Source organism: Thiothrix fructosivorans (assembly GCF_017349355.1).
In the GTDB taxonomy this organism is placed as follows: Bacteria; Pseudomonadota; Gammaproteobacteria; order Thiotrichales; family Thiotrichaceae; genus Thiothrix; species Thiothrix fructosivorans.
On the sequence record NZ_JAFMPM010000006.1, the window covers coordinates 1541438 to 1599108 of the forward strand.

Here is a 57671-nt window from a genome sequence, read left to right on the forward strand (position 1 = left end):
GAGTTGCGCTTCCAAGGTTGGCTGCGTTTTATTGAGGAATCGTGTGCCAACATCGCCCAAGGCGGTTGCATGTTTCAACGCGCAATGTTTGAGGATGCCTTCGCGGGTTTCAAAGGTGAGATTGATGCCGGGGAAGTCGGCATAACTGTCTTCCAACACATCCACCACACGTAGCGATTGCAGGTTGTGTTCAAAGCCGCCGGAGGCTTTCATGCAGGCATTGAGTTCATCCTGCCCCGCGTGTCCGAACGGCGTATGCCCCAAATCGTGCGAAAGCGCAATCGCTTCGGTGAGGTCTTCGTTTAAGCCCATGCTGCGGGCAACGGTGCGGGCAATTTGCGCCACTTCCAGCGAATGCGTCAGGCGGGTACGGTACAAATCGCCTTCGTGGTTGACGAACACCTGCGTCTTGTATTCCAAACGGCGGAAGGCTTTGGCATGAATCACGCGGTCACGGTCACGCTGAAACTCTGTCCGATACGTCGGCGCAGGTTCGGGGTAACGTCGCCCTATACTGTGGGCGGGGTCGGCTGCGTAAGGGGCAATGTTGTTCATGATGCCGTTTCCTTGTGCTTACTTGGGTTTGAGCGGTGTGATCATCACGCGGCGATTGGCTGCCCATGCTTCTTCGGTATCACCTTCGACTAGCGGTTTGCGTTCGCCGTAAAAGCGCAGGTCGAATTGCTCTTCGTTCACGCCATGTTCCACCAAATAGTTGCGGATGGCAACGGCACGACGCGCCGACAACACGTCGTTGGCTTCGTCGCTGTCACGTTGGTCGGAATGGGTTTCGACGCGGTAACGGTATTGCGGGCACGCTTTCATATTATCCGCAACCTTGCCCAAAATCCCGCTTTTCGCACGGCTGATGGTGGCGGACGCGGTGGGGAAGATTTCGGCATACAGCAAAATAGCGGTGTCACATTCCAATTTTTGTGTGTCCACGGGGTCGCGGATTTCGACGGGTTTAGCCGTTGCTTCAGGTGCAGATTCGGCGGGTTTGGCTTCGGCAGTGGGTTCTGGTTTAGCGGCTGTTTTTTCGGCTGTCTTGGCTTCGGGCTTGCCTTGTTTTTTCTGCCATGCTTGGTAGTCGACATCGGCTTTTTGTTTGGCAACGATGAAATCATCGACGGTTTTTAACACGACTTCGCTTAACCATTTGCCGACATCGCTGCAATCGGTGGTGTTGTGACCTTCGCCCCACGTACCGAGTTTGTGGTGGAGTGCGGGGTCACGCAAGGTGGCTGCACCTTGGGTGAACGATGTCCAGATACCGGCGGTGCAGCATTGTGCGTTGTATTCGATGCGCGGTTCGCCCGCTTTGAATGGCCCCAAATGCTTGGGGAAGCTGGGGAACATGCTCATTTCGGGTTGTCCGGCGGCTTTTTCCAAGGCTTCTTTGCTTAACAGTTGGATGCCTGCCGTTTTGAGGCGTTTGATCACCGCTTCTTTCAAGTCTTTTTGCAGTTTGACGTTTTTGGGTTTGGCGCTGCTGATTACATCGTCGATATTGATGTAGACCTCGGTTAAATCATGCAGGGCAAGGCTGCTGGGTTGGTAATCTTCTTTGCCAACTTGCACGGGTTGTTCAGGGCAGGCGGGGTAAACGGCGGGTTTATCATCTGCTTGGAGAGTGGTTGCCGCCAGTCCGATAAGGGCGAATACGGTGGCGCGTAGCGTTGTCGGGAACATTGGATCACCCATCGTTGTTATGATTGGTTATTGTGATTGTATGTCTGCATGGTACTAGCGCGTTTGTCAGACCGCAATTGACTTCCGACGACTGCACCGTTAAGAATCAAAGCCCCCAAGTGCAGGAATAACAACAACCATGCGACTGCCTAGACGTACCCCTATTTCCCTAATCCTCATGGTATCCAGCGGTTTGTGGTTAAACGCGGCGCTGGCTGAATCCGCCCCCGCGAAGCCGCAATATTGCCCCGCCCGTACCGCTGAATTGAATGAACGTGACAAAGAAATTGCCAAAGTGGCGTGGCAATATTTCGAGAACAATATCCAGCCCGACACAGGTTTGGTGAATGCGGTGGATAATTACCCTTCTACCACCATGTGGGATGTGGGTTCGACTTTGGCGGCGTTTATTGCTGCCGAAAAGCTGGGGTTCATACCGCGTGACCGCTTCGACCGCATGACTGGCCACCTGCTGGATACTTTGCAACATCTCGATTTGTTCAACGGCGAAGCACCCAACAAAGTCTACAATACCAAAACCGCGCAAAAGGTCGATTACCGCAATACGCCTTCCGCCCACGGCATTGGCGTTTCCACGCTGGATTTGGGGCGGTTGGTGTCGTGGTTGAATATCCTTTCTTGCCTGCATCCGCAGCACCAAGACAAGGCGCAGCAAGTGTTGGAAAGCTGGAATTTCTGCCGTTTGATGGAGCACGACCAAATGTACGGTCTGACCTTCAAAGACGAGTCCGGCACGGTAGAAGTGCAGCAAGAAGGTCGCCTCGGTTACGAGCAATACGCGGGTAAAGCTTTCCAACGGCTGGGTTTCGGTATGAACCTATCGGCGCGTTACCACAATCAATACGCCACGACTACCGAGGTATCGGGGATGGAATTACTGGTGGATTCTCGCGATGCGTCCACGTTGGGTGCGCACAATTACGTGGTGTCGGAGTCCTACGCGATGGATGCGCTGGAGCACGGTCTAAACGACGAAAACAAACCATTGCTGGATAATATTTACAAGATACAGCAACGCCGTTGGGAACAATCCGGCAAGGTCACGGCGATTTCTGAAGACAATCTCGACCGTAAACCGTACTTCGTTTACAACACGATTTTCAGTGATGACATGCCGTGGGCAGCGATTACGGATAAGGGTGAGGATATGTCGGAGATGCGCAGTTTGTCGGTGAAAGCGGCATTTTCAATGGCGTATTTGTTCCCTGAACGTGAATACAGCAAGGTGCTGCGTGAAGCGGTTAAGGATGCGCGTAGCCCCAAAGGGGGTTGGTATTCCGGTATTTACGAAGACCCCGCGAAAGGCTTCAATAAGGCAGTGACCGCGAATACCAACGGGGTGATTTTGTCGGTATTCCTGCACAAGCTGTACGGTGCGTTGAACCAGCAGTGTGATAACTGCGGCAAGGGCGCGAAGTTGGGTGAGGATTTTTTGCAGCGCAATAAAGACAAACAGCAGTGTCTAGGAAAGCTTAAAACTGCCAGCCCTTACTGACCGTAATCGCGCCATCCTTAAGGTTATCGCCGGGGAAGTCGTTATTGCCGTAGTTGGAATATTCTACCCGTACCCCGCCTTTTTTCGGGCTGGAATAGCCTGCGGAATAGCTCCAACTCGGTTTGCCGCCCTCAACCGGTACAGTGGCGGTGGTGCGTACATTCACATTGGGTTTGGGATTCCATTGCATGGTGGCGCTGGCTTTTGCTTTGCCCTTGGCGGAAATATTGACGCTGCCAGACGCGCTGATTTTGCGTTTGGCGAGCTTTGCTGAGTTCACTTTATAGCCAATGCTGGCACTGGCATTTTTCACGTCCAGCCCCTGTCCGGCTTTGATAGGGCCGTTATGCCCCACTTGTACGGATACCGTACCAGATTTGGGGTTGGCGTAACCGACATTCCAAGCGTAACCCGCTTCACCGTCTTTCACCGACGCGCTGCCATTCACGAACCAGTCTTTTTTCGGCGACCACGACGCACTCACGGCGACGTTATTGCTGCCATCTTTGAGTGAAACGGTATCGGCTACTGTTACCGCTATCCGGCGTTTTTTCTTTTTAGCGTCGATAATCCCCGTGGTGCTGTGGGCTTGCGGTTTGGGTGCATCCTCAAAGTAAATCGGAATATCACCGCCAGCGGTGGTGCTCACAATCGTGGGCAAAATGACTTCACCTTTGGCGGTTGTATACGCTTTGTGTGTGATGGGTTGTGGCTCACGTTTAGGCGTAACCGTTGGTTTTTGGGCGGCAACAGCGGTTCTGGGCGCAAGTTTGGCGGATGGAGTGACTACCTTAGCGGGGTGCGTTGCCGCCTTAGTTGGCTGGGCTAGTTTGGGTGGGGTGACGTTGACTTTGCCCACTGAGCCGCTGATACCTTGAGCACGCGGGGCAAGCACGCGTTGTTGTTGATGTTGTTGCCGCGCTTCTTGGCGTGCCTCCCGCTGCTGTTTGCGTTCGGTTTTGTTGGTGATAAGCGTGGATTTGCTGGTTTTTTGAGTGACTTTCGGAATATTGACCGTTTTTACGGCGACCTTGGCTGCGACTGGATGGCTAATCTGACACGCTGGATTCCATTTGAAAGGGTAGGGTTGCGCCTTGGCTTCAGTGACCATTTGAAACGGCAGCGCTTGATTGGCAACGGCAGCCGGTGGCGTTTCAGCTTCACGCACCACCTGACCGGTTTCGGGGTGTGGAAAGCACCGTTCGCGGTAGGCTTGATGTAAAAATAAGTGGTAAGCATTCGGTGCAATCCGAATCTCGTCCAATAATTTGGGTACGAAACGGTCGGCAGGGTCAGGGGTCAAAAAGCCCCATTCCTTGAAGCCTTGCCATTTTAAAGGCGCATCCTCACCCGTTAATTGCTTGTGCAGTTTTTGTTGCCGCAAAATCAAGTTATGAAAATTCTGATTTTCCATGACTTCGCAGTAATCCCATTGCAAGGCAATGCGTTCGGCTTCTTCACGTAAGTCGGGGAAGCGTTCGGCGGTGGTTTTTAGGGTGTGTAAGGCGATGTCGAGTAGGCCCGCGTGCAGTGAAGCTTCGGGTTTTTGCCCCAGCCACTCATCCGGCCATTGCTGACCGGGTGCGTTGATGTGGTGCAGTTCGCTCAAGATTTTTTTAGCCACCTTGGCATTAGTCGCACAGTGCAAGGCTTCCAATTTTTGTTGCAAGGGGGGCGGGTCGTTCGCCATCACCGGCGCGACCAAGACTCCCCCGCCAAGGGAGAGCAATAAAAATTTATTCAGCGGTGCAGACATCACACGTTTTAGCGGTCAGCAATTTGGGTTTGATGCCGCGTTCGCAACGCTTGCACATGGGGTAAAATTCGCCGTATTTCTTGTGCAGCAATAGGCTTAACACAATGCCGTTGGTATTGGCGGTAATGGCTTTATTGTAGCCGCCACCGCTTTCGTAAATCCCTGAATACCAGCCGCGTTCGGGGTCATAGGCGGAACTGACGTTGTATGCCAGCTCTTTGCTGTAGGGGTCTTCGGGGTAGAGGATGGCGAGCGATAACGCCGCTTTTACCGAAACCGTTTTAAGATTGTCATAGCGCACGCCTTTGTCGGTGGTGGTGTTCCACGGCAAGCCTGCGGTGAAAATGGTGTTGTAAAGGAAGTACGGTTTTTGGTCGATATTGTCTTCGGACACGGCGGTGAGAATGCCAGTTTTTTCCCAACGGCGTTTTTGTACGAGGTAAATATTGTCGAGCAGCGGGCGATTTTCTGCATCAATGCCGTTTTCGACAGCATCCATCGCATACGATTCGGTGACGACGTAATTGTATGCGCCTAAATCACGCGGGTCGCGGCGGTCATACGCAATCGGTACGTCGTAGATATTGATGGTTTCGCGAAATTCGTTGTTATACGTGGCAGCAATGTGTTGGTCGTAGCCCAGTTCGCGGAAGATTTTCCCACCGTATTGTTCGTAGCCTAAGCGCCCTTCTTGCGCGACGACTAATTCTTTGGACGTGGGGTCACGGTATAGCCCGAACATTTGCCCGTCTTTGATCAGGCGTTTGAGATCCCAACGTTCTATCGCTTTTTGCGCGGGATACGCGTATTGCGGGTGCATACAGCTTAGTGTGTTCAACCACGAAATAATCCGTGCAAGGTCGAGTGCCGAAACACCAATCCCCTCTGGGGCAGGTTGGTTGCGGTAATCCACCATAGCGCCGCTTATGGTGTGGTAGACCTTGTTGGGGGCTTCTTTGTTAAACAGCTCCATATTACTCAAGGTCTTGAACATGCTGCGAATGCGGTCATCGAATACTTTGTCGTCAATGATGCCGAAATCATGCGCGGAAATGGTCGCGGCTAACGCTGAACCCGTATCCCACATGGTGGTCGAGGGGTATTTGTCGGCAGCGTTGTACAAGCCTGTTTCAGGGTTATAGTTGTTTTCAAAGTATTTCCACGCAATCTGTGCCATTTCCAGATCGGTGGCGCATAAGGCTTGCGGTGAACCCAAACAACTGTTGTCGGGGCCGCTGGTGAGGGCGCAAAAGGTGTCATTGCGTCCTGATGTTGAGCCGCTTTTCAGCATTTGCAACAAGCTGGGTGAATCCGCTGCCAAAGCTTTGGTGGTTGGGGCGGGGCTTGGGCTGCTGCTGTTGATGAGTAGGATGAGAATGCCCGCGAGGATTAAGCCTGCCAGCCAAGCGAGTCCTACGTGGATATTATTTTTGTTCATTGCCCAGTTCCCCTAGGACGGCTTCAAGGACTTTGCTGACGGCATCCGGTGCTGTGCTGGTGTCGCCGCTTTTCCATGCGGCGATGAGTTTGTCGAGCGTCCCCATCAGTCCTTGCAATTTGGCTTTATGGGCGGCGAAGGTTTCACCTGCTTGCCAGATGGGCTTTTTGGTACTGGCGAGCTTTTCGGCGGCTTCTGCACCTTTACTTGCTGCACGTAATTGGTTGGCTTGGTTGAGCGTGCCGATCAGTTTGTACAGGTCGAGGCGCTGTTGCAGAGCGGTGAGTTTTTGATTGCTGGCAGCATCGGCTTCTTTGCCTATTTTGCTGGTGACAGTATTGATGGCATCAATTTTGGTGGCGATAGGCGTGAGTGTTTCCGCCAGTACGCTAGCAGAACCTTGTTGTAAGGTGGTGAGTGTTTGTACGTCGACGCGCAATTGCTGATGTTGAAACGCGAGGTAGCCTGTCAGCACAAGCAAGGTGCTGAGGAGTACGTGTTGCAGATGATGCATGGCGGTATTACCCCCTTATTATTGTATTTGGGTGTTTGGGTTATGCCGTGACTAAACACCACTCCTCAAGTGTGGTTGCTAGGGTGTCAATTTGAATGGGTTTGGTTAGGCAGGCATCCATACCCGCGTTTAAATACGTTTGTTCGTCGCCTTTCATGGCATTGGCGGTGAGGGCAATGATCGGTAGGAGGCGTTCTGGGAATTCGGCGCGGAATTTTTCGGTGGTTTCAATGCCACTCATGCCGGGCATTTGGATGTCCATTAGCACTAAGGCGAAATCTTCGCTGCGTAGGAAGTCGAGAGCCTCAAAACCATTTTCGGCGAGGGTGACATGATAGCCGAGTTTCGCCAGCATTCCTCTGGCAACCATTTGGTTCACTTTGTGATCCTCCACGACCAGAATGCGCCGGTTTGCGCCGTCACTGATGGTGGTTTTTAGCGCAGGCTGGTGCAGAATCACCGTGCTAGGGTGCGGTTGTTCTGCAATGATGGGCAATTCAAACCAGAAGGTGCTGCCGACGCCTTCGGTACTATTGACGCCGATTGAGCCACCCATCAGGTGTGTCAATTTGCGGCTAATCGCTAGCCCCAAGCCAGCCCCACCGTTATTGTGTTGGTCGTAGCGGTTAATCTGGCTAAACGCATGGAATAAATGCGTCAGCTTTTCTGCTGAAATACCTACACCGCTGTCTTGCACTTCAAAGCGTAGCGTGGTGGGATTGGCGGTTACACGGGCAACGCGCACGGTGACTTGCCCAGCAGTAGTGAATTTGAGGGCATTGCTGATTAAATTGAGCAATATCTGGCGTAAGCGCAGTGGGTCGCCCCGCAAGTGTTTGGGAATGTTGTCGCGCACATCCAGCACCAGTACGAGGTTTTTCTGTACTGCTACCGTGTGCATGGTGTCAATAATATTGGGCAGAATGTCACAGAGGTAGAAGTTTTCTGTCATTACCTCTAACTTGCCTGCTTCGAGACGCGAAATATCGAGAATATCATTGATAATGCCCAGCAGTGCTTGCGCCGATTGCAACACGGTATCGAGTTGCTGGATTTGCGCGGGGTTGAGGGCGGTATCTTGCAACAGCGTTGCCATGCCAATGATACCATTCATTGGCGTGCGGATTTCGTGGCTCATGGCGGCGAGAAACGCGCTTTTGGAGCGGCTCGCAGCAAGTGCTTGGTCGCGTGCTTCGATCAACTCATGAGTGCGTTCTGTGATGGTGTGTTCGAGAGAATCCGCAACGGCTCGTAATGCTTGATTGGCTTGATACAGTTCCAAACTTTTACTTTCGAGCAACTGCTCCGCCTGTTTACGCGCTTGTCGTTCGCGGTGCAGACGGCATTGTAGGCGGCTTAACTCATCGATCATTACACTGTCACCCGCGTGATGTGGAATTCAACGTGTGTCCCTTGACCAGCGGAACGATCCACCGGCACGATGTTCGCATTCACTTGATAATGTGCTAAACAGCCCTCAATCAACCCTTCTGCAAGGGAGGCAAATGGGTGTTGGGAGCGGTAAATCATGATGAGTTTTTGTGTACCCTCACGGAGGGTGTCGAAGGTGGGTAATTCCGCATCAGGGTAGAGTTTGCGCACTTCAACATGGACATGCTTTTCAATCGAGTCCAAAAAATCGAACGCATCAGGGCTGTTGGTGAAGAACCGAGGGTACAGCACGACAAACCGCTCAAACAGGTAATGCCCAAAGGTTTTAATCAAGTCGGGAACACTTATGCCAGTTTGTTTTGAGAGATTCTTTACCAGCGTGACCATTTCGGCATGTGGGTAAGTGCCGACCGAAGTATACGCGCCGCCGGAGGCTAGATCCGCTGCGTCGATAATGTCATCAACCGTATCGGCGGAAAAAGTGTGTTCGACCATTTCCAAGAACTCAGTAAACACTAAACCTTTCATAGGTATTCCCGTTGTTATTATTGTTAAGGCGTATTGTTTAATTAGGCGGTGGCAGTGTGTTGGTTAAGCCAGTCGAGAACTTGGGTAAATTCCACCTGCAATTGGCTTAAATGTTGGGCGGCGGCGGCTTGGTCATGATTTTCACGGTATTCTTCGAGTGAGTGCGCAAATTCTGCCAAGGCAAATGCACCAATCAGTTTGCAACTGGATTTTAACTTGTGGCAAATAGCACCAACCTGCTCGCTGTCTTGGGTCGTCAGGCAGTGTTGCAACGTGATCAGGCATTGCTGGGTATCGGTGATGAAAAACTCGATCAGTTCCGCGAATTCATCCGCCATGATGTCCTGTAACTCGGTGTACGTTGCGGTGTCGACGGGGTGGGGTATCATCGTGGTCATCGGTATGTCCCGTTAATGTTATTGACCCAACAGTAGCGAATCATGCCACTTGCCGGAATTGTATTTTTTATAATTTATATCTATATCTACAGTTTATATTTTGATGGTAGCATACAACTATTCGAGTGTTAATAACATCATAAAAACAAGACAAGATATGCACAATGAACATCCTAATTGTCGATGATGCCAGAGATATGCAGTTGATTCTGCGCCGTATCTTAACCCTAATGGGTCATCAGGTCATGCTGGCTGACCACGGTCAACAGGCATGGAATCTGATCCAGCAACACAACTTTCAAGTGGTGATCTGTGATTGGGTAATGCCCGTCATGGATGGCCCCACCCTGTGCCGTACTATTCGTGATGCGGACTTACCCCATTACGTTTACATCATTTTGTTAACGGGGATGTCGGGTAAGCAAAATCTGATTCTGGGTATGGATGCGGGGGCTGATGATTTTGCCACCAAACCCATCGTGCGCGAAGAATTGGAAGTACGCATCCGCGCCGCTCAGCGGGTCTTGAACCTAGAGCACACGTTGGAAGAAAAACACCGTAATCTGGAAAGCGTCAACCAATCCCTATCAGCCGCACAAGCGTTGATCCAGAGTGATTTGAAGCGGGCGGCGACTTTGCAAACCGGCGTGTTACCTGTGCAGAAAATGTTTGGGCGTTTGTGTGTGGACTGGTTCTTTCAGCCTGCCCAGTACATCGGTGGTGATACCTTCAATTATTTTCCGATTAACGATGAGTTGCTGTTTTTCTATTCGATAGACGTGTCGGGGCATGGGATCTCGTCGGCGTTGCTGTCGATGTGTTTGCAAACGCTACTGAGTTCTACGGGGGAATTGTATTGCGTGGATGAGCTGACACGGACGAATGCTGCCCGCTTTCCATCACGCTTGGCAGAACGTTTGAATTACCACCTCAATCATACCCTCGATACGGGTGACCATTATTTGACGCTGATTATGGGCGTGGTGGATACGGTGGATGAACGTTTGTATTTCGTGCAAGCCGGACATCCGCAACCGTTTCTGTATAACCCTATCACCCAGCGCGTTGAGCGTGTCGACTGCACGGGCTTTCCGATTGGGCTATTGCCCGATATGGAGTATGAAACCATTGATCTGCCATTTCCGCCCGGTAGTCGGTTTATTTTGTACTCTGACGGCATTCTGGAATTGCAGCACGCGTCCGGCGCACCGATGACGGAAGATGACTTGCAGGAACGTTTACAAGCATTGAGTGCGCTGCCAGCACGGTTATTGGTTTCCAAACTCGGCGAACAACTGGGCCTAGGCAGGGCAGGTGAGGACAAACCGGATGATATTTCTCTGTTAACCATTGATTTCTGCGGCTAGCCAAAACCGTTTATTATAGATATAGTTAATTAACTAATAATCAATATAAATTCACGACAACATCAACCCCAAGAGGACAACAAGAATGAAACTCTCAACGCATACCCAAGGTGAATTCACCGTTGCTGTCATTGGCGAAACCCGTATGGATGCCGCCGTTGCCCCTGAACTTAAACACCAAATTGCGCAATTGCTCGACGATGGCGCAACTCGCATTGTGCTTGATCTCAGCCAAGTCACTTTCATGGACAGTAGCAGCCTCGGCGCATTGGTCAGTCTGTTGAAAATGGTCGGCAACCGTGGCGACCTGATCATTGCAGGCGCAAAAGGCATTGTTGCCGAACTGTTCAAACTGACCCGTATGGATCGCGTGTTCCGTATGGCGGATAGCGTAGACGCAGCCGTTGGTGCTGTCGTGGCGTGATTGGGGCAAAAAAGCGTTACTTGAGGGGGGACTTTTATGAAGGCGATGATATTGGCGGCAGGCAAGGGGACACGGGTACGCCCGATTACCAATGAAATGCCGAAACCGATGATCCCGATCCTGCGCAAGCCGGTGATGGAATCTATTGTGGAACTGTTGCGCACCCATGACGTGCAAGAAATCGTGGTGAATACCAGCCACCTTGCGCCCGTGATCGAAAACTATTTCCGCGATGGCACTCAGTTAGGTGTACACATTGCCTATTCCTACGAAGGCTATATGACTGAAGACGGTTTAGAGGGTAAAGCCCTCGGATCGGCGGGTGGTATGAAGCGCATTCAGGAATTTTCCGGCTTTTTCGATGAAACGTTTATTGTGCTGTGCGGCGATGCGTGGATTGATCTCGACATCAGTGCAGCCTTGCGTCAGCACCGTGAAAAAGGCGGCGTTGCGACCATCATTTTGCAGGAAGTCCCTCACGAGGAAGTGCATAAATACGGCGTGGTGAAGCTGGATGAGCGTCAGCGCATCGTGCAGTTTCAGGAAAAACCCAAGCCGCAATACGCGGTTTCCAACCTGATCAATACTGGGATTTACATTTTTGAACCGGAGATTTTTGACTACATCCCATCCGGGGTGGAGTACGACATCGGCAGCCAATTGTTCCCCGCCTTGGTCGGGGCGGGCGAAGAGTTTTTCGGCATCAAGATGGATTTTCAGTGGGTGGATATTGGCTCTGTGCCTGACGTGTGGGCGGCAACGCGTATGGCATTGCAAGGCAAGATTCACGGTTTCGACATGCCCGGTAAAGAAGTACGCCCCGGTATTTGGACGGGCATTAACGTCAGCATCAATTGGGATCGGGTTAAAATCAAACCACCCGTATACATCGGCAGCAGCACCAAAATTGAAGCGGGCAGCAAAATCATGGGGCCTTGCATGATAGGCGCAAATTGTGTGGTGGAAACGGGGGCGGAAATCAGTGAATGCTTGATCAGTGATTACACCCGTATCGGCGGTATGGCAACGCTCGACAATAAGCTGATCTTCGGTGGCGAGTGCATTTCCCCGGATGGCAATGTAATCAATGTCAGTGAAACCCAGATCCGTTGGTTGGTGAATGACACGCGCCGGGTGCTCAATCCGAGTGATATTCACGATATGTTGCTGTTCAATAATATGCTGAGTTTCTACGGGGAGCTTGAACTGGAACGTGAGAAGGAGATGGCGTGATGGAAACGGTTTACAAACAATACAATATCCGCCTTTCCATCGACAGCCGTTTTGAGCAAGTGCGTTTACTGTCTGGTGCATTGCGTGGTATCGGCAAGGAATTGGAGTTGTCAGACGATAAGCTGGGGCAACTGGAATTGATGATGGTCGAAGCCGTTAACAATGTCATCGAACATGCTTACGAAATGCAGGGTGGTAACGATGTGCGGGTGCGGGTGGAATACAACCCTGAAGTGGTGCATCTGATTATCTCCGATAGCGGGCGCACTATGCCGGACGAATTGCATTCCGAAGTGAAGGATATGCCAGACCCGGAAGGTTTGCCGGAAGGCGGTTGGGGCATGGGTTTGATTCATTTGCTGGCAGATTCCATCCGCTACAGCAATGATGCCAAGGGCAACCACTTGCACGTTAGCAAGCAGTTGGCCTGAACATGAAACGGCTGGTCGGGGCAGTCATGGTGGTGTGGCTCTTGCTGGTGCAGGGGTGCAGCGTCATGCCATCCAGTCAGCCCGATACTGTCAGCAAAACGGGGTCGCTGGCGGGACAGTGGGAATTTTTGCCATCCGGTTCGGAGGCGATGCCTGCTGCCAAAGCATCATGGCAAGCCATCAACGTTCCCGGCAACTGGTACACGCAAGGCTATGACCATCATGGCGTGGCGTGGTATCGGCTCAAATTTAACGCGAATACCGCCCCTGAAACCGTGTCGACCCTGCATTTTGGCGGGGTGGACTACTTTGCGGCTGTGTGGTTGAACGGGCAAAAGCTCGGTTCGCACGAAGGCTATTTTCAAGCCTTTGCGTTTGATGTTTCGCAGCATCTGAAGGCTGGCGAGAATATTTTGTTGGTACGGGTGAACAGTCCGCAGGAAAAGGCGGAAGATTATTCGCTGCGTAAGCGACTGATTAAAGGCATTTTTGCTCACCACGATACGCGCCCCGGTGGGGCTTGGTCGGATCGGGGGCAGGAACAGAATACCGGCGGTATTTGGGGTGATGTGCGTTTGCAGCAATCGCAGCAGGTACAGCTTGCACCGCAACGTGTGCAGGTGCAGCCAGTGCAAGGGCTGGAACAGTGGCAGGTGTTGGTGGATTTGGATGTGTTGGGGACATTGCCAGCAAACACTAAACTGCAATGGCAAATAGGGGGTTGGCAGGGGGAATTTCCCGTCCGTGCATCATTATCTATCCCCATTACTAACCCCAAACTCTGGAATCCGCACGGCTACGGTGACCCCAATCTCTACAAGCTAACCGTCAGCGCCGTACACGATGGCAAAGTACTTGACTCCTTCGAACGCACCATCGGCTTCCGCAAAATCCGCCGTTCGCCGCAAGAAATCTGGACTATCAACGATCAGCGTATCCAGCTTAAAGGCACGAATTACATCGCCAACCAGTGGCTCAGTGAGATGTCATCGGCTGATTTTCGCCGCGATATTCAATTAATGCTGGATGCGAATATCAACACCGTGCGGGTTCACGCGCATGTGACATCCCCCGAATTTTACCGTTTGTGCGATGAAATGGGTTTGATGGTGTGGCAAGATTTTCCACTTCAATGGGGCTACCAAGATACGCCTGACTTTCATCAGCAAGCCGTGTCGCAAGTCGGTGACATGATCCGCCAGTTCGGGCAATACACCTCCATCATCCAGTGGACGTTGCACAATGAACCACCGTGGGATGCGGATTGGATGAAGTGGAAGTACAAAGATTACAACCCGCAGCAAAACAAAGTGCTGGATAACAAGTTGCATCATGCAGCACTGGCGTTGGAAAAAACTCGCCCGATCAGCATGATTTCTTCCACCAAAGAACACCCGTGGTTGGGTTGGTATTCTGGTCATTGGCTCGATTACGCCAAGCCGACCAAGCCTGCCACCATTGCTGAATTCGGGGCACAAGCTTTGCCGGATAAGGCAACATTGCGCAAGATTCTGGGGCATGAAGCAGAATTGCCCACCACGGATGCAGCTTGGGAAGCATGGGCATTCCACAATTTCCAGCGCAAGGAAACCTTGGAAATTGCCAAAGTTCCGCAAGGCAAAACGTTGGATGAATTCATCGCTAATACCCAACAATACCAAGCACGCTTAAACCAGCTTGCAGCAGAATCCTACCGTCGCCAAGCCTACCGTCCAGTCGGGGCGTTGTTCCAATTCATGCTGGTGGAAGACTGGCCGTCGATGAACTGGGGCATGGTGGATTTTTGGCGCAAACCCAAGCCGGGTTATTACGCGTTGCAACGTGCCTACCAGCCCATTTTGCCGAGTCTGGCGTGGAGCAAGGTGGATTATGCCGTCGGTGAAACCATTACTTTTGGCGCATGGGCGTTGAATGACAGTACCACGAACTACGCCAATGCACGCTATGCCATCAAGCTGTTACGCGGCAAGCAAACGCTGGATACACAAACATGGGCATTCAATCTGACGGCGGATATGCACCAGCACTTGCGCGATTACACCGCACCTGCATTGGATGCGGGCGAATACCGTCTGGAAGCCGCTATCCACGATACGCAAGGCAAGCTGGTAAGCAGCAACGAATACCGTTTCACCGTTCAACCACAACAATAAGAATGCACAGTTATGGGATTCTATTTCGACAAGTTTGAAGACCGCAAACCCGAACCGCCGTTGGAATATTCGGCAGTAACGGAAAGCATTTGGCAATTCCTCGCCGTCATCGCTCTGACCTTGGGGGCGTGGTATTTGTGGTGGCGGTGGACGGCTTCGCTTAACCCAGATGCGCTGTGGTATGCGATTCCGCTGGCGTTTGCGGAAACCGCCTCCTATTTTGGGCTGGGCTTGTTCGTGTTCAACTTGTGGAAAGTGCAGGATTATGAGCAATTGCCGCCGCCTGAAAAATTGAGCGAAGTGGTGCGTCCTGATCATGGTGAAGAACGCCCGTTGAAAGTGGATGTATTTTTCCCCAGCTACAACGAAGATGTGGAGCTGGTGCGTTTGAGTATTCGTGATGCGAAAAAGGTCACGTATCCGCATTCGATTGAGCTGAAAATTTTCGTGCTGGATGATGGCAAACGCCCAGCAATGCGCCAAGTGGCGGAAGAAGAGGGTGTAGGCTACATCACCCGCACCAGCAATATCGGTTTCAAAGCGGGCAATTTGCGCAATGCGATGGAGCAAACCCACGGCGATTTCATCGTGATTTGCGATGCCGATACGCGCCCATTCCCGACGATTTTGGAACACACGCTGGGCTATTTTCGTGACCCGGATGTGGCGTGGGTACAAACCCCACAATGGTTTTTCGATTTGCCGGAAGGCAAACGTTTGCCCGATGTGTTGGGTAAATACTTGAAAGCACCGGGACGTTGGCTTGGCAAAGGCGTAGAAGCGGTGATTGGTGAAATGCGCGTCGGCGAAGACCCGTTCGTGAATGAGCCGAAAATGTTTTACGACATTATCCAGCGTCGCCGTAATTGGGCGAATGCGTCGTTTTGTTGCGGGGCAGGCTCGATTCATCGGCGTGAAGCAGTGATGGAAGCGGCGCTCAAAACCTATTCCGATACCATCGAGAAACAGGTCGGTAAGCAATCCAAACAGTTGCAAAAGCTGATGGGTGGAGAAGTGCTTGACAGTGGTTTGGTGCAGGAAATGCGCCATCAGGTAGCGGGTGAGGAAGAGTTTACCCCGTACCGTTTCCACGTTTCGGAAGACATTTACACCTCGATTGTGCTGCATTCGGACGAAGATCGGCATTGGAAATCGGTGCTGCATCCGGCGGTTGAGTCCAAAATGTTGTCACCGCAAGATTTGTTGAGTTGGACGGTGCAACGTTTCAAATACGCGGGTGGTACGTTGGATATTGTCATGCACGACAACCCGATGACGCGCAAGGGCATGAGTTGGGCGCAACGCTTGATGTACGGTGCAACCGCGTGGTCATACCTTGGCGGTATCTGGAATATGCTGTTTTTGGCAGCGCCGTTGATTTATTTGTTTAGCGGGATTGCGCCCGTGAGTGCGTATACCGGGGATTTCTTCCTGCACATTTTGCCGTTCCTGATTGCGATGGAATTGGCGTTTATGGTGGGAACGTGGGGGATTGCGGGCTACCGTTCCAAAGCCAGTTACTTGTCGTTTTTCCCGGTGAATCTTCAGGCGATTTGGACGGTGTTGAAGGGCGAACAAATCAAATTTCCCGTAACACCAAAAGACCGGCAAGAAGGTAATTTTTTCCATCTGGTGCTGCCGCAATTTGCGGTGATTGTGCTGACGGTGTTGGGGATTGCGTATGCCAGTGTGCAGTTTTTTGTGCTGGGTAACGATGATTATTCGCTGGGTGGGATTTTGACCAATTTGTTTTGGGGGATGAATAATATTTTGGCGTTGAGTGGGATTGTGATGGCGGCGTTTTGGCAGCCGGAGGCAGACGAGGTTGCTGAGGAAGTGGCTCAACCTCAACAGTATAATAATAACGAGGTGACAGTATGAGTTTTAAGCAGGGCTTGGTGCGTGCGCGTAGCCATTTGATTTTTTTGACAGGGTTAGTCACCGCGTTTGGTTTGGTGGGCTGGTTGGAAGGGCTTAGTGTGGGCAATGCGAATACCCCGGAGGCTGTTATTGAAACCAGCACCGAGGTGAATATTGCCCCAACGCGTGCCTTAACCGCGCAGGAATTGGCGTGGGCAAAAACCGCGTGGAAGTATTTTCAGAACAACACGATTTCTGGCACGGGTTTAGTGAATTCGGTGGATAACTACAATGCCTCGACGTTGTGGGATACCTCCTCTTATCTGATGGCGGTCATTTCAGCGCAACGTTTGGGGATTATTGATCAGACGGAATTCGATGCACGGATTGGCAAAGCGTTGGACTCTTTGACGAAAATGGCGTTGTTTGAAGGCAAGTTGCCGAATAAATCTTACAACACCATTTCCCTACAAATGGTCGATTACAATAATCAGCCGAGCGAGAAAGGTATTGGTTGGTCGGCTATCGACATCGGGCGCGTACTCGTGCCATTGAATGTGTTGGCGTGGCATTACCCGCAACACACTGCCTCGGTTAAAAAGGTGATGGAACGTTGGGATACGCAGCCGATGCTGGTCAAGGGTGTCTTGCAGGGGGCGGTGGTCAAGGATGATGGCGAAACCAAATACCTACAGGAAGGGCGCTTGGGGTATGAAGAATATGCTGCTAAATCCTTCAATTTGATGGGGCTGGATGTCTCCAATTCATTGCGTTACACCGATTTCCTGACGTTTGTGGATATTAGCGGCATTCAAGTGGCGACCGATAGCCGCAGTGCGCAGCAATACGGGGCGCATAACTACGTGGTGAGTGAACCGTACATTTTAGATGGCGTGGAATTTGGTTGGGATCATCTGTCGCAAGAATTGGCATGGCGCGTGTACAAAGCGCAAGAAAAACGCTACGCCGAAACAGGCATTCTCACCGCTGTGTCCGAAGATAATATCGACCAACCGCCATACTTCGTTTACAACACCGTGTTTACCGATGGCAAAATCTGGAATGCGATTAGTGAAAAAGGCGACGATGCCAGCCAGTTTAAAACACTGAGCACCAAAGCAGCGTTTGGTTGGCACGCGCTATATGAAACTGACTATACCCAAAAGCTGGTGGAGAAAGCCGCGACTTTGGCTGACCCAGAACGCGGCTGGTATTCCGGCATGTATGAAGTCAGTGGTCAGCCGAACAAAGCGATTACCGCCAACACCAACGGCATCATCTTGGAAGCGTTGGCGTATAAACAGGGTGGTAAGCTGATGAAATTGGGAAAATAATCAAATTTCCCGATTCAACACGCGTTTGAGTGCCGCCGGATCAAAGTCGGCGGTGACGATGGATTCGCCCAGCGATTTCATTAGGATGAGGCGTAATGTGCCATCCATCACTTTCTTATCCACCGACATATAACGGGTGAAGTCTTCGCCCGTCATTTGCGTCGGTGGGTCAACCGGCAAGTTGGCGCGTTGCAAAATGTGGCGCGTGTAAGCCACGTCATCCGCCGCTAACCAACCCATTTGCTGTGACAATTCCGCCGCCATTACCATGCCTGTTGCGACTGCTTCGCCGTGTAACCAGTTGCCGTAACCCATTGCCGCTTCAATCGCGTGCCCGAAGGTATGCCCCAGATTCAGCAAGGCGCGTTGCCCAGACTCACGTTCATCTGCCGCGACGACTTCGGCTTTGTGTTCGCAGGAGCGGAAAATCGCATACGTCAACGCTTCGGGGTCACGCGCAAGCAGCCGATCCATATTGGTATCCAGCCATTGCAGAAAAGCTGGATCACGGATCAGACCGTATTTCACCACTTCCGCGATACCTGCGCTGAGTTCGCGGTCAGCCAGCGTATTCAGGCTGTCGGTGTCGATCAGTACGCATTGCGGCTGGTGGAATGCGCCGATCATGTTCTTGCCAAGTGGGTGGTTTACGCCGGTTTTGCCGCCGACGGAAGAATCGACCATTGCCAATAGCGTTGTTGGAATTTGGATGAAGTTGATACCGCGTTGATAGCTGGCTGCTGCATACCCCGTCATATCGCCCACCACACCGCCGCCGAGCGCAATCAGCGTGGTTTTGCGATCCGCTTTGCTTTCCAGCAAGTGGGTGTAAATCTGATTGAGGACATCGAGGTTTTTGTAGCCTTCGCCATCCGGTAAAATGACGGTGGAGTGTTTCAACCCTGTCAGCAAACGTTGCGTGGCTTCCAGATACAGTGGCGCAACGGTGGTATTGGTGACGACTACCGCGCTTTTGCCTTTGATGTGTGGCGTGACCAGCTCGGACTGTTGCAGCAAACCTTGCCCGATGTGAATCGGGTAGCTGCGCTCGCCAAGGTCGAGGTTAAGGGTTTGCATGGGTAACTTCCTGTAATTGTTTGAGTTTGTTGTGGATTTCGCGCAGGATGACGTTCACTTTCTGCTTGCCTGTGGGAATAATCAAATCAGCCACTTCCATGTAATACGGTTCGCGGGCTTTGAGTAGATCGCGCAAGGTTTGCACGGGATTAGCGGTTTGCATGAGCGGGCGGCCTTGGTCGTGCTTAATGCGTTGGAACAGGTGGTCAGCACTGGCGCGTAGATAGATGACGCAACCACTCGCTTTGATACGTTCACGGTTGCTGTCGCGTAAAATACTGCCGCCGCCGGTGGCAAGCAAAATGCCCTGCATGGCGGTGAGTTCGGCAATGACCTGCTCTTCACGCTCACGAAAGCCTGCTTCACCTTCGACTTCAAAGATGGTGGGAATAGGCACACCCGTGCGTTCTTCGATCACCTTATCGGAATCGTAGAACGTTAAGTTAAGACGGCGAGCGAGTTGTCGACCTATGGTGGATTTTCCCGCGCCCATCAAACCCACCAGAATGATGTTATGTTGCATGGTGGATTTATGCCAGTAGTGGGCGCGGGAATCAAGCCGCTTGTGTGTTTCGCTTAGGATTTACTGTCCACAATTTTCGGTGTGACAAAGATCAGCAACTCATTTTTGGTATTGCTGTTATTGTCGGTGCGGAACAGTCTGCCTAAAACCGGCACGTCACCCAGTACGGGCACTTTGCTAGTACCGCTGGTATTGCGTTCTTCATGAACACCGCCCAACACCACCGTTTGACCGTTTTCGACCAAGACTTTGGTCTGGATTTCACGGGTATTGATGCTCGGCACGCCGCTGTAAATGCTGCCTACCGTGTCTTGGTTAACTTTCAAATCCATCGAAATGTGCTCATCCGGCGTGATTTGCGGGGTCACTTCCATGCTCAATACCGCTTTTTTGAAGGCAACGTTCGCCGCACCGCTGGACGAGGCTTGCAGGTACGGTACTTCCACCCCTTGTTCGATCAACGCTTTGGTTTGGTTGGAGGTGATCACTTTCGGGCTGGAAATGGTTTCGCTCTTGTTTTCCGATTGCGAAGCGGACAATTCCAAATCCACTAAGAAATCTTTGCTCAAAATCGAGAAGCCGTAGCTGCCGACTGCGCCCGTCACTGGCAGGTTCACGCTGAGGCGGTCACTCAAGCCGGGAATGGTGATGGTGCTTGTGCCAGTGGTATCTGCCATCGCTTTGGTCGCGCTTTCCCAGTATTTGTCTGTGCCTGAGCCAAGTTTGCCTGCGCCGATACCGATGCTGTCTTGGTTTGCCCACGTTGGGGTAATGCCAAAGCGTGCGCCGAGTTCTTTGCCGAACGAGTCGCTGGCAATGACGATGCGGGATTCAATCAGCACTTGCTCCACGGGCACATCCAGCACTTTGATCAATTCACGGATGGATTTGACCTGTGTGGCGGTGTCTTGCACCAGTAAGGTATTGGTACGTTCGTCGACCGAGACTTTGCCGCGTGGCGAGAGCAGGGACTTTTTGTCTTCATCGGCACTTTTGGATTTTTCAATCAATGCCATAATGTCGGCGGCTTTGGCGAAGTTGATGCCGATGTATTCGGTGACGAGTGGCTCTAGCTCTTGCTTGGCTTTGAGTGCTGTCATTTCTTGCTCGTCCTTGGCGGCTAATTCTGCGGCGGGGGCGACCCAGATGACATTGCCATTTTCGCGCATGGCGAGGCTTTTGGATTCCAGTACGATGTCGAGGGCTTGATCCCACGGCACGTCTTTGAGGCGCACGGTGATATTGCCTGCCACGGTATCGCTGACCACGATGTTTTTGTCGGTAAAGTCGGCAAGCAATTGCAACACCGCCCGCACTTCAATGTCTTGGAAATTCAGCGAGAGTTTTTCGCCTGTGAAATTCTTCTTTTTCTTGTCGCCAATTTGCAGCTTGTCTTCCGGCGTGGCTTTCAGTTTGTCGATGTAAACCGTGTATTCGTCGCCATTGCGGTTGGTGCGGTGTTCAAAGCCCTCGTGCGCGGCAATGCGAATCCGTGCACTGTTGTCGCGTTGCGATACATTGATGTCGCTGACGGGTGTGCCAAAATCCATCACATCCATGCGTTGTTGCAGGTTGGCGGGTACATCTGCGTTTTTAACGGTAAGAGTCACGGTATTGCCGCTTTTGTCGTCCGTGACCACGCTATCGGCAGACGGCAAGCGCACGATTAAACGCCCACTGCCATCCGCATCGCGGCGGAAATCGACGGATTGTAACTGTGCTGATGTGTTTGCCGCGACAGGTTTGGGCACAGGCGGCGCGACGACTACTGGCGGTGCAGCGGCGACCACGGGTTTGGCGGCAGGTGCGGGCGGTGTGGCAGGCATGACCACGGGCGCAGACGCGGGTGCTGGCAGCGGTGTGAGTGCCGCCGGTTTGCCACCAGGCGGGGCGTACCACGCGTAATCCGGCGGTAATTCAGTGGGGACAGGCAATTCCGGTAAGGGCAAGGCTGCTTGCGTGGCAGCCGGTTTCGGGACAGCCGCTGGGGTAAATTTATCGGGTGCGGACTTGCCGCTGCGGTGCATTTCAGGTGCAGCCGGTGCGGCAGCGGCTTGTTTGCTGCCTTTATTGTCGAACAGCATCACCACGGTATTGCCGTGGGCTTCCACCGAGTGATCCACCAGATCGCTTAAATGCACCACCACTCGCGCTTTGCCTTTGTTATTGGCAGCGTCGATGGTTTGAATATTGCCTAAGTTAACCGCTTTGCTGCGGCTATTGGCGCTCACTTCGGTAGCGGGGAAATCGAAAACCAAGCGTGCGGGGTTTTCCATAAGGAAACCCTTGGGTAAGGTGACAGGCGCACTGAACTGCAACTGGACTTCTGTTTTATTGCCAGCGGCTTGGGCAGAAATATTTTGAAGTTGAGCATCCGCTGCCAGTGCTACATTGCTGGCAGGCAGACAGGTCATGAGAAGTGCCAAAGCAACACTTTGCTTTATTGTTTTCATTTTGTTGCTAGTCCTGTGTTATTTTTTTTCGTTCTTTAAGTCGGAGAGGGCAATGGCATTTTCCCGTTCTTTGAAACCACCGAAACCATTTTCGACAATTTCTTGCACACTCACTTTCGTTTCTTCCACTTTGTTGATCTTACCGTAGTTTTTACCAAGGTAATTGCCCGCTTTGGCGCGATGCACCGCCCCGTCAGGGATGCGAATCAGCGCCCACAATGCACCGTTTTGGTTAATCGTACCGACCATGCGTAGGCTATCCAAAGGGAAACTTTCCAAAAACTCTGGAATACGGTTTGGGTCGGGCATGATGGTGCTACCCGTTTCGGTCGCTTTATCCGGTGCGAGTATTTTGGAGTCAAACGGATTGAGTTCATGCCCCGGATAAATAAACCGCACATACGGTTTAATTTCGGGGATAGGGTCAATCGGTGTGGCGGGTTTCGCTTTGACCGTTTGCACGAATTGCTCCAAATCACTCATGTCACTGTTACAGGCGCTTAATGAGAGGAATAGGCAGCAACTGGTGGCTATTTTTAGGGTGCGTTTCATCCTTTTTTGCCCTCTTTGCTCGCCACTTTATCGCCGGGTGCGGCGGGTTTGTCGCCAGTACCGTCTTCAATGTAACGGTAGGTTTTCAGGATGGCTTCCATCTGTAAGCGCCCATCATTTTCTTGTGGTTTTAGGTCGATATTGTTGATGGTAACAATACGTGATAACCCTGAAATGTCGCTGACAAACGTCGCGAGTTCACGGTACGAACCTTTGGCAGTAATCTTGATGGGCTTTTCCGCATAGAATTCCATTTGGGCTTCATTTTGCGGTTCAAACAACACCAGCTCTAAGCCGTTCGATAAGCCTTTTTCGGAAATATCGAGGATCAAGCCCGGAATTTCGGTGTCACTGGGTAATTGGCGCAGCAACATGCTGAAGGAGCGTTCCATTTCTTCCAATTGCGTTTTGTATTGGGGCAATTGACTGGCACGCTTTTGCTTGGTTTCGACATCTGTGCGCAAGGTTTGCTCTTTCGCTTCGACCGTTTCTAAGGTAGCAAGCTGATCAACAATAATGAGTTGATACCCCAACAACAGGATGATGATCATGATGGCGGCAATCGCCATGGACTTGATCGACCACGAGACACTACCGGGGTCGTCTGCAAGGTTATTGAGTTCATGCAGATTCATTTGCCAGCCTCCGGTTTTTTGTTGGGCGTGGGGGCTTTGTTCGGTTTACCCGTTGTGGCAGCTTCTTCTGCTTCTTGACCTTGGCGTAATAGTTGGGTCACATCCAGTTTGAAATCACGCAGCAAAATCGTGTCTGTGGCTTCTTTGGCATCCTTCTCGGTCGAAATGATGTTCAGATTGGAGGAACTCAGCCACTGCGACGCATCCAACCGATTCATGTAGCTGGATACGCGGGCGTAGGATTCGGCTTTGCCTTCCAGTTGTACTTTCGTGCCTTCTTGTTTCAGGTGCAGTAAGTACATGCCTTTGGGCATGGCGTTCACCATTTCGTCAAACAAATGCACAATCGCTGGGCGGGTGCTTTGTAAGTCGTCAATGACCTGCATCCGATCCAGCAAGGCTTGGCGCGTCGCATCAAGTGCTTCAATTTCCTTGATTTGCTTATCCAGTTGCGCAATTTCTTGAGTGAGAAAGGCATTGCGTTGGTCTTGGTTTTCAATCGAAGCTTGCACGTATTGCTGTGCGCCAAACACGCCCGCCGCCGCGAGCAGCGCACTGGCACCGGCTAAGCCGAAGAATTGCTTTTTCTTCTCTTCACGGGCTTTTTCCCGCCAAGGGAGGAGGTTAAGACCTGCCATTACTCCAATCCTCGCAGTGACAAGCCCGCCGCAATCAGCAGAGCCTGCATGTCATTGGTGAAGCGCACTGGGCTGACCCGCGAACCCAGTGCCACGCGTGTGAAGGGGTTAATGACCCTGACAGGAATACCGATGGTCGATTGAATTTGCTCATCGACCCCCGGAATACGCGCACAGCCGCCACAAATCAGGATTTGTGCCACGCTGTCTTTTTGGCTGGATGCGTAATAAAACTGAAGAAAACGGTGCAGTTGCCGCACCATATTGTCTTTGAAGGGTTCGAGCACTTCGGACACGTAGTTTTCGGGCAGATTGCCTTCTTTTTTCGCCAAACCTGCTTCCTGCCACGTTAAACCGTAGCGGTGCATGATTTCTTCGGTCAGTTGCCGACCACCAAAACTTTGCTCACGCGAAAAGGTCAGGCGGCTTTGTTCAAACACACTGATGCCGGTCATGGTTGCGCCAAAGTCGACAATGGCGAGGGATTCGTGCTGTTCCAGCTCGTTGGTCAAATGCCGTAGAACTTTTTCCAAGGCGTGGGTTTCGGTATCCACGATGTCCACGGTTAACCCCGCCATTTCCGCTGCCGCCACGCGGACTTCGACGTTTTCTGAGCGCGTAGCGGCGAGCAGGACATCGACCGTTTCGGGCGAATTGGCGGAGGGACCGAGAATTTCAAAGTCGTAATTGACTTCGTTCATCGGGTAGGGAATGTGTTGTTCAGCTTCCATCGACATTTGCGCTTCTAGCTCCGCTTGCGGAATGGAAGCAGGCATGGGAATGATTTTGCTAATCGCCATCGAGGTAGGGATGGCGAGTGCGCAATGTTTCAATTTGGAACGACTGTCCCGCAACGCACGGCGGATGGCTTCACCCACAGGTTCAGGCTCTACGATGTCTTTTTCATTAGCAACCCCCTCAGGCAAGGGTGCGACCGCATAGCTTTCAATGCGGTAGTCACGCCCTTTACGGGTCATCTCCACCAACTTGATGGCGGAAGAGCTGATGTCCAGACCGAGCAGGCTTTCTTTGCGAGGATATATTGAAAACACAGGCACACCGGGGGTTATTGTTATTATTAAACGTTATTCTTCATATCTTTTAATTATTTTCAAGGCAATGGTAGCGTCGAATCTCAAAATAGTCTACTCTGCCCGTCTTGGGTGGCGTGCTTTCAGATAAACGGAGAGCCGTGCGTAAATGAATAAAAGTCCAATGTAGTCATGCGGTTCATCTATAAATTTCTTCAGCTTATTCTAGGTGCTTTTTTCGCGCTTCTAACGTTAGGGGCTTTGGGTTTGTTCGCCCTGTATTCTCACTATGAACCTCAATTACCCGATGAAGCTGAGCTGCGCAAAATTGATATTCAAGTCCCCTTACGTATTTATACTCGCGATGGTGAGTTATTAGCCGAGTACGGTGAGCGCCGCAGCCGTCCGGTATCGCTGAGCGAAGTCCCGAAAAACTTGAAGATGGCCTTTTTGGACATTGAAGACGCGCGTTTCTACCAACATCAAGGGGTTGACTGGAAAGGTGTGGCGCGGGCGATCAGTAGCGCGGTATCCACCGGCTCGACCAATCAAGGTGCAAGCACCATTACCATGCAGTTGGCAAAAAACGTTTTTCTCGATGCTGATAAAACCTTTGAGCGCAAATTCAAGCAGACCCTGCTGGCGATCAAAATGGAGCGTAATCTTGGTAAAGATGAAATCCTTGAGTTGTACTTAAACAAGATTTATCTGGGCAACCGCGCTTACGGAATTGCCTCAGCGGCGGAAACGTATTACGGCAAAACCTTGGGTGAGTTGACGCTTGCGCAATGCGCCATGATTGCCGGTTTGCCGAAAGCCCCATCGCGCTACAACCCCTTAGCGAACCCAGAACGCGCCATGATTCGCCGCAATTACATTCTCAAGCGGATGCTGGAATTGGGGGATATTTCCCAGCTTGATTACCAAACTGCGTTGAATGAACCTAATACGGCAGCCAAGCATAAAACCGAAATTGACGCGAATGCGCCGTATCTGGCTGAAATGGTACGTGCCGACATCGTAAAGCGTTTTGGTGAAGAAAATGCCTACGCACAGGGTTATCATGTCTACACGACCTTGGATAATGAAAAACAAACCGAGGCGGCAGAGTCCCTACGCAAAGCCCTTACAGCGTATGATTTCCGGCATGGCTATCGGGGTGCGGAAGACAAGGTTGATCTTGGCGACTTGAAAACCGAAGATGATATGCGTGACAAACTGTCGACTTATCCGGTGTTTGGTGATTTACACCCCGCGTTGGTATTGAGTGCTGACAGTAATGCCGCTGAATTATTAGTAGGTGAAACTCGCGTAACGCTCGATTTTAATGACGTAAAATGGGCGCGTGAATTCAAAACCGAAGATCGGCGTGGCGCTGCCCCGAAGCGAGTCAGTGACGTGTTGAAAGCGGGCGACATTGTGCGTTTGCGTCAAACCGATAAAGAAAAAAATACGTGGACGCTATCGCAAGTGCCCACCGTAGGCGGGGCATTGGTATCCCTCGATCCCAGTGATGGGGCGGTGCGTGCGGTCATGGGTGGATTCGATTTCTACCATTCCAAGTTTAATCGCGCCACGCAGGCGGTGCGTCAACCCGGTTCTAGTTTTAAACCGATTATCTATGCGGCGGCACTGGCAAAAGGCTTTACGCCCGCTAGTGTGGTTAATGATGCGCCGCTGGAGATTCCGGGCAGTACGTGGAAACCGGAAAACTTCGGGGGCAAGTACATCGGCCCTACCACCTTGCGCGAAGCATTGGCGAAATCCCGTAATTTGGTGTCGATTCGTTTGTTACGCAGCATTGGCATTAACTACGCCATTGATTTTGCGACGCAATTCGGCTTCGCTAAAGAAAATCTGCCTGCCAATCTGACGCTGGCATTAGGCACGGCGATGACCACACCGCTGGAAATGGCAACGGCTTACGCCGCTTTTGCGAACGGTGGTTATAAGATTAACGCCTATTTCATTACGCGTATTGAAGATCGTAACCACAAGGTATTGTTTGAAGAAACCTCGCCGCGCATTTGTGACGATGCTGCTGAGATTTGCACCATCAAAAAACCAACGGATCAAGCAGGCGATAAGCAAGTCACGGGTGAAGCAGGCAAAGCGGGTGCCGATAAACCGGCTGCGCCCGAAAAACCGATTTGGGAAACGCCTGCGGTTGAAAGCCCGAAAGTGGGTGACGCTGGGGTATACCCCGCCGCAAAGCGCATTATGAGTAACCGCACCCACTACCAGATTGTCAGCATGATGCAGGGTGTTACCCAATTTGGCACCGCTGCGCGGGCGGGACGTACCTTAAACCGCAAGGATATTGCGGGTAAAACCGGCACGACCAATGACCAAAAAGATGCGTGGTTTTGTGGTTTTACCCCTGATGTGGTAACAATTGCGTGGGTCGGTTTTGATGACATGGCGAAGCTGGGGGAAGGTGAAACCGCGACCAATGTGGCTTTGCCGATGTGGATTGATTTCATGCACCGTATCCTGAAAGGCGAACCCTCGAAAGAGTGGGAAAGACCTGTGGATCTGAAAGAAGCGGATTTGGGGCTGGAAGTTGAGGAAGATGCCAAGCCTAAAAAGCGTAGTCAGGCGGCGAATACGGCGGATAGCAGTTTCCAATACCAAAATGAACGGGATCTTGCGCCACGTCGCCCCGCTCCTGCTGCCGGACAACAAGCTGCACCGCGCCCTGCACCGCAGCGTACCCCTGAGCGTGTCGAAATTCCTGAGCAGCTTTTCTAATGCGTAACAGTCGTGATGAGCTGCGTTACCAAGTCGCAGAGGAAGCCGCTCGTTTGATTTACGAGGAAGGAATGCGTGATTATCGGTTGGCTAAGTTACGCGCTGCCGATAATCTGGGGGTGCGCTTACAGGGCAGTGCGCAGCCTACCAATGAAGAGGTGGAAGACGCGATCCACCAACGTATCCAATTATTCGACGCGGAAACACAACCCCGCTTACTGCGTCAGCATCGTGAAGTGGCACTTGAAGCGATGGAATTTTTACACGCCTATAAACCTTATTTGACGGGCGCGGCATTGGAGGGGACATCCAGCTCCCATTCCGCTATCACCTTGTATCTGGCGGCGGATAGTGTCGAAGAGGTGATGTTTTTTCTGGATGACCAACATATTCCGTTTCAAACGCATGAACGTTTGACGCGTTTGGGCAGCAAAAAGCAGGAATATTTTCCGTTACTGCGCTTTTATGCGGATGATGTCGAAGTTGAATTGATGGTCTTTCCACACGATGAGCGTTTTGCCGGAGCGCCGATCAGCCCGATTACCGGTAAGGCAATGAAACGGGCGGATCGGAAGAAAGTCGCCGCACTATTAGGTTAAAGCATGACCGATCACCGCACCCAATTATTAGATATGTATGCCGCTGGTTTGGTCGCCGTTGAAGGTGAAATGACGGTGTATCAGGCGCTACAGGCGAAGAGGTTACGCCAGCCTTGCCATGTGGTTGCGCTTGGCAAAGCGGCTGATGCCATGCTGTGGGGGGCATACCGTTACTTACGTGATGCCATGCAAAGCGCCTTGCTGATCACCAAACACCAACATGTTTCCGCCGCCACCCAAGCACTGACGCAGGTGCAAGTCTTGGAAGCGGCACATCCCATCCCGGATGAGTCATCCCTACAAGCCGGTGCAGCGTTAATTAAGTACCTGCAAGCGTTGCCTACCGATGAACCCGTGTTATTCCTCATTTCTGGCGGTACTTCCAGTTTAGTGGAGGTGCTAGAAACAGGTTGGACAGTAGACCGCTTGCAACAAGCGACCTACGCTATGCTGGCGAATGGCGCGGTGATCAGCGAGATTAACGCCATGCGGTGCACGCTCTCATTAATCAAGGGCGGTAAATTGTGGCAATACGTGGGCGAACGTCCTGTAACGTGTTTGTTGATGTCGGATGTGCCGGGTGATGACCCAGCGGTGATTGGTTCAGGCTTGCTATTTCCCGCACCTCGTGAAGATTTTGCGTGGGAAATTGTCGCCAGCAATCGCCAACTATTGGCGGCGCTAGCAGCGACTACTGCGGTGAACGTGATGCCCGAATTTCTCGAAGGTGATGCGGAAGAAGTGGCGCAGCGTTGCGTTGCATACTTACGCAACAGCTTACCCGGGTTGTATGCTTGGGGCGCAGAAACGACTTTGCAACTTCCCCTCAATCCCGGCTACGGTGGGCGCAATCAACATTTGGCGCTAGCGGCAGCGCTGTGCTTGCAGCCAGATGATGACATTTTCCTGCTGGCAGTCGGCACAGATGGAACGGATGGCGTGACCGAAGACACGGGTGCATTAGTCGATAATGGCACGGTGCAACGCGGTAATGCGCAAAACCTTGACGCAGCCGCTTGTTTGCAAGCTGCTGATGCAGGAACATTCCTCGCTGCCAGCGGCGACCTCATCCACACAGGGCCGACGGGTACGAATGTGATGGATGTGATTATTGGCTGGAAAGTGTCATGAAAAACCTTTACGCGGCAACGTATGCTTGCCTGATGCAACCCGATGTAGACCAAAAACTGGCGTGTGCCACGCAATTGTATGCGGATTGGCAGACGGGCAGTTTGGTGAGGGAAACACCAGTGGATTGCCCAGTGCAAGCCATACCGATACCGGGACGCCCTGTTTTGCCGGAACTTGTCCATCCTAAGTTGGTCAAACAACGCAAACTGACCACCCCCGCAGGGCGGCGAGCGTTGTTACACGCAGTTGCACATATCGAATTTAATGCGATTAATTTGGCGTTGGATGCGGTATACCGTTTTCGGGAGATGCCGGATGCGTATTATGGCGATTGGCTACAAGTAGCGGCGGAAGAAGCCTACCATTTCAGCTTATTGCGTGAGCGCTTGCAGGCAGATTTTGCTTGTGTTTACGGTGACTTACCTGCGCATAACGGTTTGTGGGAACAAGCGTGTAAAACGGACTACGACGTATTAGTGCGGATGGCGTTAGTGCCACGCGTGCTGGAGGCGCGAGGTTTGGATGTCACGCCGGGCATGATGCAACGCTTACGTGATGCTGGGGATGAGCCAAGCGTGGCAGTGTTGGAAATCATCTTGCGGGATGAAATTGGGCATGTGCGGATTGGTTCGCGTTGGTTTTGGTATTGCTGTGAGCAACGTGGTTTAGAGCCGGAAGCGACGTTTCGTCAGTTGATAATGGATGTGTTGCATGGGCCGTTACGTGGGCCGTTCTATACCGAAGCACGTTTACAGGCAGGGTTTAGTGCAGCGGAGCTAGAACAGTTGCAGGAAATGGAAAAGACGGGTTAGTGGCTGACCGTTTATCGGGTTAAATAGCCGTAAATTAAATGGTCGCAAGCATTTCTTGGTATTTTCCGGCAGAATCCGCTGTATTGGCCTACAGTAAAGGTTGGGCTATTCAATGAGTGTCTACTATCATGAAAAAAATGTATAAAGCACTGCTGTCAGCGTTGTTGGCAGGTAGTTTTATCAGTATGTCGTGCGCCGCTTACGCAGCCGATGCTCCCAGTTGTCTGAGTGTCAGCGCTAAAACTCTCAATAAACGCGCTGAATCCTATAAAGCGGACATACAAACAGCAGCACAACGTTACGCGATTAGTCCTGCACTCATTAAGGCCGTGATGGCGACGGAAAGTTGCTTCAACCCCGTGCTTGTTTCCTCTGAAGGGCGCATTGGTTTAATGCAGCTCACCCCCACGACTGCCAAGCGTTTCGGCGCGTTGGATATGCTCAACCCTGCCGCGAATATTGATGCAGGCGCACGCTACCTGAGTTATTTGTCGAAGCGCTACGAAGGCAGTTTAGCTGAAGTATTAGCGGCGTATGTGAGTGACAGCGGCAGTTTGTGGCAAGACGCACCACGCCCGACACCTGTTGGTGAGATTCGCGAACCAGTGAATCAGCTTCTCAGCACCTTACTCAAGTTAGACAATAACAAAAAAGCCAACCGCCAAGCGCAAGCCTTGCTAAAACGTTGGGGCGTGGCGGACGATGAATTCCAGATGGCGTTACGTTCATTGCCTGATCCCGCGAGTAAAGCGACCAAAGCGTGGTTTAAGGAACGCTTAGCGCATGTGCATTATGCGCGTACTCCAGAGGCACGCGGGTGTGGCGGTTTCAGTGCTAAAGCCTTGCAAATCAAAGCCGACCCTTACGAAGCGATTATTCAAAAGGCAGCTAAGCGTTATGGGGTTGATCCCGCCTTGGTGAAGTCGGTGATTGCTTCCGAAAGTTGTTACCGCGAAATGGTGGTGTCTTACATGGGGGCATCCGGCTTGATGCAGCTTATGCCAGAAACTGCTGCTGAACTGGGTGTGCTGGATATTTTTGACCCCGAAGAGAATATCAACGGTGGCACGCGTTACCTGAGTTGGCTGCTGAAACGTTACAACGGCAGTTTTACTCATGCTATCGCTGCCTACAATGCAGGGGTGGGCAGGATTGCACCGAATGAGCCTGTGACCATCGCCTTTACGGAAACACGCGGGTATATCCGTAACGTATTGACGCATCTGACCCGCTTTGAAAAGGGTAAACAGGCAAGCACCAATGCGCAGTTTTTGCTGGCGAACTGGGAACAAACCGATTTGGAATATCAAGCGGCATTGCGTGGTGAAACCCTTGACGTTGCTGAGCCGGAGGCGACATTGCCATCGGTTGATGGCACACAGTCATTATTACCCGTCGTAGACCCCAATCAGCCGCAAGTGACATTGGCGTTATTGCGTACTGAAAAAGTTTCTCTGGAATCTGCTCAGGCCGATGTCCAGCCAAATACACCCTTGCAGGCGGCGATTGATGACGGCATTGTGCGGGTCAAGCGGGTTAGTGTAACGTCAGCAGATACGGGCAAGATCATGCCTATTTCTGTCGAGCCTGCGGTGATGGCAGAATCCACGGCTACCATACAGACGTTACCTACATTGCCGACACTACCCGCTGAACCTGTTGTCGACAACGCGTTACCCAGTTGTAATGCCTTGCCACAGTCCTTGTTGGAGCAGACGGAGGAACGTGGCAGTGGGCGTTACGGTGCGTTTTTCTACCTTGCACAAGCGGGTGATACAGCAGAATTGGTGGCGGGCAAGTTAGGGCTTGATCTGCAAGAGATGGTGCGTATTGGGAATCTTCCGGTAGGTGGTATACTCGCGGCGGGTCAGTCGGTGAAAGTTGCCGAGTGTGCGCGGAGTTTATAGGTCAGTAGGTGTGAAATTCTCAGTGTATTTCGTCATGTTTTGCTAGAATGCACTGATGGAAGAATCTCTATCATTTGTTGTCACGTTAGAAGGTGGTGCGCCTTCTGTACAGCTTGTTGTACTGGAAGGTTATAGTCACCCCGACCGTATTATGGAAATCCCGTTTGGATTACTGGATTTCCGTGCGCTTGTGCGTAGCGCTCAAGCGACCGGCGATTATTGGATTGTGAATACCACGCCAGATTTGCCTGAATTTCAAGTGGAATCGGCGATCTTTGTACGTCATCACGACGGCAAAATTTTCTGGGACATCGTATACGAACACTACGAGCCTTTTCTGGATATTGAATTGGCTGAGGATGAAGACGACGAGCCGCCCGAAGAGTTTGATGAAAATGTCATTACGCTGAGTTTCGACCCGTTTCAGTACGTGAGTGCGTTGTACCAGTTCTGCCAGCTTTATCCACAGCTTAAACCGATTACGTTCTTGCCCAAGTCGGCAGATGAACATTTGCGGCTGGAACAGTTTTTACCACAGTTGCATATTCTGTGGCGACGGCACGGTGAAGAACACGGCTCGGTTAGCTCGGATGGTTTGTTAATCAGCGAGATGGATGCTTTTGCTAAACATGCCGAAGAGCAGTGGACGGATGAAGTACTCCGCGCCTTGCTGGAAATGCGTTTCGGGAAAATTCTTGGCAATATTGACGAGTATTTGAACTCGCTTCCCAGCGATGTCTTGGCTAAGTTAGAAGCGGATAGCGCAAGTATCGAGCAGGCACTTAATGAGCGTTGGGAAAAACTGGTCAATTCCTTGACCGAAGAAGAAGCGGAAGCGCTCGAAAACGATCAAAGCCAAAGCAAGTTCCCGAATAGTCTGAAATTACGTCTGATGCGCGAGTTTCTGGCGGGCAATCCTTCGGTATTGTTGGGGCACGCGCATGTCGCAGGCAAAAACAGTGATACGCCCGACAAAGTGATCAGTTTGGAATCGTGGAAAAAAGATAAGGATTCGGGTGCAGCTCAGCACAATGCGACACCCGATGAATAAGCAAACTGCCCGTTAGTGGGCAATTGCTCTGATTAGGTATTTACCGTTTACGTGCTTGGTAGCCGCAAACAGCGACTACACCTAGTAGCAAGGCTGTAAGCGGGAAGCTACCGCCACCACCACTAGTGCTTTGTACTACGCTCGACGTTGGTTCGTTGGATACACCGCCTGAGTTTGTTGTGTTCCCCGCAGTGCTGGGGTTACTACCGTCTGTATTGGTTTGCCCACGGTTTTTTAAACGGTCGATGACGTTTTTGGTAATCCTCCCTACTTGTGAATCGTTTAAGCCTTCCGCCCAATCAATCGTAGGGGCAACAAAGACTGTGCCACTATTGGCACTGGGTTGGAAAATACCTAGTGTTCCCCAGCCGCGTCCGGCATGGTTGTTATACACAACACCGGGAACAAGCGAGGGAGAGTTAACGGCAAACGCAGGCGTTGTTGCCAAAATCTGGAAGTTTTGTGGCGTACTGTCTTCACCCGTCACCGTGGGTTTGCCGCCATTCATATTGAATAATGCCCCATCGACTTCATAACCAGCAATCGGGTAACTGTTGATACCATCACCGCGTCCGAAAACGTTGCCATTGCCTAAGCCTGTGCCAGCAAAGACCCAATGGGTTGCATCGGCAACTTTAAAACCGCCATTAGAACCATCATCGCCAGAACCATTTTTTACGTAATATTGCACACCCGCTTCGGTGTAGTTCGCGTAGCCACCGTGTTTAAAACTCACGCCAGTTGAGAGGTTTTCTGGGCGATTAACGGGATCTTTAAACCAGTTGGTGGTCACACGACTATTATCGCGCCCGTAATACGGGTCGCTATTGGCGTTTTTATAGCAAATCATGTGCTTATTGTCATCGCTAAAGCGCACTTGCCACCACATGGTATTGCCACTGAAAATGGCGGCATTGCCACCGGCTGACAGATAGCTGTCCCAGTTGTCGCGCATTTCTTTCGACCAATATTCATTGTGTCCAACTAATAGCACTAAATTGTAGTGACTTAATAAGGAGGGATCACGGTGCAGATCCATCATGGAGGCGGCTTCGTAAGCGATGCCTTGCTGATCTAGCCATGTAACGAAATTACGGTGCTCGACCCATTGGCCTCGCCCAGTGGGACGTTCCATCGACACTTGCGAACTAGCTTGACCATTGGTGGAATTGAATCCATACATGGATTTGCCGCCAATCGGCGAGTAAGCGAGCTTGGTGGGCAAACTGTCGAGTACCAACACTTTGGAGTGACTGCCCGGTTGTGCGGATTTAATGGCAACAAATTCTGAGTAACTGCCGCGTCCATTATTGAAGCTGAGTTCGTAAAAACCACTAGTCCAATGGGTGGGAATGCTTATATTGAAAGCAGAACCCCAGTTCAAACCGTCATGGCTATTCGTGGCGGGGTTGTGATTGCCTGCGCCGCTCAACGAAACCGTTTGCAAATTAGGATTGGCATTGCCTGCACGGCGCATATGCACATCAAAATTCGAGGTGGTGCTAGCTACATGAACCTTGAGTTGCCCGCCTGTTTGCACGCTGCCTGCTTCGAGGTAGCCGCAGATTTCGGTGAATACGTCGCCATTTTTGAAGTCACAGGATACCGCCATCGCGCTTTGTGACAGCATGATGCCGAGGAATCCAACCACTCCTGCTAGCCCGGTCGATAATGTGCGGGAAGTGGGCTGGATACGCGTGAGTAATACATTAGCCATATAGTCTTCTCCAGAACTGATCATCATAAGTCAGTTCTTTGTCGATTTGTGATCATAAGCTGGATTATTTTAGTGCAGTTTCATGGATTTGCATTAACTTAAATCATTGTTGTTTATTAATATGATCTTATTGTTTGATTGTTGTTTAATTAATCATTAATTTTATCAAATGGTTAATGTTTGCGCTTGCGCAGGGTTAGACCAAAAATAGCCATTAAACCGAGTAATAGTGTCGTCACGGAGAGGCTGCCACCGCCACCGTTGTTCTGCAAGATAACTTGAGGGGAGGCGCTGACGACGACTCCAGCATTGCCGTTAACACTGCTAGGCGGTGTACTGGTGTTGGTTGTTGTTGGGGAAGAATGGTGTGGTGTGCGCGTTTTTAATTCATTGATTACGTTTCGAGTGATTTGCGCAACGGCTGCTTCGCGTAAGCCTTCTGCCCAGTCAATGGTGGGGGCAACGAACACGCTACCACTGGTATCGGAAGGTTTGAAGATACCCAATGTGCCCCAGCCTTGCCCATTATGATTGTTGCTGACGACTCCCGGAATGCCTGACGGTGAGTTGATGGCGTAAGTGGGGGAGGTCGCTAAAATCTGGAAATTAGTGGGCGTGCCATCTGCGCCGGTAGCAACGGGTTTGCCGTTGACCATCTGGAATAATGCGCCATCCACTTCGTAACCCACGATACTGTTGTCGCGCCCAAACACGCTGCCATTGGCTAGTCCTGTGCCTGCAAAGATCCAGTGGGAAGCATCCGCCACTGTGAAGCCACCGTTAGCGCCGTCATCGTTGCGCCCATTTTTAACGTAATACTGTACACCATTTTCGGTGTAATCATGGTAGCCGCCGTGGCGGAAACTGACCCCGATGGACTGATTTTCAGGGCGATTCAGCGGTTGGCTGAACCAATTGACGGTAACGCGGCTGTTATCAACGCCATACAGCGGGTCAGCGGCGGCATTTTTGTAGCAAATCATTTGTTTGGTGTCAGGGCTGAAGCGTACTTGCCACCACATGGTATTGCCGCTGAGAATCGCGGCATTGCCGCCGTTGGCAAGGTAGCTATCCCAGTTGTCGCGCATTTCTTTTGACCAGTATTCGTTATGCCCGACGATCACGACCAAGTTGTAGTGATTCAATAGGGTAGGGTCGCGGTGCACATCCATCATGGAGGCAGCTTCATACGCGATGCCTTCACGGTCGAGCCAACCGACCAGTTCGCGATGTTCTGTCCACTGCCCGCGTCCGCTGGGGCGTTCCATTGATACTTCAGGTGCGGCTTGTCCATTGCTGGAATTGTAGCCGTACATGGATTTGCCCCCGATAGGTGAGTAAGCAATTTTGGTTGGCAGGCTATCCAGCACCAGTATTTTGGAATGTGTGCCCGGTTGTGCGGCTTTAATCGCCACGAATTCGGGATAACTCCCGCGTTGATTATTCAGAGTGACTTCGTAAATGCCGCTCGTCCAGGTTGCTGGAATATCGACGGCGTAAGCTGTACCCCAGTTCAATTGGGTGTGGCTGGTTGCACTATGATTTCCTGCACCTGTAAACGTTGTGCTCAGTAAGTTGTTGTTATCATTGCCTGCCCGTCTGATGTTTACGTTGAAGTTGGGGGTGGTGCTGGAAACATGCAGATTCATCTTGCCGCCCGTTGCCACTGTGCCTGCTTCGAGGTAGCCGCAAATCTCTGTAAAGTTATCCCCGTTTTGAAAGTTACAGGAAACCGCCCATGAACTGGGTGACAGTGCCAAGGCAAGTAAACTGAGGGTGATGGCGAGTGGTGTCGATGAATACTGTTGTTTTGTCATGACTAGATACTTCTGCATTCAGATAAAATTAATTTATCTATTAAATAATTATTTTGAGCAGAAGACATGCATAAGCAGACGAACAGGGATAATTCGGGGATGGAGTGGTGCGTGTTTAGAGAGAAAACGGTGACAAATCATTCATGGTCAAAATGACATTTAAGATGATCAGTGCGGTCATAATCGCCATAGCGACGTACAGGTTTTTGATTGAGCGTTCCATTGTTGTAATCCTAATAGTTAACGTGCGTAATCGCGCGGAGTAGACCTGATTCTAGCGTAATGCTCAAGGCAAAATGTTGCTGTGCACACTGGGGTTTTCCCTAATAAATCCAATGTTTGTGCAGGTTTTCAATCTGCTGAGTCAGCGTTTTAGGGTGTGTTCTAGGTGTGGGGCAAGCTGGGTTAGAAAGTCGCGGTGCAAGGCTACCCAGATGACTAACGGGGCGATCATTGGCAATAAGAGTGTGCCCATTTGATACCCCAGTGCGAGCATATCGGCATGGGTTTGGGTCATGCCTTGTTGGGTTTGGAAAGCGATGCCGACTTCAAACGTTAGTGTTTTGAGCACACTGAAGGTCATGCTGAATACTTCGGTGGGTAACAGCAGCAGCAATCCCCAGAAAAGGTTGCTACCTTTTTGCTTGCTTGGTGTGGCTAGGATCAAAGCAGCTAACAGCGGCAAGCTGTAGCTGTAAATCAACGGATTTAGGTGAAAACCCAACACATCATCGCCAACCGGCGGAGACACGATAGCGCCACTGGCATCGTGTCCGAAATTGGATGCCAACACCAAGGTATGCCCATCTAAGCGCAACCACAGGAGCGCATCCGGCACGAGCCATGCCAGCAATTTACCCGTGAGTAGTGTAATCGGGGCAAGGTGGAACGCGGCGGAGATGTACCAGACAAAAAACGTCAGCGGAAAAAAAATCAGCACGCCCAACATAAAACGGTGCAAGGGTTTAGGGGTCATGCGATTGCCTCCGTCATGGAGGATGGTGGTGTGGTTTGCCCCGGTAAGTAACGAATCCAAATCAGAAATACGACCAAGGCATCCAGCATGATCAAAGCTTGCCAGATGTACAGATGCGCCCAATCAAACAGTTCTTGACTCCATTGCCCCAAGTAAAACAGGCTGATAATGCGCAATAAGTTCATGCCTTGAATAGCGATGAATCCCCAGGCTAGACCCGTTAATTTATACAGAAAGGGCGCTGGGAAGGCGATAATCGCAGCGAGCAGCACAATCATGGCTTCCACACCATTGCAGCCGGGTTCGATGGAGACGGCAAAGCCGTTCAGGGTACTGCGCACCACTTTACCTGCGGTGGCAACGTTGGGGTCAAACGCAGACATGAGCCAACCGCTGACATCCGCAATCAGGCTTGTCCACGGGAGAATAATGGCAGTTTGTATCGGTTGTAGCATTTCCACCCCGAACAACACGCCTTGTACTAACAGGAAGAACAGAAGAAAACGTAACATAGACCACTTTAATTTTAATTTTTTATGATTTGATTATTTTATAGGATAATGCAGGTGGAAGGTAGCCCAATCAACCTTATACTTGGCGAATTTTCGTGAGACTCACGGTCGATACTTTTACGCACGTACCACAGCGTCGTTTGATGGCACAGTCACTTTTCATGATGCAGTGACCAATCCAGAACAAAATCACGCCACACACAATGCACACTGAAAAAAACATCCAGTTGATTTCCTGATGGCGTTGGAACTGAAGGAGTGCGCCTATAAAGCCAATTCCGAGGAGTAAGGATAAAGCAATCCATTTGGCCACTCGCATAAAGTGGAACACCAGCGAGGGCTGGCATTCTATCTGTTGGGTATGGATGCATTGTGTTTTTCGTTTCATACACTGGGGTCTCCCGGTATCTAACCCATTAACGTTGCTGTATTTCCTGCAACAATCGTACCACTACGTCGGTAGACTGTAGCCTGTTTTCAGGAAACTTTGCCAGTAACCCGTTAAGGAGTGGCTGATAGACATTTAGGGCAGGTGGTAAGTGGGGAATGGGGGCAATCGCATGTTTTTTCAAGAGTTCTGCTAAAGAAGTGGATTCGTAAGGTTTGTGACCGACCAGTAACTCATACAGTATTACCCCTAGGGCATAAAGATCAGCGCGTTCATCGGGTGGGTCGCCGATAATGCGTTCTGGGCTAACATAATAGGGTGTGCAGTAAATTTCATCGGCACGCATGAAGCCTGCTGCGACCAGTAGGCGCGTTTCCAAACCGAAATCCAGTAAAGCTAATGAGTTATCGCCACGCACCAGTATATTGGCCGTTTTCAAGTCTTGATGCAGTAAACCAATGTCATGAATCTCGCCTAACGCCAAGGCAATATCTTTAAACCATTGCAAGGCTTGCGCCAGCGGTAGGCGTGGCATCAACGCAAGGTAACGCCGTAACGTATCACCCGGCACGTATTCCATGATCATATACAGTGCACCTGCGCTTAAACCGGCATCAATGGGGTGCACCAACCCCCGATGATCTAACAAACCTAACGCCCAGCTTTCCATTAAGAATTCGTCGACGAGGTGCTTGGCGAGCTTGCTGGCATCGAACTTAAAGCGCTTGATCACCACCGGCTGTCCGCTAGGGGCATTTGCCAACACAATAATGGCATTCTCGCTTTCATGAAGCACTTGCAGCCACTGGTAGCCCGCTAATGCTATCGGGTAGCGTGTTAGTGCTGGGTGGTTCACAAAGGTGTTCCTGTGGTAGTGATCATTGGCCCGGTCATTCCTTATTTTCTAGTGCTTGCTCTAAGCAGTAGTGTAGGACATGGATGGTAGCTATCCAACTTAAATTGACAATGCACCCCAACTCACGGATAATCCCGCGCTTTTCTATGGGCTTATGCCCTTGGAATCCTTGCCTCACCGTTAGTGGGAGGCTGTTTAACCCGAAAGGAAACCGTCATGAGACATTATGAAATTGTCTTTCTGGTCCACCCGGATCAGAGCGAACAAGTACCTGCGATGGTAGAACGCTACCGTGGTATGGTGCAAGAAAGCGGTGGTGCAATCCACCGTTTGGAAGATTGGGGTCGCCGTCAATTGGCTTACCCAATCAACAAGCTGCATAAAGCACACTACGTGCTGATGAATATCGAATGCGGCGCGGAAACACTGGCTGAACTGGAAAGCATTTTCCGCTTCAACGACGCGGTTATCCGTAACGTCACCATGCGTATGGACGCTGCGGTCACTGAACCATCCCCACTGCGGAAAGATGGCGAAGCGAAACCGGCACGTCGTATGCGTGAAGAAGTCCAGTCCGATGATGATGATTCATCTGACGACGAATAATGACGCTTATCTGGAGATAAAATATGTCACGTCAATTCCGCCGCAAAAAATACTGCCGTTTCACGGCTGAAAAGATCACCGAGATCGACTACAAAGATCTCGACATCCTGAAGAGCTTTATTACCGAAACCGGTAAAATCGTACCTAGCCGCATTACGGGTACTAAAGCGATTTATCAGCGTCAACTGGCTACCGCTATCAAGCGTGCGCGTTTCCTCGCGTTGCTGCCATACACTGATCAGCACAAGTAAAAGGTGAGTACGATGCAAGTCATTCTTCTGAAAAAAGTGGAAAACCTCGGCGCGTTAGGCAACATCGTGTCAGTACGTCCTGGTTATGCCCGCAACTTCCTGATCCCGCAAGGCAAAGCACAAATGGCGACTAAAGCCAATATGGCAGCCTTTGAAGTTCGTCGCGCTGAATTAGAAGCCGAAGCCGAAGCGATTCTGGCGTCTGCGCAATCACGTCGCGACCAACTGGCTGAAATGGTACTGACCATCAAAGGCAAAGCGGGTAACGAAGGCAAACTGTTCGGTTCTGTATCCAACATTGAAATTGCGGAAGCGATTCAAGCAGCGGGTATCAACATTGAACGTCGCGAAATCCGTATGCCGGATGGTGCTATCCGCCATTTGGGTGAGTTTGAAATCGGCCTGCACTTGCACGCTGAAGTCGATACCACCATCAAGGTTGTTGTTGAATCAGAATAATTTCTGATTTAACAATGCCTTGTGCAAAATGCCCCGTAATGCTTGATCGTGTTGTGGGGCATTTTTAGTTCTAACGCTTGCCGTCGATTTTCGTTAAACTGCGTGCATGGCAGACTCATACGAATCACTCAAAATTCCTCCCCATTCCATCGAAGCCGAACAATCTGTTCTGGGCGGCTTATTGCTGAGTGGGTTAGCAAACGACAATACAGCATGGGATACTATCGCTGACAAAGTGGTGGAAGAGGACTTCTACCGACAAGATCATCGCCTGATTTTCCGCGCCATTGCCGATCTGGTCGAAGACAGCAAGCCGCTGGATTTGGTGACGGTATCCGAATGGCTGAAACAGCGTAATGAGCTGGAAAATGCGGGTGGCTTTGCTTACCTCGCAACGATGGCGAAAGACACCCCTAGTGCGGCGAATATTAAGGCGTATGCCGAAATCGTGCGTGAAAAATCGGTGTTACGTCAGTTGATCACGGTGGGAACGGGTATTGCGGATTCCGCTTTCACGGCGCAAGGTCGTCCCAGCAAAGCGTTGTTGGATGAGGCGGAGCAGAAAGTTTTCAAGATTGCCGAGCAGGGTGGTAAGCAAGGGCAAGTCTTCAAGTCGCTGAAAAATCTTCTAAAAGTCTCGCTAGCGCATATTGAGGAATTGAGTAAGCTCGATAGTAATATTACGGGCGTTTCCACGGGGTATGCGCAGCTTGATGAAATGACATCGGGTTTGCAGAAAGGCGATTTGATCATCGTGGCTGGCAGACCGTCGATGGGAAAGTGCATTGTGGCGGGCAGTCGGGTATTAGATCCAACCACAGGGCGATTGGTGTTGATTGATGATCTGGTTACGCGTCAACAAGGATCACTGGCGACGCTGGATGCACAATTTCGTTTACAAGTGACTCAGCCATCACAATTTGTCGATGATGGTATGAAGCCTGTTTTCCGCGTGCGCACGGCATTAGGGCGTGAAATTACCACGACGGCGAGCCATCCTTTCCTGACTCTGCAAGGCTGGAAAAAATTGGCAGAGTTAGCGGTAGGTCAATGCATTGGCGTACCGCGTGTCTTACCGTTTTTTGGTCAAGGCGCATTGTCTGAGCAACGGACAAAGCTGATTGCGTATTTCTTAACGGATGGTGGTTTGACGCAAACCTGCCCGCAATTCACCAATATTAATCCACGCATTCGGGATGATTTTACGGCGGCATTACGAGATTTTCCGGGTGTTAGTTGGCGCTTGGAAGACAGTAAAGGCACACGTACACCGTCAGTGCGCGTGATGACCGATAGTGAGTTTCTGCAAGTATCTCGCCAAGATTTTGCGCATCGTCTCAAACAGCGTTTAACGGAGTTATCCCTGAGTCTCACGGGTCTGGCGCGTCAATTGGGCGTTGCTGTGGCAACCGTACATTATTGGACGGTGGGCAAAGCCGTACCTGCTGGTGATATGTTGGGTATTTTGTGTCGAGAGCTGCAACTTGAACCACAAGTATTGATGCCACATGGCACGGCAGCGACGACCCGTTCAGCGCCGAGTCCTGTTACAGAATGGCTGCAAGCCTTGGGTTTGATGGGTAAAAGTGCGCACGGTAAGCGTGTTCCTGATGCCGTATTTGAGTTACCCCGCGCATTAATGGCGACGTTTTTGAATCGTGCTTTTGCCTGTGATGGCAGTGTTTACGTGCAGAATGGGGATCAAGTTGGCATTTCCTACAGTACGGTGAGTAAACCGTTAGCGCGAGATATGCAGCACTTACTGCTGCGCTTCGGCATCTTAGCGAAGCTGCGCGAGCGTCAAATTCAATACCGTGGTGAATATCGCCCCGCTTATGAGTTGCGCATTACGCATCAGCAGCATGTGCGCTATTTCCTCGAAACCATCGGTGTACATGGTAAAGAAGAGGCTGTGCAACAGGCACTAGCGGTAAGTCAACGTAAATTCCCCAATGCTGATTTGGTCAGTGGTGATGTGTATTGGGATGAGATTGAATCCATCGAGTGTTTGGGAGAGCAACAAGTCTATGATTTGAGCGTGCCGGAAACACACAATTTTGTTGCCGAAGATGTTTTGGTGCATAACACTACTTTTTCGATGAATATCGCCGAATACGCCGCTGCCCACAAAAAATTGCCAACCGCTATTTTCAGTATGGAGATGCCCGCTGAGCAGTTAACGTTGCGGATGTTGTCGTCGATGGGGCGAGTTGATCAGCACCGTATTCGTACCGGTAAACTGACGGACGAAGATTGGCCGCGTATTGCCACGGCGGTCAAAATTTTTAGCGATGTTCCGATGTTCATTGATGACAGCCCTGCGTTGTCGCCCACTGAGGTACGGGCGCGGGCGCGGCGTTTAATGCGGGAACACGGGCAGCTCGGTTTAATCGTGCTTGACTACTTGCAGCTCATGCAAACGGGGAGTGCTACCGATAACCGTACTGCGGAAATTTCTGAAATTTCCCGCTCGCTGAAATCCTTAGCCAAAGAGTTGAGTGTGCCTGTGATAGCTTTGTCGCAGCTCAACCGTAGTCTGGAACAGCGCCCCAATAAACGCCCAATTATGTCGGATTTACGTGAATCGGGTGCGATAGAGCAAGATGCTGATTTAATTATCTTTATTTACCGCGATGAAGTCTATAACCCAGAATCTCCCGACAAAGGTACAGCAGAAATCATCATCGCCAAACAACGGAATGGCCCAATTGGCAGCGTGCGCTTAACGTTCCTTGGTAAATACACGCGTTTCGAGAACTTTACCCCTGACATTTATACCCCAGGATTTGAATAATTATTGTAAACCGTTACACTGCCAGCATGAAACGATCTGCCCGCGCCATTATTGATTCCAGTGCCTTGCGGCATAACCTTGCTCGCTGCCGTGAGGTTGCGCCTAATAGTTTGGCAATGGCAGTGATTAAAGCCGATGCCTATGGGCATAACATGCTCAAAACGGCAGAAACGCTCAGTCATGCCAACGGTTTTGCGGTGTCTTGCCTTCAGGAAGCCATCGAGTTACGCCAAGCCCGTTTCATCCACCCCATTCTGGTCTTGCAGGGTTTCAATACTATGCAGGGGATGAAAGCGGCGGCGGAACATCGCTTGCGGGTGGTGTTACACGATTTATCCCAGCTTGAGCTATTGGACAGTGCGGCGGCGGCGATCAAATTGGATGTGGCGCTGAAACTGGATACCGGAATGCACCGCCTCGGTTTTCCGGTGGAACAAGCGCCGCACCTGTTCGAGCGCCTCAGCAAACACCCCAATGTTAAACCCACGCCGTGGCTCATGACCCACATGGCGTGTGCCGATGAATTGGATAGCCCACAAACCCCGTTGCAATTGGAACGCTTCACCAAATACACGGCGAGCTTACCAGCACCGCGCAGTATTGGTAATTCCGCGAGTATCCTTGGCTGGCCGCAAACGCATGTGAACTGGGTGCGCCCCGGTATTATGTTGTACGGTTCATCACCGTTTGCCAATGGCGATGCCAAACGTGACGGATTGCGGCCAGTGATGAGTGTGGTAGCACCGCTGATTGCTGTGCACACTATTCCTAAAGGTGAATCCATCGGTTACGGCGCAAGTTGGACATGCCCAGAGGATACCCGTACCGGGGTGGTTGCTATTGGATACGCCGACGGCTATCCACGTCATGCCCCAACGGGTACGCCTATTTGGATCAATGGCAAGCTGACCCGCATTCTTGGGCGTGTATCGATGGATATGATTGTGATCGACCTGACCGCGATTGAAGCACGCGCCGGGGATCAAGTGGAATTATGGGGAAAAAACCTCTCGGTGGATCAGGTGGCGCAAGCCGCCGGTACAATTAGCTACGAACTACTCTGCAATGCAGGCAATCTGTGTAAGCATGAATATATTTGATGAAATAAATAATTCATGGGTGCTGATAATCCGATAAGAATTTGCTATCCTATTTATTGTTCAAATAAATCTGAATCATGGATGGGCTTAAACATGGCAACAATAAGATATGCTATTCAAGGTGGTCGACGCGAGCAAATGAAGCGTGAGCTTATTGGTTTGGTGATCGGCACAACACTCTTAATGGCAGGTATGGCTTTCCTCTTTTCGCAAACACTGGTCGCTGACAATTCGAGCAGTGATGCCGCAGTAACGGCAGCAGTTGCAACACCGCCTGTCGCCGCCAAAGCGGATATTCCGGCACTTGCTGCTCTTGATGTTGCAAGCAATAATGCAACCGTTAATCCTGTGAATGCACCAGCTCCAGTAGTGGTTAGTACACCTGCCGCGGTTCTTACACCACCCGAACCCGCAGTGACTCCACCAGCAGTGCTCCCGACTTCTCCAGCCGTTGAAGCTGTCGCAACAGTGGAAACACCTAAAGCTGATGAAACGACCAGCGGTACAACAGGTTGGATTTACGGTGGACAATTTGCTAACGGTAAATGGTTAGAACAGGGGCTGAAAATCGGCGCTGAATTACCGGTGGCGGGAAATAAGTACCCACTAAGCTGGGGCGCAACCGTGCGTGAACACCCCCCCGGCAAACGCAGTGAAGGCGGCGGCAAGCTCGGTAAAACGCTCGGTAATCTGGCGACGGGGCACGAAGTTGAAATCGTTCAAGTCAAAAAATCCGGTAGTAAAGGTCACGTCTGGTTGGAAATCAAATACCAATGAATCCCCCCGATTAAGATGGTGCTAGACTAGCAACTATTTATGGGTTGCGGGTGTCTGACTGAATACCATGATTGTAAGTATTCGTACCAAACTGTTTATCGCTATTTTCCTAGCCTGCCTGCTGATTGCCGGTGGGCTAGCGACTATCTTGCAATACCGTTTAAATCGCAGCTTTTTGGACTACCTGAATGAGCAGGAAAGCCGTTCCCTCACCCAGCTTGAAACACGTCTGATTGAAGTCTACGAAGCGCGTGGTGATTGGGGCGAACTCGAACAAAATCCCGAATTATGGACATCTATTCTGGATACAGCGGTGCGCAGTAGTTTTTTTCCTGCCAACGGAGATGGCACAGACCATGAACCGCCGCCGCCACCACCACCCCCAGAATTTCGGGCGCATCGCGAATTCGAGGGAATGCCACCCCGTTCGCATGTTGCGCAACGCATGGAACGCTTCATTGGGCGCATTGTATTGCTGGATGCCAAACGCGACGTGGTTAAAGGCAGCATTCGTCTCGGTGTGCCAGAGGATTTGCACGAACTCAAAGCCCAAGGCAAAACCATCGGCTATCTCGGAATGCACCGTCGCCAACGCCTCACCGAAAAGGTGGATGTGGATTTTGCCGATCGCCTGCAACGCACGCTATGGTTGGTGGTGCTGCTGTTAGCATTACCGATGGCGGGGGTGCTGTCTTTCTTATTGGCGCGTCACCTCGGCAGACCGATCCAAGCGCTGCGTAACGGCACACGTCAGCTCACCGCTGGCAATTACAGCTTGCGCATGACTCCGCAAGGGCGCGATGAACTGGGTTTGTTAACCCGTGATTTCAATCATTTGGCAGAACGTTTGCAGCAAAACGAAGCTTCTCGCAAGCAGTGGATTGCCGATATTGCCCACGAATTGCGCACGCCGTTGGCGATTTTACGCGGTGAAATCGAAGCCTTGCAGGATGGTATCAACCAACCTGATGCCAGCACACTTGCATCGTTGCATCAGGAAGTGAGTCACTTGCAGCGCCTCGTGAGTGACCTGTACGACTTGTCGATGTCGGACAGCGGGGCACTCAGTTACCGTAAGGAAAGCCTCGACCTTTGTGCTTTATTGCAGGAAACCTTGACGTTACACAGCTCGCCCTTACAAGAACAAGGCTTGCACATCAGTTTGCAAGGGCTTAGCTCACAGCCGATCCGCATTCAAGGCGACCCGCAACGCTTGCAACAATTGTTCAAAAACTTGTTGGAAAACAGTCTGCGTTATACTGACAAACCGGGGCAATTGCAGGTCAGTACGCAGTTACACGCGGGTACAGTCACGATAATATTTGCCGATTCGCCGCCCGGTGTACCCGATGAGGCATTGCCACATTTATTTGAACGCCTGTATCGTGTGGAAAACTCACGCAACCGTGCCACGGGTGGGGCGGGGCTTGGCTTAAGCATTTGCTACAATATTGTCGAGGCGCATGATGGCAATATCAGTGCGGCACATTCTTCCTTGGGCGGCTTAGAAATTCGCGTAAACTTGCCCCTGCAACGCTGACGGATACCTTCATGGCACAAATTCTCATCGTCGAAGACGAACCCAAAATTGCCGATTTGCTGCAAAAATACCTGCAAAACGCTAACTACCAGACGCACTGGCTCAATACGGGGTTGGGTGTGGGCGATTGGGTACGCAAAGAACAGCCGCAATTGATTTTGCTGGATTTGATGCTGCCCGGTAAAGACGGCTTGGAAGTGTGCAAGGAAGTGCGCCAGTTTTCCCCTGTCCCCATTATTATGTTGACGGCGCGAGTGGAGGAAATCGACCGCTTGCTGGGCTTAGAATTGGGTGCGGATGATTATATCTGCAAGCCGTTTAGCCCGCGTGAAGTGGTCGCCCGTGTCAAAGCCGTGTTGCGGCGTTTGCAAGCATTCATGCCCACCGAACATAATGGCATGACTCTCAACCCTGCGTTGTTGGAGCTGGATCGTGACCGTTTGCTGGTAAAAACAGCGCAGGGCGAAATCACGCTCACGTTGGTGGAGTTCGAGCTACTCGCCACCCTCAAGCAACAGCCCGGTAGAATTTTCGGGCGTGACCAGCTCATGACCAAGGTTTACACCGACAATCGTATTGTGTCCGACCGTACTATCGACAGCCACATTAAGAAATTACGCAAGAAACTTGCTGAAATTCTACCAGATCAAGAGCTTATCCATTCCGTTTACTCCGTGGGCTACAAATTCGAACCGTAATTTAACCTCTCTTGCTTGGCTACTTCCTCATTGTTTGCACAGTTGTAGCCAATTTCGTGCGCAATCGACGCGTATTATCTTTCCTATCGAAACAACTTAACCAAGTCACGGAAGGATACTCAAATGAAAAAAGCATTAATTGCAACGGCATTGATTAGCGCAATTGGCATGTCAGCCGCATTCGCTGGTCACGACGGCGGTTTTGGCGACTGTGGTGGCAAAGGCGGTCACGGTGGCTTTGGCGGCTTGGGTGGGCGCGGCGGCGAAAAAATGGCTGAAGTCATGACCGATAAGCTGCAATTGGATGACGCGCAAAAAGCCCAGTTGGACACTATCCAGCAAGAGCAAAAGATCAAAATGGAAGCCTTACGCACCCAAATGCAGGCACAAATGCAAGCCCTGCGTACTGAAAACGAAACCAAAATTGTGGCAATCTTGACACCGGAACAGGCGACCACCTTCAAGCAAATGCAGGACGAACGTCAAAAACGTCAGCAAGAACGTTTGGACGACATGAAAAAGCGTCTAGACAGCGGCAATCTCTAAGCTGCATTGATTTTTCTCGTTTGGTTTAATTTTCTCGCATATTTCACCTCGCTTAGGGCAGCCCATTGGCTGCCCATTTTTTTGTGGCCTCAGTAAAATTTCTTATTTCAATGATTTATCTTGCCAATGTGCTCGATAAAAATTTCTTTCTTTTGATTATTTCACTGTAAATTCATTGTCAAATAACGCCAAAAAAATCCTGCCGATTTTAAAAAGTTGTCTAAAATTAGCGGAGAGTATCCGTACGTAGCGTTTATTGTTAGCGCAAATAGATAATAATTAGCATGGAAGGTGAATATGGTGGAAAGTACCTCGGATAATGACGACCTGACTCCTGCGCAGGAATATGCGATTGCCAGTGGGGTAATCCTATTGTTTGGATTGCTGTATTGGTTTCTCAATAACGGTGGCGATGGGCTAACCAGCACGGCATTGCCAACGGCACAAACAATCACCCATCAGGCAGCGCCAGTGTTAGAGACGCAAGCCGTTGAGACAGTGAATGGATCGGTGAATACCCGTCCTATTAATGTTGCCGCTGCGCCCGTTGCTGCCGCTGCGTTACCCCCGTCCGCCGCCGTTAATACGACCGCGCCCGCTGTTGTCACCACTCACGTTGCGCCCGCCGCACAAACTGCCGCGCCTGCATTAGCAACAACGGCAATACCTGCGCCGTTAGCGCAGCATGGTTTGGGAACATCCGCAAAAGGTGCATTAGGTACGCCTAGCCCTGTGCCGAATGGCAAAACCCTTGATATTGGCACGAGCGGTTTTGGGGGCATTTTCCGTGATGCCATTGCCAAACGCCAAACAGATCGACCGATTGTGTTGGATGGCATTTATTTTGACTCCGGTTCAAGCAAGCCCAATGCCCAATCTATCGAGCAGATTAACGTCATCGTTGCTTTATTGCAGGCGAATCCCGACATCCGCTTATTGATCCGTGGGCATACCGATGAAGTCGGCTCTGCCAAGGAGAATACGGAGCTGTCCTTAGTGCGTGCCAACGAAGTCGGCGTTGCTTTGGTGCAAGCCGGTGTGGATAGAAAACGTCTGCGCATTATGGGCATGGGCAATGCCGAACCCATCAGCATTGATAACACCGATTTTGCGAGGCAGCGTAATCGGCGTATTGATGCGCTGATTCTTAAGTAACGAACGTTCACCACTTTTTTGATAGGAGTAACACTATGGATGGTCTTTCATCATCGTTGACGAATATGCTGGGGGGGCTTACCTCCGGTAAACTGGGTCATGCTTTGGTTGGCTTGGCAATTTTAATCGTTGGCTTGATTGTCGTCAGTTTCATTGCAGGCATTATTAAGCGGCTGTTCGGTAAAGTGGATTTTCTGGAACGCACTAATTTAGCGAAACCGCTGGCATCGTTGGTAAAAGCCTTGCTGACCATTTTTGTATTGATGGCTGTGTTACAGCATTTCGGTTTAACCGATGTGTTAGCGCCATTGAAAACCATGCTGAATAAGTTCTTGGCGGCAGTTCCGAATATTATCGGTGCGGGTGTCATTGGTTATGCTGGTTGGGTGATTGCGAAAATCGTTTCCGAATTGACGGGCGTTGCGTTGGGGCGGGTTGATCGCCAATTGGCGCTGAAAATGGGCGACCAAGGTACGCAAGGTATGAAGCTGTCTAAAATCGGCAGCTCGTTCATGTTCGCGGCTATTCTGATTCCGATTGCGGTGAGTGCGTTGGGGGTTTTGAATATTCCGTCGATTACACAACCTGCTTCGGAAATGTTGAATAAGTTGTTGACAGCGATTCCGAATATTATTGGTGCTGGTATTATTTTGGCTGTTACATATTTTGTGGCAAAATTTGTGATTTCTATGCTGACCAGCGTATTGGATGGCGTTAATGTGAATGGTCTGCCGCAAAAGTTAGGTCTGGCTGGCATGTTTAATGAGTCTTTCACGCCGACCAAATTGATTGGCAATGTGATTATGTTCTTTGCCATGTTAACAGCGGCGACGGCAGCGGTTAATACATTGGGTATCGACATTATTTCCACTATTTTCGCGAAAGTCTTGGAGTTCGGCGGCGGCATCTTGGTGGGTGGTGTGATTTTGCTGGTGGGTTATTTCCTCAGCACCTTGGCGTACAACAAACTGAGCCAGTATGGCAGCGCGGGTCTGGCGAGCATTGCGCGTTTCGCGATTCTGGGCTTGGTATTGGCAATGGGTCTGCGGGCAATGGGTCTGGCGGATAACATCGTCAATATGGCCTTCGGTTTCACGCTGGGCGCGGTAGCGATTGCGGCGGCATTGGCATTTGGCTTGGGTGGTCGCGAAGCCGCAAAAACCCTTGCGAATAGCTGGGCAGCTAAAATCAAATAAAGCTTGATGGGGGTGGGTGGCTTATGCTGCTTACCTCCTTCTTTTTAGCGGTTTTTCAATGGGCGAAAAATAGCCGTAGAATTAAAACCATGCTGAGCATTCCCAACAAGATCAGCAGGAAATTGACTACCAACAGCGCTGCAATCTTGGTAGGTTGGTGGTGAATGTAATCTTCAATCACCACTTGTAAACCCAAGCTGGCGTGGTAAGTGGCAAAAAATACAAACAGTGACAGCATGACAGTCGTCAAGGGTTCTCTAAACCATGCAGTCACACTGGCGTAATCTTCCCCTACCCGTAAAGCGACTGAAAACACTACCCACAAGGTTAACGGAATTAGGGCAATAGCCGTGACACGCTGTACCCACCAGTGGTGAACACCCGTTTTCACAGAGCCTAAACCGTGGGTTTTTTTGATAGGGGTTTCAAAATCCATGAAAAATCCTTTGAATAATAAGCTGCCCATATGGGGATAGGGCAAGATGCCATAATTATTACCTTTCGACACCTTGCCTAAAGGATTATCCCGAATGGGGAGACATGGGACATGACCCGCGTTTGCTGGCATGAAAAGGGAAGGGGAGTATGCGATATACTCCCTTTTTTTTGCTTGAAGATTTGCCATGACCTTGCCACCCGTTCTTATCAGTATCCTGCTGCTAGTGTGCAGCAATGTGTTCATGACGTTCGCGTGGTATGCGCACCTCAAAGAGCTGAATCACAAGCCGTGGCTGATTGCCGCATTGGTGAGCTGGGGAATTGCGCTGTTTGAATACTTATTGCAAGTACCAGCAAACCGCATCGGTTTTACCGTGTTGAGCGTCGGGCAACTCAAAATCATGCAGGAAGTAATTACGCTAACGGTGTTCGTGCCGTTTGCGGTGCTGTATTTGAAAGAACCGCTCAAGCTGGATTACCTGTGGGCAGGATTGTGCTTGCTTGGAGCGGTGTATTTTATGTTTCGGGATAAGCTTTAGAATCCTGCTTTTTCCCATTTAATGCCCGTCATTTTTGATAGCGCTTTTGCATCAACTGCCTCGCCCATCGGGGCGCAAGTGCCGGAAAAGATCACATCACCTTCACGCATGGATTTGCGCTGATCACGTACCGTCAGCGTATCGCTGCTTTCCGGTGTTGCCATGCCGTTCTTTTAAACTTATGCAAACTTAACCAAGGTCAAGTTTGCGGTTAAATTCCTGCTTCATTGGGGCTGGTTTCGTCTTCGGCTTGCGCCCAAGACCAGCGCCTTCCCCTTCACAGGCAGACACCGTGGAACTCACGGCGTATTTTTCCAAATTATTGGCGGCGTTGATGTCACGGTCATGGACTGCACCGCAAACGGGGCAAGTCCATTCACGTATCGACAGCGGCAGCTTGTCCACTTTATGCCCACAACCGGGGGCAGAACAGGTCTTGCTGGAGGCAAAAAACCGATCAGCCACTACGACCACCGCACCCCGCATTCCTGCCTTGTATTCCAACTGACGGCGGAACTCGAAGAAGCCCATGTCACTGATCGCACGGGATAAATAGCGGTTCTTGACCATGCCGGACACGTTTAAATCTTCAATACCGATGGTGTGGAAACGGCGGGTCAAATTCGTGGTGAGTTGGTGCAAACTGTCTTGGCGGATGTTGGCAATACGTGCGTGAAGTGTTGCCAACTTCTGTTTTGCCTTGTGGCGGTTAGCACTACCTTTGATCTTGCGTGACAAGCTGCGCGAGAGCCGTTGTAGGCGCGAAAGCAAGGCTTTATGCGGTTTCGCCCCGATCACTTTTTCCCCCGTTGACAGGGTTGCCAGTGCAGATACGCCCAAATCCACACCCACTGCGCCTTGGTTTTCAGCAGGCGGGAGGTGATTTGAGGTGGTATCCACGGTGATGCTGGCGAACCACTGGTCAGCGGTGCGGGAAATCGTGGCGGAGAGGATTTTACCGGAAAAGCGTAACGTTTCCCGCATTCGCACTAACCCAAGGTTGGGAATGCGGATGCGGCAATCGTCAAGGCTGAACTGGTCGTTGGTGAGGGTGAAACTGTCGCGGCTTTTGCCTTTCTTTTTGAATTGCGGGTACTGGGCACGTCCTGCAAAGAAGTTATTGAAAGCCTGCCCCAATTGGATAATCGCCATTTGTGGGGCATTTTTGGTGACTTCCAACATCCACGGGAATTGGTCGCGTTTGATGGCGTTCAACTGGCGGCGCAAGCCCATTTGGTTGGGTTTGGGCTGGCTGTTATCGTCTTTCCATGCGGCGTATTGGGTTTGCCATTCTGCCAACGCCCAGTTGTAAGCAAACCGAGCTGTACCTGCGGCTTTCGCCAAGTACGTGGCTTGCTTATTGCTGGGGTCAAGGCGGATTTTGTGACTGATGATCATGCTTGCGATTCTTCCACGGCTTTCTTTACCCCGTCCAGCAGCTTTTTGTTTTTGCGCGAACGTGAGCCGTACAAACGGGCGGAAAATACCGTGATGATTTCCAGCACATCGGTTGCCAAGTCTTCTTTAAAGGGGGTGTCTTCACCTTTATTCACCATGACCACTTCCACCTGTTTGGCTTCACAGATGGAAAACACCGTTGGGCGCAATAGAGTTCCAGCACTTGCTTTTGGCGTTCCAAATCGTCTTTTTGGTCGTGGCTAGAAACACGGGCGTAGGCGAGCGTTTTTCTGTCCTGTTGGCGCAGGTGCGTGGCAGGTTCAATTTGTGAAAGGCGGTAGCGGCGTTGGTTGCCTTGTGTCCGTTCCGGTATCAGTTTGCCGGACTCCTCCCAACGCCGTAAGGTCGTCGGGCTGATGCCTAACCGTTCTGCTGCTTCGCTGATCGTGATTAACTTATCCATTTTGGATAGTTTAGTACAAGTTTGTGGAAGTTTCTGGTTTACTGTTTCAAACCCCGCTTTGGGTGACAACGTTTTAGAGGCACACAGAGAAACCGTTTTTTTCTTATCCAACTGGCAAGAGAACAGCCTTCCAGTGTGGTTGGCTTGGGTGCAGCATTCGCGGGCAGACCCACGGTGTAAGTGGTCGCTACTATCAGGATGTTAATCAGCATTTTCATAGGTTTGCATCCTCGCATTGATGATGGCTCATAGATTATCCAGTTGCCTCAATAAGTCTGCTTTAAAGTCATTGGCTCGCCACGTTTGCTACTATGGCACTGGTTTGTCTTTAAAGGAGTTCGTCGTGGTGGAACCTAATCCCTGTATGACTTGTGGCGCGTGTTGCGCTAGTTTTCGTGTCTCGTTTTACTGGGGCGAAACCGATGCTGCGTCCGGCGGCTTAGTGCCTGCGCACCTGACCGAAGCGATTGCACCGCATCGCGTCGCAATGTTGGGTACGAATCAAGCCAAACCGCATTGCATCGCGCTGCAAGGGGTGGTCGGTGAATGCGTCAGTTGCACTATTTACGCGCTGCGCTCTTCCACTTGCCGCGAATTCAGTGCTTCGTGGGAACACGGTGAACCTAACCCTACCTGTGATCGTGCTCGTGCTAACTATGGCTTGCCGCCAATACCTGAGCCTTTAACTCAACCTTTCGTCTGACACGGAATTAAATCACGGATTGGCGGGTCAATATGAACTAGAGTCATGGAATAGTAGTATAGAAAACAACGGCGCACCGTAGGAGGAGGTATGAAGTTTACCGACTGGTTATGGCAACGGGGTATCGACTGGCTTAATGCCACACCCCGTGAAGAAGACTTCAGCGCTCTGTGTAACTTTGAATTTTTGGAACGCGAAATTCGTCCCGCTGATGTGATTTTGTTTGCCGGTCAATCGCGGGTGAGCAAAGTCATCCAAACCGTGGCCTTGTCGCCGTGGACACATGCAGCCTTGTACGTGGGACGACTCAACGACATCCGCGACCCCAAAGCCCGTTCCCGTTTAGCCGCTTATTACGACGGCGATTTGAGCGAGCCGCTGGTGATCGAATCGCTACTCGGTAAAGGCACGATTGTCACCCCTCTACGTTACTACCGCAAAGAACACCTGCGCCTGTGCCGTCCCGCTACGCTGACATGGCAAGATACCGATAAAGTGGTGGATTTTGCGATTGAGCACCTCGGTATGGGTTACGACGTGCGCCAATTGCTGGATCTGGCGCGGTTCATGTTTCCTTATGCGATTTTGCCGCGTTACTGGCGTTCCACCTTATTTCAACACAATGCGGGGCAGCCGACGCATATCGTGTGTTCGAGCATGATTGCCCGCTGTTTCCAGCAAGTGCATTACCCGATATTGCCGATTGTGCAAAACGCCCAACAGGATCAGGTGCGTTATTACGAGCGCAATTTCCGCCTGTTTACCCCCAGTGATTTTGACTACTCACCCTACTTTACGATCATTAAATATCCGGCTTGGAACGCGGGACGCGAGCCTGCGTACCGCACATTGCCGTGGCATCAAGAGGAGGAATCCCATGAGTTGGCTAACAAAATACCGTTATCACTACATCAGCCGCCCCGTGATGCGTCTGATGAAGCAGCAACTGCCGCCGATTTCGCCGACCGAACAGGACGCGCTGGAGAGCGGCAACGTCTGGTGGGACTCCGAACTTTTTTCCGGCAAACCGGACTGGTGTCGTTTGCACGACCTTTCCATTAGCAAGCTACGTCCCGACGAACAAGCCTTTCTCGATGGCCCCGTGGAAGAGCTGTGTCGCCGTTTAGATGACTGGCACATTACCCACGAATTGTACGACCTACCACCCGACATCTGGGATTTTATCAAGCAAAACCGCTTTCTCGGCATGATTATTCCCAAAGCATACGGGGGCTTAGGCTTTTCCGCGCTCGCGCATTCGCAGGTAGTCATGAAAGTCTCCAGCCGTAGCGCTACCGCCGCCGTGACCGTCATGGTGCCGAATTCACTTGGCCCCGGTGAATTGCTGATGAAATACGGCACACCAGCGCAAAAGGATTATTACCTGCCGCGTTTGGCGGATGGGCGCGAAATTCCGTGTTTTGCGCTAACCGGCCCCGAAGCGGGTAGCGATGCCAGCTCCATCCCCGATAGTGGGGTGGTGTGCCGTCAAGATTTTAGTGGCGAAAAAGACGTGCTGGGCATTCATCTGAATTGGGAAAAACGTTATATCACCCTTGCACCCGTGGCGACGTTGTTGGGGTTGGCGTTCCAACTTTATGACCCTGAGCATCTGCTGGGCGATAAGGAAACCTTGGGGATTACGGTGGCGTTGATCCCCACCAACCACAAAGGCGTGGAGATTGGCACGCGGCATTTTCCGTTGAATATTCCGTTTCAAAATGGCCCAACCTACGGGCGTGACGTGTTTATTCCGATGGATTGGTTGATCGGTGGACAAGCGCAAGCAGGCAAAGGTTGGCGCATGTTGGTGGAATGTTTAAGCGAAGGGCGTGGTATTTCCTTGCCTGCGCTATCCACGGGGGCGGCGAAAGTGGCAGCGCGGTATACGGGGGCGTATGCACGAGTCCGCCAGCAATTCGGGATGTCAATTGGTCATTTTGAAGGCGTGGAAGAGCCGTTGGCACGGATTCTGGGCAATGCGTATTTGATGGATGCGGGGCGCATTTTGACGGCGACTGCGCTTGATCAAGGGCAACGCCCTGCGGTGATTACCGCGCTGTTGAAGTACCAGTTGACGGAGCGGATGCGGCGGCTGATCAATGATGCGATGGATATTTCCGGTGGTGCGGGGATTTGCATGGGCCCCTCTAACTATTTGGCGCGGGCGTATCAGTCGATTCCGATTGGGATTACGGTGGAGGGTGCAAATATTTTAACCCGTTCACTGATTGTATTTGGGCAGGGGGCGATGCGTTGCCACCCGTGGTTATTGCAGGAAATACAGGCGGCGCAGGCGGAGGATGTGGCGGCGTTCGACACGGCATTCATGGGGCATGTGAAGCATATTTTCAGCAACTTAGGGCGTAGCGCTTGGTATGGGCTGACGAATGCTAAATTGGTGGCGCATGGTTCACCGTTGACCCGCGATTATTACCGTCATTTGACGCGCTTGAGTAGCCAGTTTGCGTTATTGGCGGATTATGCGGTGTTGTCGTTAGGCGGCAATTTGAAGCAGCGCGAACGGGTGTCGGGGCGTATGGCAGATATTCTAGCCAATCTGTATCTGTGTTCGGCGGTGCTGAAGCATTTCGAGGAGCAGGGCGAGCCGGAGGCGGATGTGCCGTTGATGGCGTATGCGTGTAAGTTGACGATACATCGGGCGCAACAGGCAATGTTGGCGGCATTTCATAACTTGCCGTATCCGTGGTTGGCGAAGACGTTGCGCACCTTGATGTTCCCGTATGGCAAGCCGTTTAGCCCGCCGGATGATGCATTGATTCATCAGGTAGCACGGTTGGCGCTTGAGCTTTCAGCAACGCGGGATCGCTTAACGGCGGGCATTTTCATTACCAACGATCCGGCGGATCGCATGGGGCGGATTGAGGATGCGCTGCATAAAACATTGGCAGCGGCAGAGATCGAAAAACCGTTACGCAAATTGATGAAAGAGGGCAAATTGGCGGCACATACCGTGGCGGAAGCGATTGTCGAGGCAGGAAAGAAGGGCTTGCTGGATAAGTTCAGCGTGGAAAAATTGCTGGCGGCACGGCGTGCGACGGCGAATGCGGTGCGGGTCGATGATTTTCCGGCGGATTATTTTCGGCAGGGTGAGGAGAAGAATCCTCTCCTCAGCCCTTCTTCCGTGAGAGGCGCTTAGGCTGCGCAAGCACCTGATTTTTTGCCGCTGTGTTGTTGCTGTTGTTCAGAGCCTTTGCCTGACTCTTTGCCGCCAGCTTCGGAAGAGTCAGCGCCTTGCATTTTTTCCATCATGCTTTGTAGCAGTTGCATGATCATTTCCAGCATTTGGGACAGGGTGTCGCCTTGTTCGCTGCCAGCCGCGCCCGTTTGACCGGATGCACCTTGAGCCCCGCCGCATTTGCTGCTGCCTTGTCCGCTCATGGCTCTGTTGAATTGTTGAACGCTATCAGCAGACGGCGCGGAGGTAGGGCTAGAGATGGCGCTGTTTTGCGAGGTTACGCTGCTTGAACCAATTCCATTCATGTTCATGATACGACTCCTTGTCGTGGTTTAGTAAAATCCGTT

At 51.2% G+C, this 57671-nt stretch carries 54 protein-coding genes and 1 pseudogene (1 of these 55 cut by a window edge); 29 read left to right on the forward strand and 26 right to left on the reverse strand.

Annotation, left to right across the window (positions count from 1 at the left end; all coding sequences use genetic code 11):
- On the reverse strand, positions 1-555 hold the 5' portion of the coding sequence (locus J1836_RS10945) for a deoxyguanosinetriphosphate triphosphohydrolase (RefSeq protein WP_207251119.1). 597 nt of this gene lie to the left of the window's left edge; the window shows 555 of its 1152 coding nt (coding positions 1-555); the start codon lies at positions 553-555; its stop codon lies off the left edge, out of view.
- An 18-nt stretch (positions 556-573) separates the two neighbouring features.
- Positions 574-1704 (reverse strand): OmpA family protein, encoded by a 1131-nt coding sequence (locus tag J1836_RS10950; RefSeq protein ID WP_207251120.1) that lies wholly within the window; start codon positions 1702-1704, stop codon positions 574-576.
- A gap of 127 nt (positions 1705-1831) precedes the next feature.
- Here J1836_RS10950 and J1836_RS10955 point away from each other — a divergent pair, with 127 nt between their 5' ends.
- Positions 1832-3208: a DUF3131 domain-containing protein gene (locus tag J1836_RS10955; protein WP_207251121.1), complete on the forward strand. Its 1377-nt coding sequence runs from the start codon at positions 1832-1834 to the stop codon at positions 3206-3208.
- Here J1836_RS10955 and J1836_RS10960 read toward each other — a convergent pair.
- The 6 genes from J1836_RS10960 to J1836_RS10985 are packed head-to-tail and all read right to left on the reverse strand — an operon-like array spanning position 3186 to position 9234.
- Complete coding sequence (locus J1836_RS10960; RefSeq protein WP_207251122.1) at positions 3186-4964, reverse strand: hypothetical protein; 1779 nt, start codon at positions 4962-4964, stop codon at positions 3186-3188. The genes J1836_RS10955 and J1836_RS10960 overlap by 23 nt on opposite strands.
- Positions 4945-6402, reverse strand: a complete 1458-nt coding sequence (locus tag J1836_RS10965) for a DUF3131 domain-containing protein (protein ID WP_207251123.1) — start codon at positions 6400-6402, stop codon at positions 4945-4947. Before J1836_RS10965 ends, J1836_RS10960 begins: the two co-directional genes overlap by 20 nt.
- On the reverse strand, positions 6389-6916 hold the full coding sequence (locus J1836_RS10970) for a hypothetical protein (protein WP_207251124.1): 528 nt from the start codon (positions 6914-6916) through the stop codon (positions 6389-6391). Before J1836_RS10970 ends, J1836_RS10965 begins: the two co-directional genes overlap by 14 nt.
- A gap of 40 nt (positions 6917-6956) precedes the next feature.
- Positions 6957-8288 (reverse strand): ATP-binding protein, encoded by a 1332-nt coding sequence (locus J1836_RS10975; protein ID WP_207251125.1) that lies wholly within the window; start codon positions 8286-8288, stop codon positions 6957-6959.
- The gene (locus J1836_RS10980; protein ID WP_207251126.1) at positions 8288-8836 is read right to left on the reverse strand and encodes a heme NO-binding domain-containing protein; all 549 of its coding nucleotides are present in this window, start codon (positions 8834-8836) and stop codon (positions 8288-8290) included. Before J1836_RS10980 ends, J1836_RS10975 begins: the two co-directional genes overlap by 1 nt.
- 41 nt (positions 8837-8877) lie before the next feature.
- A complete protein-coding gene (locus J1836_RS10985) occupies positions 8878-9234 on the reverse strand; it encodes an Hpt domain-containing protein (RefSeq protein WP_207251127.1) in 357 nt (118 codons plus the stop codon).
- Between the two features lie 164 nt (positions 9235-9398).
- Here J1836_RS10985 and J1836_RS10990 point away from each other — a divergent pair, with 164 nt between their 5' ends.
- From J1836_RS10990 to J1836_RS11020, 7 genes are all read left to right on the forward strand, one after another.
- The gene (locus J1836_RS10990) at positions 9399-10601 is read left to right on the forward strand and encodes a PP2C family protein-serine/threonine phosphatase (RefSeq protein WP_207251128.1); all 1203 of its coding nucleotides are present in this window, start codon (positions 9399-9401) and stop codon (positions 10599-10601) included.
- Positions 10602-10686: 85 nt separating this feature from the next.
- Positions 10687-11025 (forward strand): STAS domain-containing protein, encoded by a 339-nt coding sequence (locus J1836_RS10995; protein ID WP_207251129.1) that lies wholly within the window; start codon positions 10687-10689, stop codon positions 11023-11025.
- Between the two features lie 36 nt (positions 11026-11061).
- On the forward strand, positions 11062-12258 hold the full coding sequence (locus tag J1836_RS11000) for a nucleotidyltransferase family protein (protein ID WP_207251130.1): 1197 nt from the start codon (positions 11062-11064) through the stop codon (positions 12256-12258).
- Positions 12258-12689, forward strand: a complete 432-nt coding sequence (locus J1836_RS11005) for an ATP-binding protein (protein ID WP_207251131.1) — start codon at positions 12258-12260, stop codon at positions 12687-12689. The genes J1836_RS11000 and J1836_RS11005 overlap by 1 nt, the downstream gene beginning before the upstream one ends.
- 2 nt (positions 12690-12691) lie before the next feature.
- On the forward strand, positions 12692-14842 hold the full coding sequence (locus J1836_RS11010; protein ID WP_207251132.1) for a glycoside hydrolase family 2 protein: 2151 nt from the start codon (positions 12692-12694) through the stop codon (positions 14840-14842).
- Positions 14843-14854: 12 nt separating this feature from the next.
- Positions 14855-16723, forward strand: coding sequence for a glycosyltransferase family 2 protein (locus tag J1836_RS11015; protein WP_207251133.1), 1869 nt, complete (start codon positions 14855-14857; stop codon positions 16721-16723).
- Positions 16720-18036 carry a DUF3131 domain-containing protein gene (locus J1836_RS11020; protein ID WP_207251134.1) on the forward strand — a complete coding sequence of 439 codons (1317 nt, stop codon included), beginning with the start codon at positions 16720-16722 and terminating at the stop codon, positions 18034-18036. The genes J1836_RS11015 and J1836_RS11020 overlap by 4 nt, the downstream gene beginning before the upstream one ends.
- Here J1836_RS11020 and aroB read toward each other — a convergent pair whose 3' ends face one another.
- From aroB to J1836_RS11055, 7 genes are read right to left on the reverse strand one after another with little or no spacing between them, the layout of a single operon-like run.
- Positions 18037-19113, reverse strand: coding sequence for a 3-dehydroquinate synthase (aroB, locus tag J1836_RS11025; RefSeq protein ID WP_207251135.1), 1077 nt, complete (start codon positions 19111-19113; stop codon positions 18037-18039).
- The gene (gene aroK / locus J1836_RS11030) at positions 19100-19696 is read right to left on the reverse strand and encodes a shikimate kinase AroK (RefSeq protein ID WP_278189489.1); all 597 of its coding nucleotides are present in this window, start codon (positions 19694-19696) and stop codon (positions 19100-19102) included. Before aroK ends, aroB begins: the two co-directional genes overlap by 14 nt.
- Positions 19690-22089 carry a type IV pilus secretin PilQ gene (locus J1836_RS11035; RefSeq protein WP_207251137.1) on the reverse strand — a complete coding sequence of 800 codons (2400 nt, stop codon included), beginning with the start codon at positions 22087-22089 and terminating at the stop codon, positions 19690-19692. Before J1836_RS11035 ends, aroK begins: the two co-directional genes overlap by 7 nt.
- A gap of 18 nt (positions 22090-22107) precedes the next feature.
- Positions 22108-22641, reverse strand: coding sequence for a pilus assembly protein PilP (locus tag J1836_RS11040; RefSeq protein WP_207251138.1), 534 nt, complete (start codon positions 22639-22641; stop codon positions 22108-22110).
- Positions 22638-23276, reverse strand: coding sequence for a type IV pilus inner membrane component PilO (locus tag J1836_RS11045; protein WP_207251139.1), 639 nt, complete (start codon positions 23274-23276; stop codon positions 22638-22640). Before J1836_RS11045 ends, J1836_RS11040 begins: the two co-directional genes overlap by 4 nt.
- Positions 23273-23914, reverse strand: coding sequence for a PilN domain-containing protein (locus J1836_RS11050; protein WP_207251140.1), 642 nt, complete (start codon positions 23912-23914; stop codon positions 23273-23275). The genes J1836_RS11045 and J1836_RS11050 overlap by 4 nt, the downstream gene beginning before the upstream one ends.
- Complete coding sequence (locus J1836_RS11055) at positions 23914-24966, reverse strand: pilus assembly protein PilM (protein ID WP_207251141.1); 1053 nt, start codon at positions 24964-24966, stop codon at positions 23914-23916. Before J1836_RS11055 ends, J1836_RS11050 begins: the two co-directional genes overlap by 1 nt.
- A 246-nt stretch (positions 24967-25212) precedes the next feature.
- Between J1836_RS11055 and J1836_RS11060 the strand changes: the two genes are divergently transcribed.
- The 6 genes from J1836_RS11060 to J1836_RS11085 all read left to right on the forward strand — a co-directional run bounded on the left by J1836_RS11060 (position 25213) and on the right by J1836_RS11085 (position 33196).
- Positions 25213-27696, forward strand: a complete 2484-nt coding sequence (locus tag J1836_RS11060) for a penicillin-binding protein 1A (RefSeq protein WP_242632794.1) — start codon at positions 25213-25215, stop codon at positions 27694-27696.
- Positions 27696-28295, forward strand: a complete 600-nt coding sequence (locus J1836_RS11065) for a hypothetical protein (RefSeq protein ID WP_207251143.1) — start codon at positions 27696-27698, stop codon at positions 28293-28295. The genes J1836_RS11060 and J1836_RS11065 overlap by 1 nt, the downstream gene beginning before the upstream one ends.
- 3 nt (positions 28296-28298) lie before the next feature.
- Entirely contained in the window at positions 28299-29426 is a 1128-nt protein-coding gene (locus J1836_RS11070) for a DUF4147 domain-containing protein (RefSeq protein ID WP_207251144.1), read from the forward strand.
- Positions 29423-30238: a ferritin-like domain-containing protein gene (locus J1836_RS11075; protein ID WP_207251145.1), complete on the forward strand. Its 816-nt coding sequence runs from the start codon at positions 29423-29425 to the stop codon at positions 30236-30238. The genes J1836_RS11070 and J1836_RS11075 overlap by 4 nt, the downstream gene beginning before the upstream one ends.
- A 128-nt stretch (positions 30239-30366) precedes the next feature.
- Entirely contained in the window at positions 30367-32145 is a 1779-nt protein-coding gene (locus tag J1836_RS11080; protein WP_207251146.1) for a lytic transglycosylase domain-containing protein, read from the forward strand.
- A 55-nt stretch (positions 32146-32200) separates the two neighbouring features.
- The gene (locus J1836_RS11085) at positions 32201-33196 is read left to right on the forward strand and encodes a hypothetical protein (RefSeq protein ID WP_207251147.1); all 996 of its coding nucleotides are present in this window, start codon (positions 32201-32203) and stop codon (positions 33194-33196) included.
- Positions 33197-33236: 40 nt separating this feature from the next.
- Here J1836_RS11085 and J1836_RS11090 read toward each other — a convergent pair whose 3' ends face one another.
- The 6 genes from J1836_RS11090 to J1836_RS11115 all read right to left on the reverse strand — a co-directional run bounded on the left by J1836_RS11090 (position 33237) and on the right by J1836_RS11115 (position 39462).
- Positions 33237-34913: a N,N-dimethylformamidase beta subunit family domain-containing protein gene (locus tag J1836_RS11090; RefSeq protein ID WP_207251148.1), complete on the reverse strand. Its 1677-nt coding sequence runs from the start codon at positions 34911-34913 to the stop codon at positions 33237-33239.
- Positions 34914-35086: 173 nt separating this feature from the next.
- Positions 35087-36730: a N,N-dimethylformamidase beta subunit family domain-containing protein gene (locus J1836_RS11095; protein WP_207251149.1), complete on the reverse strand. Its 1644-nt coding sequence runs from the start codon at positions 36728-36730 to the stop codon at positions 35087-35089.
- 364 nt (positions 36731-37094) lie between these two features.
- On the reverse strand, positions 37095-37706 hold the full coding sequence (locus tag J1836_RS11100) for an exosortase H-associated membrane protein (protein WP_207251150.1): 612 nt from the start codon (positions 37704-37706) through the stop codon (positions 37095-37097).
- A complete protein-coding gene (gene xrtH, locus J1836_RS11105; protein WP_207251151.1) occupies positions 37703-38218 on the reverse strand; it encodes an exosortase H in 516 nt (171 codons plus the stop codon). Before xrtH ends, J1836_RS11100 begins: the two co-directional genes overlap by 4 nt.
- A 76-nt stretch (positions 38219-38294) precedes the next feature.
- Positions 38295-38606 carry a hypothetical protein gene (locus J1836_RS11110; protein ID WP_207251152.1) on the reverse strand — a complete coding sequence of 104 codons (312 nt, stop codon included), beginning with the start codon at positions 38604-38606 and terminating at the stop codon, positions 38295-38297.
- Between the two features lie 28 nt (positions 38607-38634).
- A complete protein-coding gene (locus J1836_RS11115; RefSeq protein ID WP_207251153.1) occupies positions 38635-39462 on the reverse strand; it encodes a serine/threonine-protein kinase in 828 nt (275 codons plus the stop codon).
- A 216-nt stretch (positions 39463-39678) separates the two neighbouring features.
- Between J1836_RS11115 and rpsF the strand changes: the two genes are divergently transcribed.
- From rpsF to J1836_RS11170, 11 genes are all read left to right on the forward strand, one after another.
- Positions 39679-40068, forward strand: a complete 390-nt coding sequence (gene rpsF / locus J1836_RS11120) for a 30S ribosomal protein S6 (RefSeq protein WP_207251154.1) — start codon at positions 39679-39681, stop codon at positions 40066-40068.
- 23 nt (positions 40069-40091) lie between these two features.
- The gene (gene rpsR, locus J1836_RS11125) at positions 40092-40319 is read left to right on the forward strand and encodes a 30S ribosomal protein S18 (protein WP_028489389.1); all 228 of its coding nucleotides are present in this window, start codon (positions 40092-40094) and stop codon (positions 40317-40319) included.
- 12 nt (positions 40320-40331) lie between these two features.
- The gene (rplI, locus tag J1836_RS11130) at positions 40332-40778 is read left to right on the forward strand and encodes a 50S ribosomal protein L9 (RefSeq protein WP_207251155.1); all 447 of its coding nucleotides are present in this window, start codon (positions 40332-40334) and stop codon (positions 40776-40778) included.
- Between the two features lie 106 nt (positions 40779-40884).
- Positions 40885-43572: a replicative DNA helicase gene (gene dnaB, locus J1836_RS11135; RefSeq protein WP_207251156.1), complete on the forward strand. Its 2688-nt coding sequence runs from the start codon at positions 40885-40887 to the stop codon at positions 43570-43572.
- A gap of 26 nt (positions 43573-43598) precedes the next feature.
- A complete protein-coding gene (gene alr / locus J1836_RS11140) occupies positions 43599-44672 on the forward strand; it encodes an alanine racemase (RefSeq protein WP_207251157.1) in 1074 nt (357 codons plus the stop codon).
- A 93-nt stretch (positions 44673-44765) separates the two neighbouring features.
- On the forward strand, positions 44766-45449 hold the full coding sequence (locus tag J1836_RS11145) for a hypothetical protein (RefSeq protein WP_207251158.1): 684 nt from the start codon (positions 44766-44768) through the stop codon (positions 45447-45449).
- A gap of 67 nt (positions 45450-45516) precedes the next feature.
- The gene (locus J1836_RS11150; RefSeq protein WP_207251159.1) at positions 45517-46989 is read left to right on the forward strand and encodes an ATP-binding protein; all 1473 of its coding nucleotides are present in this window, start codon (positions 45517-45519) and stop codon (positions 46987-46989) included.
- A gap of 11 nt (positions 46990-47000) precedes the next feature.
- Positions 47001-47687 carry a response regulator gene (locus J1836_RS11155; RefSeq protein WP_207251160.1) on the forward strand — a complete coding sequence of 229 codons (687 nt, stop codon included), beginning with the start codon at positions 47001-47003 and terminating at the stop codon, positions 47685-47687.
- A 123-nt stretch (positions 47688-47810) separates the two neighbouring features.
- On the forward strand, positions 47811-48233 hold the full coding sequence (locus J1836_RS11160) for a hypothetical protein (protein WP_207251161.1): 423 nt from the start codon (positions 47811-47813) through the stop codon (positions 48231-48233).
- Positions 48234-48530: 297 nt separating this feature from the next.
- Entirely contained in the window at positions 48531-49388 is an 858-nt protein-coding gene (locus tag J1836_RS11165; RefSeq protein WP_207251162.1) for an OmpA family protein, read from the forward strand.
- Between the two features lie 35 nt (positions 49389-49423).
- Complete coding sequence (locus J1836_RS11170; protein WP_207251163.1) at positions 49424-50584, forward strand: mechanosensitive ion channel; 1161 nt, start codon at positions 49424-49426, stop codon at positions 50582-50584.
- Between the two features lie 55 nt (positions 50585-50639).
- On the opposite strand, the gene sdhD is transcribed toward J1836_RS11170, so the two are convergent.
- On the reverse strand, positions 50640-51020 hold the full coding sequence (gene sdhD / locus J1836_RS11175; protein ID WP_207251164.1) for a succinate dehydrogenase, hydrophobic membrane anchor protein: 381 nt from the start codon (positions 51018-51020) through the stop codon (positions 50640-50642).
- Positions 51021-51207: 187 nt separating this feature from the next.
- Here sdhD and J1836_RS11180 point away from each other — a divergent pair, with 187 nt between their 5' ends.
- Positions 51208-51561 (forward strand): DMT family protein, encoded by a 354-nt coding sequence (locus tag J1836_RS11180; protein ID WP_372447674.1) that lies wholly within the window; start codon positions 51208-51210, stop codon positions 51559-51561.
- Here the strand turns inward: J1836_RS11180 and J1836_RS11185 are convergent.
- The 3 genes and pseudogenes from J1836_RS11185 to J1836_RS11195 all read right to left on the reverse strand — a co-directional run bounded on the left by J1836_RS11185 (position 51558) and on the right by J1836_RS11195 (position 53422).
- Positions 51558-51725, reverse strand: coding sequence for a hypothetical protein (locus tag J1836_RS11185; protein ID WP_207251165.1), 168 nt, complete (start codon positions 51723-51725; stop codon positions 51558-51560). The two genes, J1836_RS11180 and J1836_RS11185, sit on opposite strands and share 4 nt — an antisense overlap.
- A gap of 25 nt (positions 51726-51750) precedes the next feature.
- Positions 51751-52959, reverse strand: coding sequence for an RNA-guided endonuclease InsQ/TnpB family protein (locus tag J1836_RS11190; RefSeq protein ID WP_207251166.1), 1209 nt, complete (start codon positions 52957-52959; stop codon positions 51751-51753).
- A pseudogene (locus J1836_RS11195) lies at positions 52956-53422 on the reverse strand (IS607 family transposase). The gene J1836_RS11190 and the pseudogene J1836_RS11195 overlap by 4 nt, the downstream one beginning before the upstream one ends.
- Positions 53423-53765: 343 nt before the next feature.
- Between J1836_RS11195 and J1836_RS11200 the strand changes: the two are divergent.
- The 3 genes from J1836_RS11200 (at position 53766) to J1836_RS11210 (ending at position 57285) form a co-directional block, all read left to right on the forward strand.
- On the forward strand, positions 53766-54125 hold the full coding sequence (locus J1836_RS11200; protein ID WP_207251167.1) for a YkgJ family cysteine cluster protein: 360 nt from the start codon (positions 53766-53768) through the stop codon (positions 54123-54125).
- 90 nt (positions 54126-54215) lie between these two features.
- A complete protein-coding gene (locus tag J1836_RS11205) occupies positions 54216-55187 on the forward strand; it encodes a YiiX/YebB-like N1pC/P60 family cysteine hydrolase (protein WP_242632795.1) in 972 nt (323 codons plus the stop codon).
- Positions 55072-57285 (forward strand): acyl-CoA dehydrogenase, encoded by a 2214-nt coding sequence (locus tag J1836_RS11210; RefSeq protein ID WP_242632837.1) that lies wholly within the window; start codon positions 55072-55074, stop codon positions 57283-57285. The genes J1836_RS11205 and J1836_RS11210 overlap by 116 nt, the downstream gene beginning before the upstream one ends.
- Here the strand turns inward: J1836_RS11210 and J1836_RS11215 are convergent.
- Positions 57282-57635 (reverse strand): hypothetical protein, encoded by a 354-nt coding sequence (locus J1836_RS11215; RefSeq protein ID WP_207251169.1) that lies wholly within the window; start codon positions 57633-57635, stop codon positions 57282-57284. The genes J1836_RS11210 and J1836_RS11215 overlap by 4 nt on opposite strands.
- Positions 57636-57671 lie beyond the last annotated feature (36 nt).

Bases quoted from the DNA above. Each gene is read 5' to 3' on its own strand.
- J1836_RS10950 (WP_207251120.1), bottom strand. From the start codon at position 1,704: ATGGGTGATCCAATGTTCCCGACAACGCTACGCGCCACCGTATTCGCC.
- J1836_RS10955 (WP_207251121.1), top strand. From the start codon at position 1,832: ATGCGACTGCCTAGACGTACCCCTATTTCCCTAATCCTCATGGTATCC.
- J1836_RS10960 (WP_207251122.1), bottom strand. From the start codon at position 4,964: ATGTCTGCACCGCTGAATAAATTTTTATTGCTCTCCCTTGGCGGGGGA.
- J1836_RS10965 (WP_207251123.1), bottom strand. From the start codon at position 6,402: ATGAACAAAAATAATATCCACGTAGGACTCGCTTGGCTGGCAGGCTTA.
- J1836_RS10970 (WP_207251124.1), bottom strand. From the start codon at position 6,916: ATGCATCATCTGCAACACGTACTCCTCAGCACCTTGCTTGTGCTGACA.
- J1836_RS10975 (WP_207251125.1), bottom strand. From the start codon at position 8,288: ATGATCGATGAGTTAAGCCGCCTACAATGCCGTCTGCACCGCGAACGA.
- J1836_RS10980 (WP_207251126.1), bottom strand. From the start codon at position 8,836: ATGAAAGGTTTAGTGTTTACTGAGTTCTTGGAAATGGTCGAACACACT.
- J1836_RS10985 (WP_207251127.1), bottom strand. From the start codon at position 9,234: ATGACCACGATGATACCCCACCCCGTCGACACCGCAACGTACACCGAG.
- J1836_RS10990 (WP_207251128.1), top strand. From the start codon at position 9,399: ATGAACATCCTAATTGTCGATGATGCCAGAGATATGCAGTTGATTCTG.
- J1836_RS10995 (WP_207251129.1), top strand. From the start codon at position 10,687: ATGAAACTCTCAACGCATACCCAAGGTGAATTCACCGTTGCTGTCATT.
- J1836_RS11000 (WP_207251130.1), top strand. From the start codon at position 11,062: ATGAAGGCGATGATATTGGCGGCAGGCAAGGGGACACGGGTACGCCCG.
- J1836_RS11005 (WP_207251131.1), top strand. From the start codon at position 12,258: ATGGAAACGGTTTACAAACAATACAATATCCGCCTTTCCATCGACAGC.
- J1836_RS11010 (WP_207251132.1), top strand. From the start codon at position 12,692: ATGAAACGGCTGGTCGGGGCAGTCATGGTGGTGTGGCTCTTGCTGGTG.
- J1836_RS11015 (WP_207251133.1), top strand. From the start codon at position 14,855: ATGGGATTCTATTTCGACAAGTTTGAAGACCGCAAACCCGAACCGCCG.
- J1836_RS11020 (WP_207251134.1), top strand. From the start codon at position 16,720: ATGAGTTTTAAGCAGGGCTTGGTGCGTGCGCGTAGCCATTTGATTTTT.
- aroB (WP_207251135.1), bottom strand. From the start codon at position 19,113: ATGCAAACCCTTAACCTCGACCTTGGCGAGCGCAGCTACCCGATTCAC.
- J1836_RS11035 (WP_207251137.1), bottom strand. From the start codon at position 22,089: ATGAAAACAATAAAGCAAAGTGTTGCTTTGGCACTTCTCATGACCTGT.
- J1836_RS11040 (WP_207251138.1), bottom strand. From the start codon at position 22,641: ATGAAACGCACCCTAAAAATAGCCACCAGTTGCTGCCTATTCCTCTCA.
- J1836_RS11045 (WP_207251139.1), bottom strand. From the start codon at position 23,276: ATGAATCTGCATGAACTCAATAACCTTGCAGACGACCCCGGTAGTGTC.
- J1836_RS11050 (WP_207251140.1), bottom strand. From the start codon at position 23,914: ATGGCAGGTCTTAACCTCCTCCCTTGGCGGGAAAAAGCCCGTGAAGAG.
- J1836_RS11065 (WP_207251143.1), top strand. From the start codon at position 27,696: ATGCGTAACAGTCGTGATGAGCTGCGTTACCAAGTCGCAGAGGAAGCC.
- J1836_RS11070 (WP_207251144.1), top strand. From the start codon at position 28,299: ATGACCGATCACCGCACCCAATTATTAGATATGTATGCCGCTGGTTTG.
- J1836_RS11075 (WP_207251145.1), top strand. From the start codon at position 29,423: ATGAAAAACCTTTACGCGGCAACGTATGCTTGCCTGATGCAACCCGAT.
- J1836_RS11080 (WP_207251146.1), top strand. From the start codon at position 30,367: ATGAAAAAAATGTATAAAGCACTGCTGTCAGCGTTGTTGGCAGGTAGT.
- J1836_RS11085 (WP_207251147.1), top strand. From the start codon at position 32,201: ATGGAAGAATCTCTATCATTTGTTGTCACGTTAGAAGGTGGTGCGCCT.
- J1836_RS11090 (WP_207251148.1), bottom strand. From the start codon at position 34,913: ATGGCTAATGTATTACTCACGCGTATCCAGCCCACTTCCCGCACATTA.
- J1836_RS11095 (WP_207251149.1), bottom strand. From the start codon at position 36,730: ATGACAAAACAACAGTATTCATCGACACCACTCGCCATCACCCTCAGT.
- J1836_RS11100 (WP_207251150.1), bottom strand. From the start codon at position 37,706: ATGACCCCTAAACCCTTGCACCGTTTTATGTTGGGCGTGCTGATTTTT.
- xrtH (WP_207251151.1), bottom strand. From the start codon at position 38,218: ATGTTACGTTTTCTTCTGTTCTTCCTGTTAGTACAAGGCGTGTTGTTC.
- J1836_RS11110 (WP_207251152.1), bottom strand. From the start codon at position 38,606: ATGAAACGAAAAACACAATGCATCCATACCCAACAGATAGAATGCCAG.
- rpsF (WP_207251154.1), top strand. From the start codon at position 39,679: ATGAGACATTATGAAATTGTCTTTCTGGTCCACCCGGATCAGAGCGAA.
- rpsR (WP_028489389.1), top strand. From the start codon at position 40,092: ATGTCACGTCAATTCCGCCGCAAAAAATACTGCCGTTTCACGGCTGAA.
- rplI (WP_207251155.1), top strand. From the start codon at position 40,332: ATGCAAGTCATTCTTCTGAAAAAAGTGGAAAACCTCGGCGCGTTAGGC.
- dnaB (WP_207251156.1), top strand. From the start codon at position 40,885: ATGGCAGACTCATACGAATCACTCAAAATTCCTCCCCATTCCATCGAA.
- alr (WP_207251157.1), top strand. From the start codon at position 43,599: ATGAAACGATCTGCCCGCGCCATTATTGATTCCAGTGCCTTGCGGCAT.
- J1836_RS11145 (WP_207251158.1), top strand. From the start codon at position 44,766: ATGGCAACAATAAGATATGCTATTCAAGGTGGTCGACGCGAGCAAATG.
- J1836_RS11150 (WP_207251159.1), top strand. From the start codon at position 45,517: ATGATTGTAAGTATTCGTACCAAACTGTTTATCGCTATTTTCCTAGCC.
- J1836_RS11155 (WP_207251160.1), top strand. From the start codon at position 47,001: ATGGCACAAATTCTCATCGTCGAAGACGAACCCAAAATTGCCGATTTG.
- J1836_RS11160 (WP_207251161.1), top strand. From the start codon at position 47,811: ATGAAAAAAGCATTAATTGCAACGGCATTGATTAGCGCAATTGGCATG.
- J1836_RS11165 (WP_207251162.1), top strand. From the start codon at position 48,531: ATGGTGGAAAGTACCTCGGATAATGACGACCTGACTCCTGCGCAGGAA.
- J1836_RS11170 (WP_207251163.1), top strand. From the start codon at position 49,424: ATGGATGGTCTTTCATCATCGTTGACGAATATGCTGGGGGGGCTTACC.
- sdhD (WP_207251164.1), bottom strand. From the start codon at position 51,020: ATGGATTTTGAAACCCCTATCAAAAAAACCCACGGTTTAGGCTCTGTG.
- J1836_RS11180 (WP_372447674.1), top strand. From the start codon at position 51,208: ATGACCTTGCCACCCGTTCTTATCAGTATCCTGCTGCTAGTGTGCAGC.
- J1836_RS11185 (WP_207251165.1), bottom strand. From the start codon at position 51,725: ATGGCAACACCGGAAAGCAGCGATACGCTGACGGTACGTGATCAGCGC.
- J1836_RS11190 (WP_207251166.1), bottom strand. From the start codon at position 52,959: ATGATCATCAGTCACAAAATCCGCCTTGACCCCAGCAATAAGCAAGCC.
- J1836_RS11205 (WP_242632795.1), top strand. From the start codon at position 54,216: ATGAAGTTTACCGACTGGTTATGGCAACGGGGTATCGACTGGCTTAAT.
- J1836_RS11215 (WP_207251169.1), bottom strand. From the start codon at position 57,635: ATGAACATGAATGGAATTGGTTCAAGCAGCGTAACCTCGCAAAACAGC.